Annotated in this window: 53 protein-coding genes and 3 tRNA genes (2 of these 56 only partly in view); 30 read left to right on the plus strand and 26 right to left on the minus strand. The window is 70.0% G+C overall.

Annotated features, from left to right (window positions below; genetic code table 11):
• On the plus strand, positions 1 to 445 hold the 3' end of the coding sequence (locus LXM64_RS01140) for a DEAD/DEAH box helicase (protein ID WP_234074273.1). Its footprint begins 1,691 nt before the window's first position; 445 of the gene's 2,136 nt are visible here — the last part of the coding sequence; its start codon lies off the left edge, out of view; its stop codon occupies positions 443 to 445.
• Positions 446 to 503: 58 nt separating this feature from the next.
• Here LXM64_RS01140 and LXM64_RS01145 read toward each other — a convergent pair whose 3' ends face one another.
• Positions 504 to 1,571, minus strand: a complete 1,068-nt coding sequence (locus LXM64_RS01145) for an Rv2578c family radical SAM protein (RefSeq protein WP_234074274.1) — start codon at positions 1,569 to 1,571, stop codon at positions 504 to 506.
• Between the two features lie 108 nt (positions 1,572 to 1,679).
• On the opposite strand from LXM64_RS01145, the gene LXM64_RS01150 reads away from it, so the two are divergent.
• The 3 genes from LXM64_RS01150 to LXM64_RS01160 all read left to right on the plus strand — a co-directional run bounded on the left by LXM64_RS01150 (position 1,680) and on the right by LXM64_RS01160 (position 5,179).
• Positions 1,680 to 2,645, plus strand: a complete 966-nt coding sequence (locus tag LXM64_RS01150; protein ID WP_234074275.1) for a M15 family metallopeptidase — start codon at positions 1,680 to 1,682, stop codon at positions 2,643 to 2,645.
• A 36-nt stretch (positions 2,646 to 2,681) separates the two neighbouring features.
• Entirely contained in the window at positions 2,682 to 3,854 is a 1,173-nt protein-coding gene (locus LXM64_RS01155; RefSeq protein ID WP_234074276.1) for a hypothetical protein, read from the plus strand.
• 161 nt (positions 3,855 to 4,015) lie between these two features.
• The gene (locus LXM64_RS01160) at positions 4,016 to 5,179 is read left to right on the plus strand and encodes an acyl-CoA dehydrogenase family protein (RefSeq protein WP_234074277.1); all 1,164 of its coding nucleotides are present in this window, start codon (positions 4,016 to 4,018) and stop codon (positions 5,177 to 5,179) included.
• A gap of 104 nt (positions 5,180 to 5,283) precedes the next feature.
• Here the strand turns inward: LXM64_RS01160 and LXM64_RS01165 are convergent, their stop codons facing one another.
• The 10 genes from LXM64_RS01165 to LXM64_RS01210 form a co-directional block, all read right to left on the minus strand.
• A complete protein-coding gene (locus LXM64_RS01165) occupies positions 5,284 to 5,421 on the minus strand; it encodes a hypothetical protein (protein WP_234074278.1) in 138 nt (45 codons plus the stop codon).
• Entirely contained in the window at positions 5,403 to 5,645 is a 243-nt protein-coding gene (locus tag LXM64_RS01170; RefSeq protein WP_234074279.1) for an ECF transporter S component, read from the minus strand. Before LXM64_RS01170 ends, LXM64_RS01165 begins: the two co-directional genes overlap by 19 nt.
• A gap of 21 nt (positions 5,646 to 5,666) precedes the next feature.
• The gene (locus tag LXM64_RS01175; protein ID WP_234074280.1) at positions 5,667 to 5,846 is read right to left on the minus strand and encodes a hypothetical protein; all 180 of its coding nucleotides are present in this window, start codon (positions 5,844 to 5,846) and stop codon (positions 5,667 to 5,669) included.
• A complete protein-coding gene (locus LXM64_RS01180) occupies positions 5,843 to 6,697 on the minus strand; it encodes a siderophore-interacting protein (protein ID WP_234074281.1) in 855 nt (284 codons plus the stop codon). The genes LXM64_RS01175 and LXM64_RS01180 overlap by 4 nt, the downstream gene beginning before the upstream one ends.
• 23 nt (positions 6,698 to 6,720) lie before the next feature.
• A complete protein-coding gene (locus LXM64_RS01185) occupies positions 6,721 to 7,536 on the minus strand; it encodes an energy-coupling factor transporter transmembrane component T (protein WP_234074282.1) in 816 nt (271 codons plus the stop codon).
• The gene (locus tag LXM64_RS01190; RefSeq protein ID WP_234074283.1) at positions 7,533 to 9,281 is read right to left on the minus strand and encodes an ABC transporter ATP-binding protein; all 1,749 of its coding nucleotides are present in this window, start codon (positions 9,279 to 9,281) and stop codon (positions 7,533 to 7,535) included. Before LXM64_RS01190 ends, LXM64_RS01185 begins: the two co-directional genes overlap by 4 nt.
• Positions 9,282 to 9,328: 47 nt before the next feature.
• Entirely contained in the window at positions 9,329 to 9,910 is a 582-nt protein-coding gene (locus LXM64_RS01195; RefSeq protein ID WP_234074284.1) for a TetR/AcrR family transcriptional regulator, read from the minus strand.
• Positions 9,911 to 9,914: 4 nt separating this feature from the next.
• Positions 9,915 to 10,463, minus strand: coding sequence for an ECF transporter S component (locus LXM64_RS01200; protein ID WP_234074285.1), 549 nt, complete (start codon positions 10,461 to 10,463; stop codon positions 9,915 to 9,917).
• A 62-nt stretch (positions 10,464 to 10,525) separates the two neighbouring features.
• A complete protein-coding gene (locus tag LXM64_RS01205; RefSeq protein WP_234074286.1) occupies positions 10,526 to 11,500 on the minus strand; it encodes a pirin family protein in 975 nt (324 codons plus the stop codon).
• Positions 11,497 to 11,790, minus strand: a complete 294-nt coding sequence (locus tag LXM64_RS01210; RefSeq protein ID WP_137418303.1) for a GNAT family N-acetyltransferase — start codon at positions 11,788 to 11,790, stop codon at positions 11,497 to 11,499. Before LXM64_RS01210 ends, LXM64_RS01205 begins: the two co-directional genes overlap by 4 nt.
• A 134-nt stretch (positions 11,791 to 11,924) precedes the next feature.
• Here LXM64_RS01210 and LXM64_RS01215 point away from each other — a divergent pair, with 134 nt between their 5' ends.
• From LXM64_RS01215 to recQ, 4 genes are all read left to right on the plus strand, one after another.
• On the plus strand, positions 11,925 to 14,534 hold the full coding sequence (locus LXM64_RS01215) for a DEAD/DEAH box helicase (protein WP_234074287.1): 2,610 nt from the start codon (positions 11,925 to 11,927) through the stop codon (positions 14,532 to 14,534).
• 49 nt (positions 14,535 to 14,583) lie between these two features.
• Positions 14,584 to 15,747, plus strand: coding sequence for a glycoside hydrolase family 3 N-terminal domain-containing protein (locus tag LXM64_RS01220; protein WP_234074288.1), 1,164 nt, complete (start codon positions 14,584 to 14,586; stop codon positions 15,745 to 15,747).
• Positions 15,748 to 15,780: 33 nt separating this feature from the next.
• Complete coding sequence (locus LXM64_RS01225; protein WP_234074289.1) at positions 15,781 to 16,326, plus strand: DUF1697 domain-containing protein; 546 nt, start codon at positions 15,781 to 15,783, stop codon at positions 16,324 to 16,326.
• Between the two features lie 208 nt (positions 16,327 to 16,534).
• Entirely contained in the window at positions 16,535 to 18,511 is a 1,977-nt protein-coding gene (gene recQ, locus LXM64_RS01230) for a DNA helicase RecQ (protein WP_234074290.1), read from the plus strand.
• A 144-nt stretch (positions 18,512 to 18,655) separates the two neighbouring features.
• Here the strand turns inward: recQ and LXM64_RS01235 are convergent, their stop codons facing one another.
• A complete protein-coding gene (locus LXM64_RS01235; RefSeq protein ID WP_234074291.1) occupies positions 18,656 to 19,912 on the minus strand; it encodes a GNAT family N-acetyltransferase in 1,257 nt (418 codons plus the stop codon).
• A gap of 196 nt (positions 19,913 to 20,108) precedes the next feature.
• On the opposite strand from LXM64_RS01235, the gene LXM64_RS01240 reads away from it, so the two are divergent.
• Together LXM64_RS01240 and LXM64_RS01245 are read left to right on the plus strand one after the other, a co-directional pair.
• A complete protein-coding gene (locus LXM64_RS01240) occupies positions 20,109 to 22,217 on the plus strand; it encodes an acyl-CoA dehydrogenase (protein ID WP_234074292.1) in 2,109 nt (702 codons plus the stop codon).
• A gap of 32 nt (positions 22,218 to 22,249) precedes the next feature.
• On the plus strand, positions 22,250 to 22,819 hold the full coding sequence (locus LXM64_RS01245) for a DNA-3-methyladenine glycosylase I (protein WP_234074293.1): 570 nt from the start codon (positions 22,250 to 22,252) through the stop codon (positions 22,817 to 22,819).
• 7 nt (positions 22,820 to 22,826) lie between these two features.
• Here LXM64_RS01245 and LXM64_RS01250 read toward each other — a convergent pair whose 3' ends face one another.
• From LXM64_RS01250 to LXM64_RS01260, 3 genes are read right to left on the minus strand one after another with little or no spacing between them, the layout of a single operon-like run.
• A complete protein-coding gene (locus LXM64_RS01250) occupies positions 22,827 to 23,294 on the minus strand; it encodes a recombinase family protein (RefSeq protein ID WP_137418295.1) in 468 nt (155 codons plus the stop codon).
• Between the two features lie 32 nt (positions 23,295 to 23,326).
• A complete protein-coding gene (locus LXM64_RS01255; protein WP_234074294.1) occupies positions 23,327 to 25,051 on the minus strand; it encodes a cation:proton antiporter in 1,725 nt (574 codons plus the stop codon).
• Position 25,052: 1 nt separating this feature from the next.
• Positions 25,053 to 26,066 carry a malate dehydrogenase gene (locus tag LXM64_RS01260; RefSeq protein ID WP_137418293.1) on the minus strand — a complete coding sequence of 338 codons (1,014 nt, stop codon included), beginning with the start codon at positions 26,064 to 26,066 and terminating at the stop codon, positions 25,053 to 25,055.
• A 95-nt stretch (positions 26,067 to 26,161) separates the two neighbouring features.
• Between LXM64_RS01260 and pip the strand changes: the two genes are divergently transcribed.
• The gene (gene pip, locus LXM64_RS01265) at positions 26,162 to 27,133 is read left to right on the plus strand and encodes a prolyl aminopeptidase (protein WP_137418292.1); all 972 of its coding nucleotides are present in this window, start codon (positions 26,162 to 26,164) and stop codon (positions 27,131 to 27,133) included.
• Between the two features lie 3 nt (positions 27,134 to 27,136).
• On the opposite strand, the gene LXM64_RS01270 is transcribed toward pip, so the two are convergent.
• On the minus strand, positions 27,137 to 28,897 hold the full coding sequence (locus LXM64_RS01270; RefSeq protein WP_234074295.1) for an aldehyde dehydrogenase family protein: 1,761 nt from the start codon (positions 28,895 to 28,897) through the stop codon (positions 27,137 to 27,139).
• Between the two features lie 280 nt (positions 28,898 to 29,177).
• Between LXM64_RS01270 and LXM64_RS01275 the strand changes: the two genes are divergently transcribed.
• On the plus strand, positions 29,178 to 30,821 hold the full coding sequence (locus LXM64_RS01275) for a GAF domain-containing sensor histidine kinase (RefSeq protein WP_234074296.1): 1,644 nt from the start codon (positions 29,178 to 29,180) through the stop codon (positions 30,819 to 30,821).
• Positions 30,818 to 31,441: a response regulator gene (locus LXM64_RS01280; RefSeq protein WP_137418290.1), complete on the plus strand. Its 624-nt coding sequence runs from the start codon at positions 30,818 to 30,820 to the stop codon at positions 31,439 to 31,441. Before LXM64_RS01275 ends, LXM64_RS01280 begins: the two co-directional genes overlap by 4 nt.
• Before the next feature lie 209 nt (positions 31,442 to 31,650).
• Here LXM64_RS01280 and LXM64_RS01285 read toward each other — a convergent pair whose 3' ends face one another.
• The 3 genes from LXM64_RS01285 to LXM64_RS01295 form a co-directional block, all read right to left on the minus strand.
• On the minus strand, positions 31,651 to 32,226 hold the full coding sequence (locus LXM64_RS01285; RefSeq protein ID WP_234074297.1) for a DoxX family protein: 576 nt from the start codon (positions 32,224 to 32,226) through the stop codon (positions 31,651 to 31,653).
• A 138-nt stretch (positions 32,227 to 32,364) separates the two neighbouring features.
• A complete protein-coding gene (locus LXM64_RS01290) occupies positions 32,365 to 34,746 on the minus strand; it encodes an acyltransferase family protein (protein WP_234074298.1) in 2,382 nt (793 codons plus the stop codon).
• Between the two features lie 90 nt (positions 34,747 to 34,836).
• Positions 34,837 to 35,097, minus strand: coding sequence for a glutaredoxin family protein (locus tag LXM64_RS01295; RefSeq protein ID WP_137418288.1), 261 nt, complete (start codon positions 35,095 to 35,097; stop codon positions 34,837 to 34,839).
• 162 nt (positions 35,098 to 35,259) lie between these two features.
• Here LXM64_RS01295 and LXM64_RS01300 point away from each other — a divergent pair, with 162 nt between their 5' ends.
• Positions 35,260 to 36,414 carry a glycosyltransferase gene (locus LXM64_RS01300; RefSeq protein ID WP_234074299.1) on the plus strand — a complete coding sequence of 385 codons (1,155 nt, stop codon included), beginning with the start codon at positions 35,260 to 35,262 and terminating at the stop codon, positions 36,412 to 36,414.
• 9 nt (positions 36,415 to 36,423) lie between these two features.
• Here the strand turns inward: LXM64_RS01300 and LXM64_RS01305 are convergent, their stop codons facing one another.
• The gene (locus tag LXM64_RS01305; RefSeq protein WP_234074300.1) at positions 36,424 to 37,575 is read right to left on the minus strand and encodes a polysaccharide deacetylase family protein; all 1,152 of its coding nucleotides are present in this window, start codon (positions 37,573 to 37,575) and stop codon (positions 36,424 to 36,426) included.
• 176 nt (positions 37,576 to 37,751) lie between these two features.
• On the opposite strand from LXM64_RS01305, the gene LXM64_RS01310 reads away from it, so the two are divergent.
• From LXM64_RS01310 to LXM64_RS01330, 5 genes are all read left to right on the plus strand, one after another.
• On the plus strand, positions 37,752 to 39,452 hold the full coding sequence (locus LXM64_RS01310; protein ID WP_234074301.1) for an AMP-binding protein: 1,701 nt from the start codon (positions 37,752 to 37,754) through the stop codon (positions 39,450 to 39,452).
• Positions 39,453 to 39,521: 69 nt separating this feature from the next.
• Positions 39,522 to 40,352, plus strand: coding sequence for a PhzF family phenazine biosynthesis protein (locus LXM64_RS01315; RefSeq protein WP_234074302.1), 831 nt, complete (start codon positions 39,522 to 39,524; stop codon positions 40,350 to 40,352).
• 135 nt (positions 40,353 to 40,487) lie between these two features.
• Positions 40,488 to 41,144, plus strand: coding sequence for a fasciclin domain-containing protein (locus LXM64_RS01320; protein WP_137418283.1), 657 nt, complete (start codon positions 40,488 to 40,490; stop codon positions 41,142 to 41,144).
• A 58-nt stretch (positions 41,145 to 41,202) separates the two neighbouring features.
• Positions 41,203 to 42,849, plus strand: a complete 1,647-nt coding sequence (locus LXM64_RS01325; protein WP_234074303.1) for a molybdopterin-dependent oxidoreductase — start codon at positions 41,203 to 41,205, stop codon at positions 42,847 to 42,849.
• 114 nt (positions 42,850 to 42,963) lie between these two features.
• Positions 42,964 to 43,767 (plus strand): DUF72 domain-containing protein, encoded by an 804-nt coding sequence (locus LXM64_RS01330; protein WP_234074304.1) that lies wholly within the window; start codon positions 42,964 to 42,966, stop codon positions 43,765 to 43,767.
• A 24-nt stretch (positions 43,768 to 43,791) separates the two neighbouring features.
• On the opposite strand, the gene LXM64_RS01335 is transcribed toward LXM64_RS01330, so the two are convergent.
• On the minus strand, positions 43,792 to 44,097 hold the full coding sequence (locus LXM64_RS01335; RefSeq protein ID WP_234074305.1) for a heavy-metal-associated domain-containing protein: 306 nt from the start codon (positions 44,095 to 44,097) through the stop codon (positions 43,792 to 43,794).
• A gap of 120 nt (positions 44,098 to 44,217) precedes the next feature.
• Between LXM64_RS01335 and LXM64_RS01340 the strand changes: the two genes are divergently transcribed.
• Together LXM64_RS01340 and LXM64_RS01345 are read left to right on the plus strand one after the other, a co-directional pair.
• Positions 44,218 to 44,835, plus strand: coding sequence for a hypothetical protein (locus tag LXM64_RS01340; protein WP_234074306.1), 618 nt, complete (start codon positions 44,218 to 44,220; stop codon positions 44,833 to 44,835).
• Positions 44,836 to 44,881: 46 nt separating this feature from the next.
• Positions 44,882 to 45,019, plus strand: a complete 138-nt coding sequence (locus tag LXM64_RS01345; protein ID WP_192900640.1) for a hypothetical protein — start codon at positions 44,882 to 44,884, stop codon at positions 45,017 to 45,019.
• Positions 45,020 to 45,058: 39 nt separating this feature from the next.
• Here LXM64_RS01345 and LXM64_RS01350 read toward each other — a convergent pair whose 3' ends face one another.
• Positions 45,059 to 46,081, minus strand: a complete 1,023-nt coding sequence (locus LXM64_RS01350; RefSeq protein WP_234074307.1) for an aldo/keto reductase — start codon at positions 46,079 to 46,081, stop codon at positions 45,059 to 45,061.
• 94 nt (positions 46,082 to 46,175) lie between these two features.
• Here LXM64_RS01350 and LXM64_RS01355 point away from each other — a divergent pair, with 94 nt between their 5' ends.
• The 4 genes from LXM64_RS01355 (at position 46,176) to LXM64_RS01370 (ending at position 49,540) form a co-directional block, all read left to right on the plus strand.
• On the plus strand, positions 46,176 to 46,751 hold the full coding sequence (locus LXM64_RS01355; protein WP_234074308.1) for a TetR/AcrR family transcriptional regulator: 576 nt from the start codon (positions 46,176 to 46,178) through the stop codon (positions 46,749 to 46,751).
• Positions 46,752 to 47,296: 545 nt separating this feature from the next.
• Positions 47,297 to 47,536 carry a hypothetical protein gene (locus tag LXM64_RS01360; RefSeq protein WP_234074309.1) on the plus strand — a complete coding sequence of 80 codons (240 nt, stop codon included), beginning with the start codon at positions 47,297 to 47,299 and terminating at the stop codon, positions 47,534 to 47,536.
• Positions 47,537 to 47,799: 263 nt separating this feature from the next.
• Positions 47,800 to 48,117: a hypothetical protein gene (locus tag LXM64_RS01365; protein ID WP_234074310.1), complete on the plus strand. Its 318-nt coding sequence runs from the start codon at positions 47,800 to 47,802 to the stop codon at positions 48,115 to 48,117.
• An 82-nt stretch (positions 48,118 to 48,199) separates the two neighbouring features.
• The gene (locus LXM64_RS01370; RefSeq protein WP_234074311.1) at positions 48,200 to 49,540 is read left to right on the plus strand and encodes a S1 family peptidase; all 1,341 of its coding nucleotides are present in this window, start codon (positions 48,200 to 48,202) and stop codon (positions 49,538 to 49,540) included.
• Positions 49,541 to 50,229: 689 nt separating this feature from the next.
• Here the strand turns inward: LXM64_RS01370 and LXM64_RS01375 are convergent.
• The 3 genes from LXM64_RS01375 to LXM64_RS01385 form a co-directional block, all read right to left on the minus strand.
• A tRNA-Phe gene (locus LXM64_RS01375) sits at positions 50,230 to 50,302 on the minus strand.
• Between the two features lie 81 nt (positions 50,303 to 50,383).
• Positions 50,384 to 50,457 (minus strand) — tRNA-Asp (locus LXM64_RS01380).
• 27 nt (positions 50,458 to 50,484) lie between these two features.
• A tRNA-Glu gene (locus LXM64_RS01385) sits at positions 50,485 to 50,557 on the minus strand.
• Positions 50,558 to 50,781: 224 nt separating this feature from the next.
• On the opposite strand from LXM64_RS01385, the gene LXM64_RS01390 reads away from it, so the two are divergent.
• Positions 50,782 to 52,161 (plus strand): peptidoglycan DD-metalloendopeptidase family protein, encoded by a 1,380-nt coding sequence (locus LXM64_RS01390; RefSeq protein WP_234074312.1) that lies wholly within the window; start codon positions 50,782 to 50,784, stop codon positions 52,159 to 52,161.
• A 67-nt stretch (positions 52,162 to 52,228) separates the two neighbouring features.
• Here LXM64_RS01390 and LXM64_RS01395 read toward each other — a convergent pair whose 3' ends face one another.
• On the minus strand, positions 52,229 to 52,762 hold the full coding sequence (locus LXM64_RS01395; protein WP_234074313.1) for an inorganic diphosphatase: 534 nt from the start codon (positions 52,760 to 52,762) through the stop codon (positions 52,229 to 52,231).
• Positions 52,763 to 52,942: 180 nt separating this feature from the next.
• Between LXM64_RS01395 and tilS the strand changes: the two genes are divergently transcribed.
• The 4 genes from tilS to folE form a co-directional block, all read left to right on the plus strand.
• The gene (gene tilS / locus LXM64_RS01400; RefSeq protein ID WP_234074314.1) at positions 52,943 to 53,935 is read left to right on the plus strand and encodes a tRNA lysidine(34) synthetase TilS; all 993 of its coding nucleotides are present in this window, start codon (positions 52,943 to 52,945) and stop codon (positions 53,933 to 53,935) included.
• Positions 53,936 to 53,984: 49 nt separating this feature from the next.
• On the plus strand, positions 53,985 to 54,536 hold the full coding sequence (gene hpt, locus LXM64_RS01405) for a hypoxanthine phosphoribosyltransferase (protein ID WP_137418252.1): 552 nt from the start codon (positions 53,985 to 53,987) through the stop codon (positions 54,534 to 54,536).
• A 126-nt stretch (positions 54,537 to 54,662) separates the two neighbouring features.
• Positions 54,663 to 56,669: an ATP-dependent zinc metalloprotease FtsH gene (gene ftsH, locus LXM64_RS01410; RefSeq protein ID WP_234074315.1), complete on the plus strand. Its 2,007-nt coding sequence runs from the start codon at positions 54,663 to 54,665 to the stop codon at positions 56,667 to 56,669.
• 7 nt (positions 56,670 to 56,676) lie between these two features.
• Positions 56,677 to 56,843, plus strand: the start of a protein-coding gene (gene folE, locus LXM64_RS01415) for a GTP cyclohydrolase I (protein ID WP_137418250.1). It continues 424 nt past the right edge of the window; only the first 167 of its 591 coding nucleotides appear in the window; it begins with the start codon at positions 56,677 to 56,679; its stop codon lies off the right edge, out of view.

A 56,843-nucleotide genomic window follows, 5' to 3' on the forward strand; every position in this document is an offset into this window, starting at 1 on the left:
GACGCTCGTCTTCTCGCGCACCCGCGCGTTCGCCGAGATGCTCGTCGAGAACTTCGAGGATGCCGGCATCTCCGCCGTCGCCCTGCACGGAGACCTCAACCAGGCCAAGCGCACGCGCAACCTGCAGCGCCTGACCGACGGCAAGGTCAACGTGCTGGTCGCCACCGACGTGGCGGCGCGCGGCATCCACGTCGACGACATCGACCTGGTCATCCAGGCCGACGCTCCTGATGAGTACAAGACGTACCTGCACCGCTCGGGCCGCACCGGCCGCGCCGGCCGCAGCGGTACCGTCGTCACCCTGGTGCCGCGTCAGCGCCGCCGTCGCATGACGGAGCTGCTCTCGCGCGCCGAGATCGACGCGCCGTTCGAAGAGGTGCGCCCCGGCGATGACGTCGTCGAGGAGGTCGCCGGGCGCCAGCTCGCCGACGTCGCCTCCGCCTGACGCCGAGTCGCGCAACGCCCCCTCGCCCCGTGCGAGGGGGCGTTGCCGCGTCTGGGGCTCAGAACAGCCGCGCCGGCTGCGGCGCCGGACCGGTGGTGCGCACGGATGCGGCGGCCGGCGCCGCACGCGCGCCCGGGGCGACAGGACGCGCACGCACCGGCTCCTCCTCGTCGCGGCCGTCGAGCCCGTGCACCCGCAGCAGCGGTCGCACGCGCCGCGCGAGCCACTGGCGGTACGCCTTCGGGGCGCTCACCGACGCGCCCGGATACAGGCCCAGGTAGCTCGAGACGAGCTCCGGATGCTCACGTCGCAACCACGCCATGAACCAGGGCTTCACGCCGGGGCGCAGGTGCAGAGCGCCGTAGACGACGCGGATCGCCCCCGCCGCTCTGATCCGCCGCAGTGCGTCGTCGAGTGCCGCGATCGAGTCGGTCAGGTGCGGCATCACGGGCATGAGGAAGACCGTGACGCGAAAGCCCGCATCCGTCGCCGCGCGCACGGTATCGAGGCGGGCTTGTGCCGTCGGCGTGCCCGGTTCGACCGAACGCTGCAGATCGTCGTCGAAGAGGGCGATCGACATCGCGATGGACACCGGGACCTGCTCGTGCGCCCGCTGCAGCACCGGCAGGTCGCGGCGCAGCAGCGTCCCCTTCGTCAGCAGGGAGAAGGGGGTTCCGGATGCGGCCAGCGCGTCGATGATGCCGGGCATGAGTCGGTAGCGCCCCTCTGCACGCTGGTACGGGTCGGTGTTGGTGCCGAGGGCGACGTGCTCACGACCCCACGAGCTGCGGGCGAGCTCTCGCTCGAGCACCTCGGCGATGTTGACCTTCACCACGACCTGGGTGTCGAAGTCCCGACCCGCATCGAGGTCGAGGTACGTGTGCGTGCCGCGGGCGAAGCAGTACGTGCAGGCATGGCTGCACCCGCGGTACGGGTTGATGGTCCAGTCGAAGGGCATCGCCGACGAGCCGGGAACGTGATTCAGCGCAGAGCGTGCCGCGACCTCGTGGAAGGTCATGCCGGCGAACTCCGGCGTCGTCACCGAGCGCACGAGCCCCTCAAGCCGCTCCATCCCGGGCAGCGCCGACGCATCCTCCTCGCCGACCTTCTGACCGTTCCACCGCATGACGAAAGTGGAACAAAGATTCGAGTGGATGTCAACTCTTCGTGAAAAAGATTCGCACGGGAGTCTGATCCGACTCGCCGGCTGTGCAGGCGGGAGGCACAATAGAGCGTGATCTCCACCGCGTCACCCGAGACGCTGACGTCGCGCCGCGCTGCGCGCGTCGCGTCCGGGCGCCTCCGCCGCCGTCGCGTCGCGGTCGCGTGCGCGGCGGTGGCCGGCGTCGTCGTGGCGGCCCTCTGGGTCAGCGCTCTCCTCGGGGGCGCGCCGGTGGCCGCTCCCGGCGCGCAGGCGGGGCCGCCGGTCGCGCAGAGCATTCCCGCGCCGGTCTTCACCCGGGCACCTGCTGCCGCATCCATCTGCGACGACCCGGCCGTCGCCGCGGCGGTCGCGGCCGGCGACGACGAGGCCGTGATCGTTGCCGCCGGTGGGGGGATGTCCTTTCGTGAGGCCGTCGTTTCCGGAACCGCGCCCTGTATCTCGCTGTCGGACCCTTCCCGCCGCTGGGTCGTCGTCAACAAACAGCGGCCCCTGAACCCGCTCGATTACGAGCCGCAGGGCATCGTGCAGGTGCAGGGTCTGAAGACGTTCAACGCCGGGGTGCTCCGCCAGGACGCCGCCGCAGCGCTGCAGCAGATGGCGGAGGCCGTCGAGACGGCCGGTGTCGGTTCGCTCGGGCAGCTCAGCGGCTACCGCTCCTACGACACCCAGGTGACGACGTATCAGGAGAACGTCGCGCGCGGCGGGCAGGCCGAGGCGGAGGTCTCCAGCGCGAAACCCGGTTTCAGCGAGCATCAGCTCGGGCTCGGGATGGACCTCATGCCCTGCGGCAGCGGATGCGGCACGCTCGACGACTTCGGTGCCTCGCCCGAAGGGCAGTGGGTGGCCGCGAACGCCTGGCAGTTCGGTTTCATCGTGCGGTACGAGCAGGGGTACACGCCCGTGACCGGGTACGAGGCGGAGCCCTGGCATCTGCGCTACATCGGACCCGAGCTGGCGCGCGCCTACCACGAGGGCGGCTGGCACACCCTCGAGGAGTTCTTCGGCCTGCCCGCAGCCCCCTCCTACACCAGCTGACGCGGCTCACCGCATCCGGAGACCTAGCATGGAGACATGATCCGCCTTCTGTTCTTCGTGGGGGCGGGGATGGCCCTCGGCGCTCTCGTGGTCTCGGAGATCGGCCCACCCGGGGCCGGCGAGATCACCTTTCCTCTCGGGATGGCCCTGGCGGTCTTCAGCGGCATCCTGATACTGATCGCAAGGGCCACGCGAGGAATGCCGGCCGCGTCGACCGCAGACCTCGACACGGCGCGATCCGAGGGCAGGATGGCCCTCGCACGCATCGACGCGGTGACCCAGACCGGCACATTGATCAACGACCAGCCGGTGTGCGATCTCGACCTCAGCATCCAGCCGCTGGAGGGTCCCGCGTATCGCGCGCGCGTCCGCCAGATCGTGCGGCTCATCGACATCCCCGGGGTTCAGCCGGGGAGCCTGCGCGCGGTCGCACTGCTGAGCGCGGACGGTGCAGACGTGGCGATCGCCGACGATGACGTCACCCAAGCGCCGTACGCGGGAATCCGCATCCCCCCGCAGGCCGAACTCGGCGAGCCCCGCCTGCCCGAGCCCGGGACGGTCACGCTCAAGGGGCGGCGGCGCGGACCGCTGATCGGCGTCGGCCCGAAGGGAAGAGGAGCGCGGTTCGTCCTGTTCGCCGTCGCGTTCCTCGTCGCCGGTGCATCGGTGGCCTTGCCCTACCCGACAGCGGTCGCGCAGACCATCACCGCGCTCGGGGAGGGGCGGGTCACCGCGGATCTCCGCCGGCCGGAGGTCACCGCCGACGCGGTCGCGGCCCTCACCGCCAAGATCGGGCACGATCGGGTGGTCAGTATCTCCGTGGATGAGGACGTCATCCTCATCGATGCCCCCGTGACGCCCGGCTCCACCGACACCGATCGCTGGGAGTACCGCCGCGGTGAGGTGACCCGCGACGGTCCGGCGCCGTCGCAGCCGGATTCCGCCGCCGAGCAGTTCTCGCTCGACGAGGTGTCCTGGCCCGGGCTGTGGACCGCGATGCAGACGGCCGCCGACGCAGAGGGCATCGACAGTCTGAGCGGCGTCGCACTGCGGCTGGAGCGGGCGGCCGACAGCGACATCGATTCGCCGACGTTCGGGCAGCACGCGGGGCCGGTGCGCGCGCGTTTCTGGTTCGACGGCGACTACCGCTCGGTCTTCTACGACGTCGCCCCGGACGGTACGGATCCGGCGCGCACCGAGGGTCGCTGACCCGCTGGAGGGCCTCCACAATCGCGACACTCGGTTTCGGGTTGCGTGGGATGCGATTCCACAGCGTGGTGTGCTCCGGCCGCATCCGCCGGTTTAGGATCGCGTCAGGCGATGGCGCCGCAGCGTGTCGACGCAGGCGCCCCGAGATGGAGGAGACGTCCGTGGAACGCGACATCTACGACGAGGATCACGAGGCCTTCCGGGAGATCGTGGTCGAGTTCATCAAGCGCTACGGCACGAACGCCCGGCGCGAAGCGTGGGATGCGGCCGGTGAGATCGACCGCGAGACCATGAGGGCCGCCGGCGACGCCGGGATCATCGGGCTGTCGGTTCCCGAGGAGTTCGGCGGCGCGGGAATGCTGCAGGACTACCGCTTCCGTGCCGTGGTCAACGAGGAGGTCATCAGAGCCGGGCTCGGGTCGCTGGCCGGTGCCTTCGGCATCCAGGACGACCTCGCCGTGCCGTACCTCGCTCACTTCGGCACGCCGGAGCAGAAGCAGAAGTGGCTGCCCGGCATGGCCACCGGTGAGGTGATCGGCGCGCTCGCCATGACCGAGCCCGGTGCGGGCAGCGATCTGCGCGGTATCTCGACCGTGGCGAAGAAGGTGGACGGCGGGTGGATCCTCAACGGCGCCAAGACGTTCATCTCCTCCGGCGCGACGGCGGACCTCGTCGTCACCTTCGTCAAGACGGGCGAGGGCAACCGCCCCGACGCGTTCAGCCTCGTGCTCGTCGAGAACGGCATGGAGGGCTTCGACCACGGCAAGAAGCTGCACAAGATGGGCTTCGCCGGGCACGACACCGCGGAGCTGTCGTTCACCGACGTCTTCATCCCCGACGAGAACCTCATCGGGGGCGAACCCGGTCACGGCTTCGTGCAGCTCATGCGCAACCTCCCGCTCGAGCGACTGTCGATCGGCGTGGCCGCGGCCGCTGCTGCCGAGGCGGGCCTGCGCTGGACGCTCGAATACACGAGCAGCCGGGAGGCGTTCGGCCACGCGATCGCCGACTTCCAGAACACGCGCTTCCGTCTGGCCGACATGGCGACCACGGTCGACGTGCTGTGGGCCTACGTCGACCGCGCCATCGCCCTCTACGGCGAGGGCAAGCTCACGCCGGAGGAGGCAGCCAAGGTCAAGTTCTGGACGACGGAGCGCGAGTGGGAGGTGCTCGACGCCGCCGTCCAGCTGCACGGCGGTTACGGCTACATCCTCGAGTACCCGGTCGCCCGCGCGTTCGTCGACGCCCGCGTGCACCGCATCTACGGCGGCACGAACGAGATCATGCGCGAGATCGTCGCGCGTCAGGTGACCGGCCGGAAGTAGCCCCGGCGGCGTCCCCGCGCCACCCGGTGTTCGCCTGTCACAGATCGACGCGCTCGCGTCGATCTGTGACAGGCGAACGAGGCGGGTTGGGCCGATCTCCGTGGTCAGCGGGGCCGGCGGCGGGCGAGGCGTGCGACGCCCGCGCGCCGGAGGGCATCGGCGATCACGACGCCGATCGCGGTGCCCGCCAGGCAGCTCGCGATCGTGAGCGCGAAGAAGCCGATCATCGCGGGCAGCGGCATGGTCCACAGGTCGAAGTACTCGGCTGCGAACAGCGGATAGACACGCCGATGATGAGAGCGCCGGCGACGTGCAGCCAGGTGCTCCATGAGCGGTACAGCACCAGCAGGAACGGCAGCTCGGCGAAGAACGCCCACCACAGGTTGGTGCCGATGTAGGGCAGCACGACGACCCCCGAGATGAGGCCCACGAGAAGGCCCACACCGGGGCGCTGCAGCAGCCGCAACGCGATGGTCGCCGGAAGCAGTCACATCCCCGCCAGCGCCACCGACGCGAACGGGACGACCGCGAAGAGCAGCGTCGACAGAGCGGTCACACCCCACAGCACCACGCCGCCGGCGACACCGATGGCGGCGCAGGTCAGCAGCACCAGGGTCGGGATGCGGCCGCGAGCCGTTCGCGGCGCCTCGGCGGACGGGGCGCTCACGCGTCGACCTTCGCGGACTGCGACGCGGAGCGAGCCGCCCCCAGCCGCCAGTACCCGATGAAGCTGATCGAGGCCTTGTCGAGGCCCCGGGCCACGAGCGCGCGGCGGGCGGACGTCGGCAGCGACTGCTCGCCGACGATGAACGCGTGTGTGCCCTCCGCCTGCAGAGGGATCTCCTCGAGGGCGGCGAGGGCGAGGGCGCCGGGACGGGTCTGCGCGTCGCGGACGAGCCACCGCACCTCGACGCCCGCGGGGGCGTCGAACGCGAGCGCGTCGGCCTCGGACGGCACCTCGATCAGGGCGACGCCCGTCGCGTTCACCGGCAGCGACGCGCACACTCCGGACACCGCGGGCAGTCCCGTCTCGTCCGCGGCGAGGATCACCCGATCGACGCCGCGTCCCGGGTCGAACCCGAGCCCCTCGTCGATGATCACGACGCTGTCACCAGGGCGTGCGGATGCGGCCCACCGCGACGCGGGGCCCGCGTCGGGTCCTGTGCCGTGCAGCACGAAGTCGACGTCGATCTCCGCGCCGGCGTCCGCGGTCGCTGCCCGATACGCGCGCACGGTGTAGTTGCGCATGACGGGACGCAGCCCGTCCGGGATGCGCAGGTACTTCAGGTACCCGAGCAGCTTGTTCGCCTTCGCGGGGATCCGATCCAAACCCTCGTCGCCGCCGACGGGGAGGAAGATGCGGAACCACTGGTCGTAGCCGAGCGGGACGAACCGGTCGATCTCGCCCTCGCCGAGCGTCACCCGCATCCAGTGTTCGCTGAGGCGTGCGGTGCGGAGCACCCGCAGATGCAGGAGGTCGGGGGAGGCGGGTTTCACGAGGCGGGAGAACCGAGCCATGCGGAGCCTTTCTGTCGAAGGGGTCAGGCGCCGGCCCACGGGCGCACGATGATGAGGACCGCCGCAGAGACGGCCCAGAACGCGAGGACGAAGACGACGTCGCGGATGCGGAAGGGCACCGGATGACGCTCGGTGCGGTCGGGGAAGGCGCCGAACGCGCGCGCGTCCATCGCGAGGGCGACGCGCTCGGCGTGCCGGATGGCACCCGCGAGAAGGGGGACGATGTACCCGCCCCAGCGGGCGATCGCGGCGAAGGGCCCCCGCCCGCCGTGCGATCCGCGCACCCGGTGCGCCTGCCGGATCACCTCGAGTTCGTGCGCGAACCGCGGGACGAATCGGAATGCGGCGAGAGCCGTGTAGCCGATGCGGTACGGCACGCGCAGCTGCTGCACGAGCGATCGGGCGAGATCGGCTCCCGAGGTCGTGAAGCCCGCCGCCAGGGCGAGCGCGAGGATCGCGATCAGGCGCAGCGCCGTCGCGAAGCCGATCGCGAGTGCGCCGGAGAACAGCCGCCACTCGCCGATCTGCAGCACGAGCGGCGTCGTGTCGACCTGGGCGGCATCCGTCCACACGGCGAAGCCGCATCCGAGCACGAGAACGGCGGCCGGCAGCGCCAGGAACAGTGTGAGCATCACCTGGCGCGTTGCCCGCGCGCCCACGAGCAGCAGCGCGTAGGCGAGGGCGAGGAACACGAGCGGAGTGGTCGTATCGCGCACGAAGACCAGCGCGAGGCTCGGCGGGATGATCGCCGCGAACTTGGCGAGGGGATTGAGCGCGTAGAGGAAACGGGCCCCGGATGCCGCTGCGGGAGCCGCGAACGGGTCGATCGTCGCCGTCATGGCAGATCCGCCAAGCGCACGACTCCGTCGAGGGCGGGATGGCCCTCCAGCTGCGCGAGCGCGCGCCGCAGCGGCGGCGGACGCAACCCGGCTCGCTCGATGAGCGCCGCGTCGGCGAACACGTCGGACGTGCGGCCGGATGCGGCGACGCGCCCCTCGTGCACGACGACGACGTGATCGGCGTACTCCGTCACGAGCTGCATGTCGTGCGTGACCACGAGCACCGTGGTGCCCGCCGCGTTGAGCTCGGCGAGCAGGGCGAGCAGCTCGTCCGCACGCGCCCGGTCCTGCCCGAAGGTCGGTTCGTCGAGTGCGAGCACCGGCGCGCCGGCCACGAGGGCCGTACCGACCGAGAGACGGCGCTTCTGACCGCCCGAGAGCAGGAAGGGATGCGCCTGGGCACGCTCGACCAGGCCGAACCGGGTGAGCAGCTCGTCGGTGCGACGGCCGACCTCCTCGTCGGCGAGCCGCTGCCGCCGCAGGCCGTGCGCGATCTCGTCGGAGACCGTATGGGCGATGAACTGGTGCTCCGGATTCTGGAACACGAAGCCGATGCGGGCGGGAAGCGTCCGGGCGTCGGCGCGGCCGACGTCGGTCCCTGCGACCGTCACGGTGCCGCGCGGGGGGACGACGACTCCCGCGATCGCCTGCAGCAGGCTCGTCTTTCCGGCGCCGTTGGCTCCGACGATCGCGACGAAGGAGCCCGCGGCGACGCTGAGCGACACATCGTGGAGCACCTCGGTACGCCCGCGCCGCAGGGTGAGCGAGCGCACCTGCACGATCGGCTCGCGGACCGCGCGCGGCGCGGTGCCCGCCGGCACGATGTGTGCGACGGATGCGGGTGCAGGCTGCGCCTCGAGCGCCGCGCGCAGCTCATCCGGGCTCAGGGGCAGCGGCTCCATCCGGTACCCCGCGGCCCGCAGCCGGAGCGCCGCGAGGGTGGAGGTCGGCAGCCACACGCCGAGCTCGTGCAGCTCGTCCGCGCGCGTACGCAGCACATCGTCGGCAGCCCCATCCGCGATGACCGCGCCCGCCGCATCCAGCACGACGACGCGATCGATCAGCGGCACGGCCGCATCCAGGTTGTGCTCGATCAGCAGGATTGCGCGATCGCCGGCCGCGACCAGGTCGGCGAGCGTCGCGTACACCTCCTCGATGCCCCGCGGATCGAGGTTGGCCGTGGGCTCGTCCAGCACCAGGAGAGGGGAGCCCATGGCGAGGGCAGCGGCGATCGCGAGGCGCTGGCGTCCGCCGCCGGACAGGCGGTCCGGGTTCTCGTGCCGACGGTCCCAGAGTCCGACGCGGCGCAGGGCGTCTTCGGCGCGGCGGAGCACCTCATCGACGGGCAGGCGCAGGTTCTCGGGTCCGAAGGCGACTTCGTCCAGGAGCGTGCCGGTGACGAGCTGGGCATCGGGATCCTGGAACACCATCGCCACCTGCGTGCTCAGCTGAGCGACCGAGGCGTCACGGGTGTCCAGGTTCCCGGCTCTCACGCGACCGGCGACCTCGGCCGGGATGTCGTGGGGGATGAGCCCGTTCAGCGCCAGAGCCAGCGTCGACTTGCCGGAACCGCTCGGCCCCAGCAGCAGCACGACCTCGCCGGGATCGATCCGGAACGAGACGGATGCGGGAGAGGGACGCGTCGCTCCCTCGTGGGTGATCGAGAGGCCGTCGACCTGCAGGAGGGGTGCGCGGATGCCGGATGCGGCGGACGGAGCGTCGCGATCGGCGGAGGCAGCGGGCACGGAGGATCCAGAGTTCGGACGGGCGGGTCCTCCCAACTTAGCCTAACCTAACTCGGCTTCTCCAGGAGCTCGTCGATACTGCGTTCGTAGGCCGCCGTCAGCTGCGCCGGTCCCATTCCGCACAGGAGCGCGAACTGCAGTCCGCGCCACTCGGCGACGACGCGCGTCGCGGCGAGCTCGGCCGCATCCGGAGTCCACCCCTCGGCGACGAACACCGCGCGCACGCGGCCCGCCCATCCCGTGCCGAGGTGCGAGAGGAACTCGTTCCAGCGTTCGGGATCGCCGAGCGCGACCGCGAAGCGGTGGAAGAACATCACCAGGTACGGCCGGTTCTCGGGGGCGCCGATGTCCTGCCACGCCCGCAGCAGGCGTTCCCGCAGCGGGACGTCGTCGGCGGCAAGGCGCTCGAAGACGGCGGCGAGGTACGGGAAGCGCTCGATCGCGATCTCGGATGCGGCCTCCAACAGCCGCTCCTTCGAACCGAAGTAGTACAGCAGCATCCGGTTGTTGGAGCCCACCGCGCGTGCGATGCCCGACAGGCTGAGATCGATGAGGCCGTTCTCGAGGATGAGGTCGGCCACGAGCTGCGCGAGCCGGCGGCGTTCCGGGCTGTCGGCGCCGTCGGTCATCGACTCAGCGCCCGCCGCGCACGACGCCCGCGCGACGCAGTCCGATGCCGACCCAGAGGCCCACGGCGGTCCAGGCGACGGGGGCGAGGACCGAGATGGCGAGGTAGGCGACCTGCGCCCAGATCGGAAGCGTCTTCAGGTGCGCGGCGAAGAACACCGCGGCGGCGATGATGACGCCGATGACGAGCGCCGACACGAAGAAGCGCCATGCGCGCCACGACCGGTACCGGGTCGCGGCGGCGACCACCTCCTGGATGCCACCGAACAGCACGGCCGTGCCCAGGAACTGCAGTGCGTACTGCGGCGCGGTGGCGCTGGAGACGAGGGCGGCCAGCAGATGCGCCAGGAGCGCGACGCCGGGTCGGCGCAGCACCTCCTGCGCGATGATGCCGGGCAGCACGTGCACGCCCAGGAGCAGGCCGTACAGCGGCGGGACGAATCCGAGGAGCGGCACCGTGGCCCAGCCCGCGATGCCGCCGAGGATGCCCGTGGCCACACCGATCGCGGCGCAGACGAGCAGCACGCGCGTCGACAGAACGGAGGTGCGGGCCACCTCCCCAGACTATCGGCGACAGGGCGGCCTGCGGCCCGGAGCGGCCAGGAGAACTCCGGTGCTCAGAGCCGGCGCCGACGACGCGTCAGACGCACGGCCGGCAGCGGGGGCGCGGGGACGCGTTCGTCGCCGTGGCCCACGACGTGCGCGAAGCGCGCCGAGCCCGACTCCCACTCCTCGCGGGCCGCCACGATCTCGTCGTGATCGCGCCCGACGAAGTTCCACCACATCACGATCTCGTCCTCGAACGGTTCGCCGCCCAGGAGGAAGAGGGTGGCGTCCTCGTCGCTCGAGATCTCCACCTCGCCGCGCGCGCGACCGAGATACAGCAGCTGCAGCCCGACCAGCTCGGTGTGCGCGGCATCCGCCGTGTGCACACGCGGGGTCCCCGCGACGCCGACTAGCGCGTACTCCCAGTCCGCGCGCAGCGGCAACGTGACGCGGGATTCCCCGGGCACGCGGATCTCGGCGCCCACGATCGGCGTATAGGCGGATGCGGGTGAGCGCACCTCCGCCAGTTCTCCCATGACGACGGTGGCGCTGCCGCCGCCGTCCAGTGCCAGCTCGGGAAGGTGGGCGTGCTGCTCGAAGGCGGGCTCGCCGTGGCGACGCGAGTCGGGGAGGGCGATCCACAGCTGCAGGGCGTCGAGGGGGATCGGGTCGTCGGTGACCGAGTACTCGGAGTGTGCGATGCCGCGTCCGCTCGTCATGAGGTTGAGCTGGCCGCGGGAGATCAGCACGTCGCTGCCGATGCCGTCACGGTGGCGGACCTCGCCCACCAGCGGCCAGGTGACCGTCTGCAGCCCGATGTGCGGGTGCGGCTCCACCCGCATCCGCACCTGCTGGGGGCCGAAGCGATCGAGGAAGCACCACGCGCCGACCATCGGCAGCTCGCGCTGCGGAAGGGCCCGGTGCACCTGCATCGCGCGTACTCCGCCCAGGGGCACCTCCCGCGCGTCGAGCACGACGGCGCGGGGGCCGTCGCACTCGACCGACTGCTCGAGGCTCTCCTCGGCGTCAGCGTCGAGTCGGGTCATGGCCAGGCGACCTTGAGACCTGGGACCTCGTGCTCGCGCAGGTACTTCGCCACGAACGGGCAGAGTGGCACGATCGTCTCGCCGCGCTTCGCCTCATCCTCGAGCGCGCGTTCGACCAGGATGCTGGCGACGCCGTGGCCTTTGAACGCGGGGTCCACCTGGGTGTGGGGGAACACCGTGCGACCCTCCTCGTCCGTGTAGAAGGCGGTGAAGCCCGCCGGCACGTCATCGAGGAAGACCTCGTACCTGTCCTCGCCGCGTTCGACGCGCACGTTCAGCTCATCCGACATGGCTCTCCTCTGCTCGCGTGCTCCCACGCTAGCCGCGGGCGGGCGGTCCCGGGCTGCGTCATCCGCAGAGAATGCGTGCGTCGCTTGACGAGCACGACCCGCCCGACGCCGCCGGCTTCGGGCAGACTCGAGGGATGACCGCATCCCTCACCGAGCTCGCCCGCGCCGCCGGGGACGATGCGGATGCGCTGTACGACGCATTCGGAGACTGGACCGTCGGTCGGGGCATCGAGCTGTACCCCGCGCAGGACGAGGCGGTCATCGAGCTCGTCTCCGGCCAGAACGTGATCCTGTCGACGCCGACCGGCACCGGCAAGTCGCTCGTCGCCGTCGCCGCGCACGCCGTGAGCATCGCGCGGGGAGGCCGGAGCTACTACACCGCGCCCATCAAAGCTCTCGTCAGCGAGAAGTTCTTCGCCCTCGTGGACATCTTCGGGGCGGAGAACGTCGGGATGGTCACGGGCGACTCCTCGGTCAACCCGGATGCGCCGATCGTCTGCTGCACGGCCGAGATCCTGGCGAACCTGGCACTGCGGCACGGAGCGGATGCGTCGGTCGACCAGGTCGTGATGGACGAGTTCCACTTCTACGGCGAGCCCGACCGGGGCTGGGCGTGGCAGGTTCCGCTCCTGCTCCTGCCGCGGGCGCAGTTCCTGCTCATGTCGGCGACCCTCGGCGACGTGACCGGGATCGCCGCCGACCTCACCCGTCGCACGCAGCGTCCGACCGTCGAGGTGACGGGTGTGGAGCGCCCCGTGCCGCTGCACTTCTCCTACGCCCGCATCCCGATCCAGGAGCAGGTCGAGAAGCTGCTGGAGGAGAACGAGGCGCCGGTGTACATCGTGCACTTCTCGCAGGCCCAGGCCATGGAGCGCGCGCAGGCGCTCGCGAGCGTGAAGGTGGCCACGCGCGCGCAGCGCGACGAGATCGCGGAGGCCATCGGCGGCTTCCGCTTCACGACGGCGTTCGGCAAGACCCTCTCGCGTCTCGTGCGCGCGGGGATCGGTGTGCACCACGCCGGCATGCTGCCGCGTTACCGGCGTCTCGTCGAGACGCTCGCGCAGCGGGGCCTCCTGCGCGTGATCTGCGGCACCGACACCCTCGGTGTGGGCATCAACGTGCCGATCCGCACTGTGCTGCTGACGGCGCTCACCAAATTCGACGGCATCCGGATGCGGCAGATCACCGCGCGCGAGTTCCATCAGATCGCGGGCCGCGCCGGCCGTGCGGGCTACGACACGGCCGGAACGGTCGTCGTCATGGCCCCCGAGTGGGAGATCGAGAACGAGCAGGCGCTGCGCAAAGCGGCGGGCGACGCCGCCAAGCGCAAGAAGATCGTGCGCAAGAAGGCGCCGGCAGGTGCCGTGAACTGGGGCGAAGGCTCGTTCGAGCGGCTCGTCCAGGCGGTGCCCGAACCCCTGGTGCCGCAGATGCAGCTGACGGCGGCCATGCTCATCAACGTCATCGCCCGCGGCGGCGACGTCTTCGCGCACGTGCGCTCACTCGTCTTCGACAACCACGAGCCCCGCGCGCGCCGCTACGAGCTCGCGCGCCGCGCGCTCGCGATCTTCCGCACGCTCGTCGCCGCCGACGTCGTCGAAGTGGCGGACGGCCGCATCCGGCTGACGGTCGATCTGCAGCCGAACTTCGCGCTCAACCAGCCGCTCTCGCCCTTCGCGCTCGCCGCCATCGACCTGCTCGATCCGGCACCTCCGGCATCCGCCGTGCCCGCATCCGCCGCCGCTCCCGTCGGAGAAAGCGACGAAGGTCGGAGTATCGACGGTGAAACCTCCGACATCGGGCCGGATCTCCGACCGGCGCGCACCGCGGGATCGGGTCACTATGCGCTGGATGTGGTCAGCGTGATCGAGGCGACCCTCGACGACCCGCGTCCGGTGCTCGCGCAGCAGGAGTTCAAGGCGCGCGGCGAGGCGGTCGCGGCGATGAAGCGCGACGGGCTCGACTACGACGAGCGGATGGCGGCGCTCGAGGAGATCACCTATCCGAAGCCCCTCGCCACGCTGCTCGGCGAGGCGTTCGAGGTGTTCGCCTCGAGTCAGCCGTGGGTGCGCGACTTCGAGCTGCGACCCAAATCCGTCGTCCGCGACATGTTCGAGCAGGCGTTCTCGTTCGCGGAGTTCGTCTCCTGGTACCAGCTCGGCCGCAGCGAGGGCCTCGTGCTGCGCTACCTGAGCGACGCGTACCGTGCGATTCGGCAGACCGTGCCCGCCGAAGCGCGAACCGAGGAGCTGCTGGACGTGATCGCCTGGCTCGGCGAACTCGTGCGGCAGGTGGACTCGAGCCTCGTCGACGAGTGGGAGCGGCTCGTGAACCCGGCGGAGGAGGCGGGCGAGCCCGTCGTTCCCCCCGCACCTCCCTCCGTCGTGGCGAACCGTCGCGCCTTCATCGTGCTCGTGCGCAACGAGATGTTCCGGCGCGTGCAGCTCGCGGCTCTCCAGCGCGACGACGACCTCGTCGCGCTGGACCCGGATGCGGGTTGGCCCGACGCCCTCGACGCCTACTACGACGAGCACGACGCCGTCCTCACCGACGCCGGTGCGCGCTCGCCCGCGCTCTGCACGATCGACGAGTCGGACGCGGCCGGCGGGCTCTGGCGCGTCGAGCAGGTCATCCACGATCCGGAGGGCGACCACGACTGGCGCATCCGCGCGGTCGTCGACCTCGCCGCATCCGCCGAAGAGGGTGCCGCGCACGTCGGCGTGACGGAGGTCGTGCGCCTGTAACCGGACGCAACCCCGGACTCGTCCAGGCGGTTTCGGCCACACTGGAATGATGCGCAAGACGATCACGGTTCGCGCGCTTGCCGTTCTCGCCGCGGTGGCGGCGCTCGCGGGATGCTCCACCACACAGGCCACGCCGACGGCCGCGCCCTCGACCCAAAGCCCCACGCCCACACCGACTCCGACGCCCGACCCGGTCGATGGGCTCACGCTGGAGCAGCGCGTCGGGCAGTTGTTCATGGTCGGAACCCCCGCCGACGCCCCCGACCCCACGGCGCTCGCCGCGATGGCCGACCCGGGCGTGGGCGGGCTCTTCCTGCGCGGACGTTCCTCCGCGGGCGCGGCGGCCACGGCATCGCTCGTCGCGCAGTTCACGGCGGTCGAGCCGGCGACCGGCCCCCGCACCTGGATCGCGACGGACCAGGAGGGCGGGGACGTGCAGGTGCTCTCGGGAGACGGCTTCGAGCCCATGCCGACGGCGCTCACGAGTGCGCAACGCGACGACGCGACGCTGCGCGCGGATGCCGAACGGTGGGGCGCCCAGCTGCGCGCGGCGGGGGTCGACATGAATCTCGCGCCCGTGGCCGACATCGTCACGAGCGCCGACACCGCACGGCTGAACCAGCCGATCGGCATCTACAACCGCCACTACGGCTATGACGAGGCGACCGTCGACGACAAGGCGGGCGTCTTCGCCCAGGGGATGCGGGAGGCCGGCGTTCTGCCCACGATCAAGCACTTCCCGGGGCTCGGCCGGGTGACCGGAAACACCGACTACGCGGCCGATGTCGTCGACAACGTCGTCGGCGCGGATTCGCCGGACGTGAACGTCTACCGCACCCTTCTCGACGAGGGGCCGGCCGCGGTCATGATGGCCACCGCCGTCTATCAGCGCATCGACCCCTCGATGCCCGCGGCGTTCTCCGAACCCGTCGTGACGGGCTTGTTGCGCGACGGGCTCGGATTCGACGGCGTCGTGATGACCGACGACATCTCGGCCACGGCGCAGGTGGAGCGCTGGGCGCCCGCGGACCGGGCGGTGCTCGCCGTGGACGCCGGTGTCGATCTGCTGCTGCTCTCCGCCGACACGTCGGTGTTCCCCGAGATGTACCAGGCCGTGCTGCAGCGGGCCAAGACCGACCCCGCGTTCGCCGAGAAGGTGGATGCGGCGGCCGGCCGCATCCTGGAGCTGAAGGAGACGTTCCCCGGCGAGTGACGGGGGATGCGGGATCGGGCGCGGCGGGCCACAATGGGCCGGGTGCCGACGTATCTCGGGTTTCTCCGCGCCATCAACCTCGGAGCGAAGCGGGTCTTTCCCAAGGGCGACATCTGCCGGGTGGTGTCCGAACTCGGCTTCGAGGACGTCACCACGCACCTCAACACCGGCAACGTCAGGTTCTCGACGCGGATGCGTTCGCGCGCCCGGATCGAGGAGGCGCTGGAGCGCGCGTTCCACGCCGACCGTGGCTTCGACGTGCCCACGATCGTCTTCTCGACCGACGAGTTCGCGCGGATCGCCGACGACGCGCGGGCGCTGAGCGATGCCCGGCCGAACCTCGCGCGGCACTACGTGTACCTGCTCAAGGACGAGCTCGCCCCCGAGCAGGCGGCCCTCGTGGAGGCGACCAGCGGCGACAAGGGTGAGATGGTCGTGTCCGGCCGCGCCGCGCACGCCCTGCTGGGCCCCGGGTACAACGACGGCACGGTCGACCCGCTCTCCGCCGCGAAGATGCTCGGCATCGCGACGAACCGCAACCTCAACGTCGTCGGGGCCCTCGCCGATCGCTGGTGCTGACCGCGGCGAGTCTCCCCTTTGTCCGGCGCGGCACCAGGAGCCGGCCCGCCGGGGTGCTGCGTGTCTCAGGGGCGCCGGGGGGTGCTGCGTGTCTTAGTTGTGCATGTTTTGGGGGCTTTGGGCGTGAACGGGTGAGACACGCAGGGGGAAGACGGGGCGAGGACGCCACCGCGGCGAGTCTGTCGGCGGGGCTGGTTACCCTGGGAGGGTGAGCTCGCCGCATCCGTCCTCGTGGGACGTCCCACCGGATGACTGGGCGCCGCCGGAGGACGAGCCGCCCTACGATCCGTACGGCGAGAGCGGGTGGGCGCCGCCGGACGACGGCTGGGTGCCGCCGGAAGACGCTCGCGCGGCCGCGCCGCGCCGCGACTTCGCGGGCCAGGACCCGCGGGCCGTGCTCCACGAGGTCTACGGCTACGACGCCTTCCGCGGCGACCAGGCCGACATCGTCGATCACGTCGTCGGCGGGGGCGATGCGATCGTGCTCATGCCGACGGGAGGTGGAAAGAGCGTCACCTACCAGGTGCCGGCGCTCGTGCGGCCGGGGACGGGGCTCGTCGTCAGCCCTCTCATCGCCCTCATGCACGACCAAGTCGAAGCGCTGCTCGCCAACGGCGTGCGCGCCGCCTACCTCAACTCCACCCAGCTGCCCGGTGAGCGGCAGAGCGTGGAACGCGCGTATGTCGCGGGCGAGCTCGACCTGCTCTACGTCGCCCCCGAACGACTGAACCTGGCCGCCACCACAGCGCTGCTGAAGCGTGGCCGGCTGAGCGTGATCGCGATCGACGAGGCGCACTGCGTGTCGCAGTGGGGCCACGACTTCCGCCCCGATTACCTCGCCCTCGGCGAGCTGGGCGCCCTCTTCCCGGGCGTCCCGCGCATGGCGCTGACCGCCACGGCGACGCGCGCGACCCACCGCGAGATCACGGAGCGGCTGGCACTCGGCGACGCCCGCCACTTCGTCGCGAGCTTCGACCGACCCAACATCCAGTACCGCATCGAGCCCAAGGTCGATCCGCGCCGCCAGCTCGCCGCCTTCATCCGGTCGCAGCCGGAGGGGTCCGCCGGCATCGTGTACGCGCTGAGTCGCAAGAGTGTCGAGCAGACCGCCGACTACCTGCGTGCGCAGGGGATCGATGCGCTGCCGTATCACGCGGGCCTTCCGGCTGAGACGCGGGCGGCCAACCAGTCGCGGTTCCTGCGTGACGACGGCGTCGTGATGGTGGCGACGATCGCCTTCGGCATGGGTATCGACAAGCCGGATGTGCGCTTCGTCGCCCACATCGATCTGCCGAAGTCCGTCGAGGGCTACTACCAGGAGACGGGCCGCGCGGGCCGCGACGGCGATCCCTCCGTCGTCTGGATGGCGTACGGGCTCGGCGATGTCGTGCAGCAGCGGCGGCTCATCGACCAGAGCCCCGGCGACCGCGCTTTCAAGATCCGGATGGGCCAGCACCTCGACGCCATGCTCGCGCTCTGCGAGACCGTCGAGTGCCGCCGGCAGAACCTGCTCAACTACTTCGGTGAGCAGGCCGACCCCTGCGGCAACTGCGACACGTGTCTCACGCCGCCCGAGATCTTCGACGGCCTCGTGCCGGCGCAGAAGCTCCTGTCGACGGTCGTGCGCCTGCAGCGAGAGCGGAACCAGTCCTTCGGGGCCGGCCAGATCATCGACATCCTGCGCGGCGCCGACACCGACCGCATCCGTCAGCAACGGCACAACGAGCTCGCGACGTACGGCATCGGCGCAGACCTCAGCGACCAGGACTGGCGCAGCATCATCCGGCAGCTCCTCGCACGCGGCGTGCTCGTCGCGCGCGGCGAGTACGGCACCCTCGCGCTGGGCGACGAGGCCGGCGGCGTACTGCGCGGTGAGACTCCCGTACGCCTGCGGCGCGACGTGATCGGCCGCCCCGCCGCCGCGCCCCGGGCGCGGCGGGCCGCCGCATCCGACGCCGTGGCCGAGGGGGATCGCGCACTGTTCGAGTCCCTGCGCGAGTGGCGCGCGCAGACCGCACGCGAGCAGGGCGTCCCCGCCTACATCGTCTTCGGCGACGCGACCCTACGTGCGCTCGCCGAGCACCGTCCGGGCTCTCTCGCCGACCTCGACGGCATCACCGGCATCGGCGCCAAAAAGCGCGATGCGTACGGCGAGGCCGTGCTCGAGGTCATCGCTGCGGCCTGACCCACCCTCTCGCCGGACGGGTCCGCATCCCTTCCACAGGAGAATTCTCCCCATCAGGACGATTCGCCGGGAATCGTCCTGCACCGTGGAGATCTCCTGCGGAGCGTGCGCGTCGCGCGGTGCCGTGCGCGGCCGGGGGAGGCCTCAGGCCGGGGGGAAGCTGCGCACCCGTTCCACCCGCATCCGGAACGGGTGGGTCGACTCCTCCCGCGGCGCGAGGGGGAGGTCGTAGACGTCGAGCATGAGCTGCACGGGGTAGTCGATCGACTGGTTGACGGTCTTGACCCATCGCCCGTCGATGAAGAATCGGATGCGGCCGGGCGACCACTCCACCGCGTAGTCGTGGGGCTGCGTGAGATCGCCCTCGACGCGGATCTTCTCGACATCGTCGCGCAGTCCCGGGTCGTGCTGGGCCTTGACGCCCACGCCCACCCATCCGCCGTCATCGTCGAGCTCGTGGCCGAAGATCTCGCACACGCAGATCTCCCCCGAGTGCTCCGGGGTGTCTTCGACGCCGATCGGCCAGAACGCGACCATCGCCCGCGCGTCGCGCACCGCCGTCATGCGCACCTCGATCACGCCGTACCGGACGAGCCACAGCCCCGCATCCGGCTGCTCTTCGCGCACGACGAGACCCTCGCGGAAGCGATGCTGCCCGACGGATGACCCTTCCGGTCCCGAGCGCTGCCCCGTCTGCAGGTGCGATACCCGCACCTCTCCGTCGATGTCGGGCGCCCACGGCGCGGTGTCGTCATCGATGCGCAACTCGAGCCCTTCGGATCCGGTGCGCCACCTGGCGCCCGTCGTCGCACGCGACGCCCAGTGCGGGAGGTAGTACGGCCACCACCGCTCCCGGTCGAGGGCGCCGGAGAACCGCTCGTCGACATCCGGCACGCGATCGCCGATCTCGAGCGGCGACATGTCGAGCGTCCACGTCGTCACCGTCAGCGATCCGCCCCGCCAGGGCTCGGTGAAGGTGCTCCCGCGCGTGAAGCCGACCGCACGGCAGACGCCCTGGGATGCCGCGTTGTCGGCACCCGGGTAGGCCACGAGCAGCGTGCGGTCGCCGCGATGCCGCACACGCGCGATCAGGTGCCGCAAGGCCGTCGACGCGATGCCGCGCCCCTGCCATGCGGGCTCGACGCTCCATCCGGCCTCGTACGCCGGGGCGCCGTCGTGATCGACCTGCCAGAACCCGATCGCGCCGACCGGCTCGTCGTCGACGTCGATGCGGTACATCTCGGCCTCGCCGCTCGCGTTCAAGCGCAGGTAGCGCTCGTGGCGCTCGGCGACCTGTGCCTCGGTCTCGGGTCCGCCGATGAACCGCGTCATCTCCGGCGTGTTCGCGCGCTCGAGCACGGGAAGATCCGCAGAGGACCAGGGCTTCAAGGTGAGCGTCATGGGCGTACCTCCCGCATCCAGTGTGTCCGAGGCCTCCGACACCGTGGCGTCCTCGTCGGCCGATGTCGCCAGCACACAACCGGATGCGGCGACGTGGCTGCATCCGGTTGTAGAGGATCTGCAACCGAGTTGGGCTCCGGTTGTCGTGCTCCTACCGTCGAGATCGTCTTCCTCTGTCCCACCGAAGGGTGATGCCATGACCGACGCCGTCGTCCGTCCCGCCAAGCCTGCGACCAACCGTCGCACTCCCGCCGGGGGTGCGCCCACCGCCGCGCACTCCGCGGCAGAGGCCTCCGAGCCCCGCATCGACCTGCCCGCCGTGACCGAGATGCTGCTCGGCACGTGGGGCAAGACGCGCCGGGAGGCGCGCGAGATGATCAAGGATCCGGCCTTCTGGCGGATCGACGGCCAGACGGTCGCCGAGCACCGTGACCGTGTCTTCGGTCAGCTGGGTCTCATCGTCGAGCAAGGCGTGTCGGCGCGCGCGTACCCGGTCGAGTACGGGGGGCTCGGCGACAACGGCGCGAACATCGCAGGCTTCGAGGAGCTCGTGCTCGCCGATCCGAGCCTGCAGATCAAGGCCGGCGTGCAGTGGGGGCTCTTCGGTGCCGCCATCCAGCAGCTGGGCACGAAGAAGCACCATGACAAGTGGCTCGCCGACGTGGTCACGCTGAAGCTGCCGGGTGCCTTCGCGATGACCGAGACCGGTCACGGATCGGATGTGGCCGCGATCGGCACGACCGCGACGTACGACGCCGACACGGAGGAGTTCGTGATCCACACGCCGTTCCGCGGCGCGTGGAAGGACTACCTCGGCAACGCGGCGGTGCACGGGCGCGCGGCGACCGTCTTCGCGCAGCTGATCACCGGTGGCGTCAACTACGGCGTGCACTGCTTCTTCGTGCCGATCCGCGACGAGGCGGGCGACTTCCTGCCCGGCGTCGGCGGCGAGGACGACGGCGTCAAGGGCGGCCTCAACGGCATCGACAACGGCCGCCTGCACTTCGACCAGGTCCGCGTCCCCCGCGAGAACCTCCTCAACCGTTACGGCGACGTCGCCGCCGACGGCACGTACTCGAGCGAGATCGCGAGCCCCGGTCGCCGCTTCTTCACGATGCTCGGCGCCCTCGTGCAGGGTCGCGTCTCGCTCGACGGCGCCGCCACCACGGCCGCTGCTCTCGGACTCAAGATCGCCGTCACCTACGCCAACCAGCGCCGCCAGTTCGATTCCGGGTCGGGGACCCCCGAGGTGACCCTGCTCGACTACGGCAAGCACCAGCGCCGGCTCCTGCCGCGTCTGGCCACCGTCTACGCGCAGGCGTTCGCGCACGACGAGTTCCTCAAGAAGTTCGACGGCGTCTTCTCCGGCCGCACCGACACCTCGGAGGAGCGCGAAGACCTCGAGACCCTCGCCGCGGCGCTGAAGCCGCTGTCGACGTGGAACGCGCTCGACATCCTGCAGGAGTGCCGCGAGGCGAGCGGCGGCGCAGGCTTCCTCGCCGAGAACCGGCTCGTCGGACTGCGCAGCGACCTGGACGTGTACGTGACCTTCGAGGGCGACAACAACGTGCTGCTCCAGCTCGTCGGCAAGCGTCTGCTGTCGGACTACGCCTCGCAGTTCAAGGGCAAGGATGCGGCCGCCCTCGCGCGCTTCGCCGTGGGGAGCACCGCGGGCAAGGTGTTCCACGGGGCGGGGCTCCGACAGCTCGGGCAGTCGCTCGCCGACTTCGGCTCGACCGCTCGATCGGTGGAGCTCGGGCTGCGCGAGGACCAGCAGTTCGAGCTTCTGGCGGGACGCGTGCAGCAGATGGTCGCCGACGTCGCCGCGCGCCTTCGCCCGGCGTCGAAGCTGCCCGCCGCCGAGGCCGCCGCGCTGTTCAACGAGTGCCAGTACGACCTCATCGAGGCGGCGCGTGCGCACGGCGAGCTGCTGCAGTGGGAGGCCTTCACCGACGCCGTGCACCGCATCGGCGACGACGGCACGCTGCGGGTGCTCACATGGCTGCGCGACCTCTTCGGGATGAGCCTCATCGAGAAGCACCTGTCGTGGTACCTCATCAACGGTCGCCTCTCCGCCCAGCGCGCCGGTTCCGTCTCGCGCTACATCGGTCGTCTGTCGGCCCGGCTCCGCCCGCACGCCCAGGATCTCGTGGATGCGTGGGGTTTCGAGCCGGAGCACATCCGCGCGCACATCGCGTCGGGTGCGGAGCAGCAGCGGCAGGACGAGGCGCACGCGTACTATGCGGAGCTGGCCGCATCCGGTGAGGCGCCGGTCTCGGAGAAGTCGCTGCAGAAGAAGCGGTGAGCGGTGTCGGCGCCCGCCGATAGCGTGGGCGGATGACCGACATCCTCGTGGGAGAAGACGGCCGCGCGCGCTGCGCGTGGGCCGGTGCCGATCCCGAGTACCTGCGCTACCACGACGAGGAGTGGGGCAGCCCGCTCCGGGGTGACCGGCCGCTGTTCGAGAAGATGAGCCTCGAGGGCTTCCAGGCCGGCCTGAGCTGGATCACCATCCTGCGCAAGCGCCCACGCTTCCGTGAGGTGTTCGCGGGCTTCGACCCGGATGCGGTCGCCGCCTTCGACGAGACCGACATCGAGCGGTTGATGGGCGACGCCGGCATCGTGCGCAATCGGGCCAAGATCGAGGCCGTCATCGGCAACGCGCGTCTTGTTCAGGCCATGTCGCCGGGCGAGCTCGACACGCTGATCTGGTCGTTCTCGCCCGAGGCGCACGTGCCACCGGCCTCCTTCGCGGAGGTGCCGGCCACGACGGCCGAGTCGACCGCGCTCAGCAAGGAGCTGCGCCGTCGGGGGTTCCGTTTCGTCGGTCCCACGACGATGTACGCCCTGATGCAGTCAGCCGGCCTCGTCGACGACCACGTCGCCGGCTGCTGGCGCGCGGCCTGAGTCGTCGTCAGCGGCCGGTGTCGAACAGGTGCCGGCCGGAATGGCCCAGCACCTTCACCATCACACCGCGTCGGCGAAGCTCCGCGACCGTGCGGGTCTCCTCGTCGATGTTGCGGCCGAGCGCATGCACGCTCGCCACAACGAGGACGTCGCCGCGGGTGAGGCGCCCGAACAGGCGGCTCAGGCGCTCCTCCCACGACTCGAGGATGTCGGGGGCCGGGTGGCGGAAGCCGTCGATGGGCACCCCGAAACGCGTCAGCTCGGCGCGCTGCTCGACGACCGAGGGCATGTCGTCGCGGTTCACGACGAGGCCCACGAGGCGCGCGCCGGTCGGTCGGGCACGCCACCAGTTGCGGTCGGTCTGCAGTTCCGTGAAGCACTTGGGGCAGTCGGCCGCCGGGTGGGGCAGGTGCAGCGGCGCGGTCGCGGGATCGGCTCCCGCACCGGCGTCGGCGCCCGTCCCCTCGCTGATCATGCGTCCATTGTCCCCCGGATCGGGTGGCGGTGTCACTCGGCGCCCGTCTCGTCCGACAGGCGCAGCTCGAGGCTGATCTGGTCGGCGTCGAGTTCGGCGAGAGCGTGGCGCAGTGCCGCAGTGCTGAACGACCCCGACGATCCCGCCTCGAGCAGGCGCTCGCGCATGGCGTCGATCATCTCGAGTCGCAGCTCCAGCACCTCGCGTGCGGCTGCCGTCATCTCATCGTCGGGCGGGTCCACGAGCCTCGCTCCCACTCGCGTCAGGATGCGTTCGCTGAACTCCGTTCCGTCGCGCCGGCGCAGATCGTCGTCCTGGAGTCGCTCGGATGCGGCCTCGCGCAGCACGTCGTCCAGCCGCCGCTGCTCCTCGCGCGTCGGTCCCGCGGACTCCGGCGGGATCCGGAGCAGACGCACCAGAGCGGGGAGGGTGAAGCCCTGCAGGAGCAGGCTGATGATCGCCACCATGAAGGCGACGAAGATGAGCAGCGGGCGGTGGTCGGTGCCACGCGGGAGGGTCTGCGCCGCGGCGAGGGTCACGACGCCCCGCATCCCGGCCCAGACGATGATCGTTCCGTGCTTCCACCCGAGCGGGGCGGAGCGGTAGTAGTCCAGGTCGGCACCCAGGCGCGCGAGCCGCTTGCGGATCGACGGGATGCGGCGCATCGCCCGCTCCGGGTTCGATCTCTCGATCGGTATCGTGCCGTCGGCCATGCCCTGCAGCCTGTTGTCGACGCGTTCGATGTCGAAGCCGGCGAACCGCCGCGCTCGTCGCCCCTGCTGCCAGATCAGGAGGGCGACGTACACGCCGCGGACGGCGACGATGATGCCGAGGGCTGATAGGGCGAGCCAGGTGCCGTGCCACAGACCGTCGTGCTCGGTCAGGTTCTTGTTGACGACGTCGGTGAGCTCCAGCCCCATGACGAGGAAGACGCCGCCCTCGAGGACGAGCTCGATCGTGCGCCAGTTGGCCTCCTCCGACAGCCTCTGCTCGGGCGCGAATCGTCTGGCCGCGCCTTGTCCTGTGACGATGCCCGCGACGACGGCGGCGACGAGCCCCGAGCCGTTGAGCTCCTCGGTGGGCAGATAGGCGATGAAGGGGATCGCGAAGCTGATGGCGGTGTTGGCCGCCGAGTGGCCGACCCACGCGCGCACGCGGAGGTTGACCCAGCCGACGAGTCCGCCGATCACGAGGGCGATCAGCACCGCCCACAGGAACGACAGGATGGTCTCGCCGAACGAGAAGCCGGCGGCGATCGCGGCCGTCGAGGTGCGCAGCAGCACCAGCGCCGTCGCGTCGTTGAGCAGGCTCTCACCCTCGAGCATCGTCGTCACGCGTGTGGAGATGCCCATCCGTTTCACGATGGAGGTGGCGACCGCATCCGTCGGCGAGAGGATCGCACCCAGGGCGATGCCGAGGGCGAGGTCCAGACCCGGGATCACCCAGGTGAAGAAGAATCCGAGCAGCACGGCGCTTCCCACCACGAGCACGACCGACAACCCCGCGATGGGAGTGAAGTCGCGACGGAACTCGATCGCGGGAAGCTGCACGGCCGAGGAGTACAGCAGGGGTGGGAGCACGCCCACGAGGATCCATTCGGGATCGACCTCGGGGATGTCGGGCACGAACGGCAGGGCGGCCAGCACGAGGCCGATGGCGACGAGCACGAGAGGACCGGCGATGTTGAGCCGCCGGCCCAGGGCCGTCACGATGGCGACGACGATGATGCCGCCGACGATGACGGCCAGATGCTCCACCTCAGATCACCCCCAGCGCCCGCACGGCCTCGCGCTCGTCGGCGAGCTCGGCGGCTGAGGCGTCCAGGCGTCGGCGGATGCGGGCAGGAACCTCCAGCCCCTCCACGATGCGGTAACCGCTGCCGTCCGAGCGCACCGGGAAGGAGCTGAAGAGCCCCTCCGGGACGCCGTACTCGCCGTGCGAGACGACCGCGGCGGAGGTCCAGCCCTGCTGCGTGCCCGCGACATCGTCGCGGATGTGCGAGATCGTCGCATTGGCGGCGGAGGCGACGGAGGAGGAGCCGCGCACTTCGATGATCTCCGCCCCGCGCTTCGCCACCCGCGGGGTGAACTCGTCGTCGAGCCAGCGGATCGCCGCATCCTCGTCGCCGAAGCGCGCGGCGAGCACCTCGAGGGCGGGTGCGCCGTCGATCGTCGCGTGGGTCACGTCGGGAACCTGGGTGGCGGAATGGTTGCCCCAGATGGTCACGTCGCGCACGGCCGATACGCCGACACCGACGGCCTCGGCGAGCTGCCCGACGGCGCGGTTGTGGTCGAGGCGCGTGAGTGCGGCGAAGCGTTCGGCAGGGACGTCGGGCGCTGCGGCCGATGCGATCAGCGCGTTCGTGTTCGCGGGGTTGCCGACCACGACGGCCCGGACATCGGATGCGGCGTGCGCCGCGATCGCGGCGCCCTGGGGCCCGAAGATCCCCGCGTTCGCGGCGAGGAGGTCGCCGCGCTCCATGCCGGGGCCGCGCGGGCGCGCGCCGACGAGGAGGGCGATGTTGCAGCCGTCGAACGCCACGGCCGGATCCTCCGTGACCTCGACGTCGCGCAGCAGCTCGAAGGCGCCGTCCTGCAGCTCGAGGGCGGCGCCCTCCGCGGCGCGCAGTCCCTGGCGGATCTCCAGCAGCCGCAGCCTGACGGGTCGGTCGGGGCCCAGCATGTCGCCTGCGGCGATACGGAACAGCAGCGCGTAGCCGATCTGCCCTCCGGCGCCGGTGATGGTGATCGTGGTGGGCGCAGCTGTGCTCATGCGATGAGCATACGAGCAGGCTCATCGCGGGCACATCCCGGTGAGCGCCATAGCGCATCCGTGGACAGGATGGGGTGGCAAGGTACCGTGAGGATATGACGGTCTCCGAGCTCGACGACATCCTGTACCCGCCGATCGAGCCCTATGAGAGCGGAGAGCTGCTGGTCGGCGACGGGCAGCGGATCTACTGGGAGCAGTCCGGCAACCCGGAGGGCAAGCCGGTCGTCTTCCTGCACGGCGGGCCCGGCGGCGGGACCTCGCCCTGGCATCGACGTTTCTTCGATCCGGAGCGCTACCGGATCGTCCTGCTGGATCAGCGCGGATGCGGCAAGTCGACCCCGCACGCGAGCGACCCGACCGCCGACCTGCGCTTCAACACGACCTGGCACCTGGTCGCCGATCTCGAGCTCCTGCGCCGCAACCTCGGAATCGAGCGCTGGCAGGTGTTCGGCGGCTCATGGGGGTCGACCCTCGCACTCTCCTACGCCCAGGCGCACCCTGAGGTCGTCACCGAGCTCGTGCTGCGCGGGATCTTCACGCTCCGCCGGCACGAGCTGGAATGGTTCTACGAGGGCGGTGCCTCGGCGATCTTCCCCGACCTGTGGGAGGGCTACGTCGCCGAGATCCCGGTGCTCGAGCGCAGCCGCATGATCGAGGCCTATCACCGACGCCTGTTCGACGCGGACCCGGCCGTGCACCGACCCGCCGCGCTCGCGTGGACCCGGTGGGAGGCGTCGACGCTCACGCTGCGTCCCGACCCGGATCTCGTGGCGTCGATGACGGATCCCGATGCCGCCACCGCGTTCGCGCGCATCGAGAACCACTACTTCGTCAACCACGGATGGCTGCGTGAGGGCCAGTTGATCGAGGAGGTGGACCGCATCCGCGACATCCCCGCGGTCATCGTGCAGGGCCGTTACGACGTCTGCACGCCGATCATGACCGCCTGGGACCTGCACCGGGCCTGGCCCGAGTCGGAGCTGATCGTCGTGGACGACGCCTCGCACTCCGCATCCGAGCCCGGTATCGCGGCGGCTCTCCGGGCGGCCACCGACCGGTTCGCGTGAGGCTCAGGCGCCCATCGCTCTGATCAACGTCAGAGCGAGCCCGAGCGGATTGCGGTCGACCCGATAGCGGGTCAGCCCCTCGCTCACCGCCGCCGCTGTGCGTGCGGAGACGAACCACGGCGGGGTGGGCAGCACGGAGAAGCGCCCCGCGCCCAGCGAGCGAGGGAACGGGCGGAAGGGCCCGCGCAGCACCGACCGTTCGACGTCTGCCAGCAGCGAGGTGTTGTGCACGACGCCGATGCCCGATCCGACCTCTCGCACATCGGAGCCGGGGAAGGCGCCCCAGCTGAGCACGGGTGTCGCGAACAGCACGCCGGTCCACGCGTTGATCGCGATCCCGCCGTAGCGCAGATCGGCGATCGCCCTCTCGAAACCCGCCCCCATCGCATCCTCCGCGTCGGGGTCGACGATGACGTTGGCGCCCAGGGTGCCCGCGAGCGACGTGTTCGCGTGGGCGACGGCGGCGTCGAGGAAGTCCTGACCCGTTCCGGGCAGCTCCACCACGCCCAGCACGGGCGCGAAGTACTCGGTCGTCTCCAGCTCCGCGGCATCCTCCCCCGGCGCCACCTGCACGAGCGCGCGGCTGTGTCCGGCTGACCACTCGGCGCTCGGATACGTCGCCTCGAGCGCGTGCAGCCGCTCGTCGGCGCGGGGGTACCAGACCGGCCGTGCCGGGGCGCTGCGGTACGCCTCATGCAGGGCCCGCAGGAACTGCTCCCGCTGCGGCCAGTCCGCGCTCAGCAGCACGACCTGACCCGCGATGCAGTTGTGGCCACTGTTGTGCAGACGCATCGTCGCGATGTGAGCCGCCTGGAAACGGAGATCGGCGTCGGTCCACTCACCCGGCACCACGATGATCGGAGACACTCCGCCGAGCTCCGCCGTGATGGGGGTGCGAAGGCGCGGCTCGTCGGTGGTGCGGTCCCGGTCGCCCCAGACGATGGCATCGAATGTCGCGGCGGACCCCGTGATGTGCACGTGCTCGATGCCCTCGTGTGCGGTGAGGTAGGCGCCGACATCGCCGCCGCCGCGCACGATCCGCACGAGTCCCCGACCGATGAGCGGCGCGAGCGCGCGCTCGAAGACCGGCACGAGGTCGTCCTGGGTGGGGTTCACCTTCAGCAGGCTCACGCGGTCGAACGCGAGCAGCTCGTAGAGCACGTCCAGGACCGGGATCGCGGAGATGTTGCCCGCGCCGAGGACGAGTCCCACCCCGGCGGTGCCCGGAGAGACCTGCGCGAGCCCCGCGCGGCGGATCGCGGAGGATGCGTCGGTGCCGGGGCGCAGCCAGATCTCTCCCGTGAATCCCGACAGCAGGAGGTTGTCGATGGGTTCGCGTGGGAAGACGTGCGCGCGGATGCGGTCGCCCGGGGCCCGGTCGAGGCGCACCCCGTCGAGCGGGCTGCCGCCGGCGGCGATCCGGCGGAGCGTCGCGAGGTAGCCGTCGAGTGCGCCGAGCACGGCGTAGGGGCCCGAGAGCCACTCCTCGCCGCGGAGCGGGTGGTCAGGGGAGAGCCCCTTCGCGCGCGCGGCGACTCCGGCCCAGTCCGCGGCGGCGGCGCCGACCGCATCCCTCGTGGCCGAGAGCGCACGGATGCGCTCGGCGATACTCGAGCGGGACCAGAGGGCAGCTCCCTGACGGAGCGCGACCAGGTCGTCGGCGATCGCGGCTCGGAGCCGTGGATCGAGCTCGGGCGCGGACACGGGCGTGGGCGTTGCAGAGGACTCGGACGCGGGCACGGCGCTCTCCTTCGGGTGGGCCACCAGGTAAGTGTGCCGCGCCCGGCGTTCCGGATGCTGTGAGCCGGGCCTGGAGCACAACGCGCCGGTCGTCGGGGGTCGCCCGCTTTGTTCGCCTGTCACAGATCGAGCCGGACGGCTCGATCTGTGACAGGCGAACACGGGGGGTGGGGGACCAGGTGGGGGACGGGTGTACGGGGCGGGTGGTGGACGAGGTGGGGAAGAGGTGGGTAGTCACGGCGGCGGTCGGAGGGTGCTGACAGGGGCACACCTAGACTTGGGCGCGACATCAGGGGAGGGGACCGTGGCCGACATCGAGGCGCGACTGCGCAGCCTGCTCTCGCTGAACGCGGCGATCGTCGGCCACATCCATCTGCACTCCGTGCTGCGCGAGATCGTCGAGTCGGCCGTCGACCTCGTCGGTGCGCGATACGGCGCGATCGGCGTGCTGGGCGCCGACGGCGCGATCGTCGACTTCGTGCACGTGGGCATCGACGAGAAGACGGCGGCGCGGATGGGGCATCCGCCGCGTGGACGCGGCCTGTTGGGTGCGATCGTGTCCGAGAGCGTGCGGGTCGATCACGTTGCCGCCGATCCGAGATTCACCGGATTCCCCGCGCACCACCCCCACATGGACAGCTTCGTCGGGGTCCCGATCCGCGTCCGTGAGGAGATGTTCGGCAACCTCTACCTCGCCGAGCACCCGGACGGCCATTTCACCGAGGAAGACACGGAACTCCTGCGCTCGCTCGCCGTGACGGCGGGCATCGCGATCGAGAAGGCGCGCCTGTACGAGGCGGCGAGGATGCGGGAGCGCTGGGCCGCTGCGACAGCAGAGGTGCGCGCGGTCTTCCTCGAGGTCGACGACGAGCGGCCCTACCGGCTGCTCGCCGAGCATCTGCCGACGCTCACGGGTGCGGCGCTCGTGGCGATCATCACCTCCACCGAACGCGGCACCGTGCGGCTGCAGATCGTGCGCGGCGACGCGATGGCGCGCCAGCTGGAGAGCGTCGAGCTTCCCGGTCACGATCGGGTCGCCCGCGCCCTGCTGTCGACGGGTGCCACCGTTCTGCCCGAGGTGGCACTGCCCACGTTCGAGGGCGAGACCGTGCGATTCGGCGATGCGTTCGTCGTGAGCCTCGGCGGACAGGACGGCGCGGATGTGGGGGTGCTGCTGGCCCGGCACCTGCGCGAACGGCCGTTCAGCGACGACGACATCCGGCGCACCACCGCGCTGGCCTCCGTCGCGGATCTCGCCGGGGAGCTCAGCCGTGCGCGCGCCGACCGCCACCGCCTCGCACTGCTGGAGGACCGCGGCCGCATCGCGCGCGACCTGCACGACAACGTGATCCAGCGCCTGTTCGCGGCGGGGATGCAGCTGCAGGTCGTGTCCGCCGGCGTCGACGATCCGCGCGTCGGGGAGCGTCTCTCGGCGCAGATCGACGCCCTCGACGAGGCGATCGCGGAGATCCGCACGGCGATCTTCGCCCTGCAGCACGACGACGTGGGCGGCGTCACGGTGCGCGATCGCATCGTGGACGTCGTCGGAGAGTATCGAGCCCTGCTGGCGGATCCGCCGCGGCTCGTGTTCCGTGGTCCGGTCGATCACGACGTGCCCGCCGACCTCGCCCCGGAGGCCGCCGCCGTCGTGCGCGAGGCGCTCTCGAACGTCGTCCGGCACGCCCGCGCCTCGCACGCCGAGGTGCGGGTGGAGGTGCGCGACGGCCGCATCGTCATCGAGGTCGGCGACGACGGACGCGGGCTGGATCCCGCCCGTGAGCGACGCAGCGGTCTCAGCAATCTGCAGGCGCGCGCCGAGGCCCGCGGCGGCACCTTCGCACTCGCGCCCCGCCCCGGCGGTGGCACCCTCGCCGCGTGGAGCGTGCCGCTGGCCGCTCCGGCGGCCGCATCCGATGACGAGACTTCACGGCAGGAGGCCGACACATGATCCGCGTCTTCGTTCTCGATGACCACGAACTCGTGCGCCGCGGGGTCGTCGACCTCATCGACGCCGCCCCGGACATGGAGGTCGTCGGTGAGGCGTCGACGGCGGCGCAGACGCTGCCGCGCGTGGATGCGGTGCGCCCGGACGTCGCGGTGCTCGACATGCGCCTGCCCGACGGCGACGGCATCGATGTCTGCCGCGACGTGCGCTCCGCGCATCCGGAGATCGCGTGCCTGATCCTCACCGCCTTCGACGACGACCGCGCGAGCGAGGCGGCGGTGCTCGCGGGTGCTGCGGGCTACGTGCTCAAGGACATCCGCGCGAACGGGCTGCTCGACAGCATCCGTCAGGTCGCCGCGGGCAAGACCCTCACCGGCACCCGCGCCGCGGAGCTGGTCCGCTCGCGTGCGGATGCGCAGGCCGCCCCCCAGGTCGACCTCACGCTGCGCGAGCGGCAGATCCTCGACCTCATCGCCGACGGACTGACCAATCGCCAGATCGGCGAGAAGCTCAACCTGGTCGAGAAGACGGTCAAGAACTACGTGTCCGGGTTGCTGCGCAAGCTCGGCATGGAGCGCCGCACCCAGGCCGCGGTCTACCGCGCCGAGCAGCGCCGCTCCTGACCCCGCGCCGCCGCCCTCGGTCCCCGGGCGTGACGTCTCGGGTCCTCCGAGCATGCAACGGCGCCGGGCCCCTCGGACAGGCGAAGGCCCCGGTTCCGGGAGCGGAACACGGGACCGGGATGAGGGTCGGTACGGCGGACGTGCAGACATGACGATGCGGCGCTCCCCGGGCGAGGAAGCGCCGCACCGTCACGCGGCCAGCAGGTCGGCTAGATGAGCCAGTGGTTCTTCTGCACGATGGGCAGCTTGCGCCACTGGGCGCCGAGGCCCCACGTTTCGCCGGCCGCAAGTGCGACGAAAACGATGAGCATGAGGGCGTAGATGATGTGGTAGTCGACGACCGGGTTGGTGGAGCCGGTGCCCCAGATCATCGGGAACTCCGCCATCCACATGAAGAGCATGATCGCGCTGCCGGCGACGGCGGCGACCCGCATCCCGATGCCGAGCATGACGGCCAGTCCCACGCCGAGCATGCCGGCCATGAACAGCACGTCGGTCAGTGGTGTCGCGATCGCCTGGAAGATCCCCTTGAACGGGCCGCTCACGGCCTCGCTGTTGAGGAAGCCCTGGGCGGGCGTGCCGCCGTTGATCCAGGCCCGCTCGACCGGAGTGGAGAAGCCCAGGCCGAAGGTCTTGTCGAGGAAGGCCCACAGGAAGATGAAGCCTGTCGCGAAACGCGCGATGGCGACGGTGCGTCGAGCCGCGAGGCTGGTGACGACGCTCGCCTCTGCCGTGATCGGCTTGGCAGCGACCTGCGTCCGGACATTTGCGGTGATGGTGGCCATGAGAGGTGTGCTCCTTTCGATCCCTCGGAGCGGCGGTGTGGGGCCGGAACCTGGGGGCTGTGTGTGTTTGTTGGTTCCACCCTCCTCCGCTCGGACAGGGGCGGATAGGGACCTAGGTCCCACCGTCACGGCCGCCGCTCAGAGGAGTCCTGCGGCCGCCAGCTCCGCCCGCAGGATCGGGGCGATCCGCTCGGCGAAGGGCACGCTGAGGTGCGTCTGGTCGTACTTGACCGGCAGTGCCCCGGCGAATGCCGGGCACACGCCCTCCCAGCAGCTGAACGGCAGCGAGCTGATCGCGTGATCACCGGATGCGGCGGCCGCCCGCTCGGCCAGCGCCTCCATCTGCTGCCAGGTCGGCGACACCGCGCTCGCGCAGTCGTAGGGCGAGGTGAGCGGCGAGTAGCAGCGCGCGAGGTCGGCGCCCTCCGGGGGAGGAGCGAGGTGCACGATCCGCCCCGGCGCGCCGTAGCCGGCCGCCTCCGCCTGCTGCGAGGCGATGAGCGTCTCGGCGCTGAGATCCTGCCCGTCCGGGGTGTGGCCCAGTGTGTACGCGTCGCTCATCACGACGATGCTGGGACTGTCGGCGAGCACCATGGCGCGTACGTCGGCTTTGCGCTGCTCGCAGGCCGCCATGACGCCGGCGCCGTCGTTCTGCACCGCCACCTCGGTGAACCGGCAGCCGTACAGCCCGACGGTCGTGACCCGCATGGTGCCGCCGCTGTCCTCTGCCATCTTCTTGAACGCGGGGGCGTACGCCATGGCGGTCGAGTCGCCGACGAGATAGATGCGGGTGGCGGCCTGCTCCGAACCCCAACTGCACCGGCCGGCGTCCGGGGTCACGTCGGGAGCGAAGCAGTCCCGTGCCGGATTGTCCGCCGAGCCTCGGGCGATCACGGTGTCCAGCGACGGCGAGAGGGCCGGCCATTGCGTGGCGGATGCGGCGGCCGCCAGTTCGTTCTGGATGGCGGCGAGAGGGTCGTCGCCGCCCGCCTGGGCTTCGGCGGGAGGGGAGAGCGGCCCGATCACCGGCGCGCCGAAGATGCTCTGCGCCACCAGCACGGCCGTCAGGACCGCGATGCCCAGCCCGGAGGAGGCGAGGACGATCTGCGTTCCGAAGCGGCCACGCCAGGCGCTCCACGCGGACCGACCCTCGTTCTCCTCCTCGGTGGCTACCTCCTCCGTAACGACGATCGGTGCCACCACCGGTTCCGGGTCGGGATCGGCGAGCACCGGCTCGATGACGCGGTCGGCGGGGAGAGGTCGCGGCCGGGGCGAGCCGGGGTAGTACCGGGTGCCCGGCGTCCACCCCGCGGGACGCGTCGCCACGACGCGCGGCTGCGGCACGGCGCGCGGCTGAGCCGAGGCGACTGGCACAACGGCGGCGGTGCGCGGGGCTGCGACGGGTTCCGACGGCGCGGGCTCGGCCGCATCCGTTGCGCGCGGCAGCAACGGCGCGTACCGCAACGGCTGCTCGACGATGAGATACGTCGCCAGCGACAGGACCGCGATCGCCCCCAGGGTGAGCCAGAGCGCTTCGTCGCGTCCGGCGAGGACCACCGAGGCGAACACGATGACAGGGAAGTGCCACAGGTACAGCGAGTACGACATGTCGCCCACGAAGACGCTGAGCGGATTCGTCAGGGGGAACAGGTGACGGTGGCGCGGATCACCGCCGACCCCTCCGGCCAGCACGAGCGCCGTCGCCGCGACGGGGAGAGCGGCCCAGGGTGCGGGGAAGCCGCCTGCGGCCGGATCGATCACGGCGAACGCGGCCGCGATACCCGCGAGACCGACCCACCCCATGATCCCGCCGACCGGCCGCGGGATGCGCGCGAGCAACGGTGCGGCGACGGCCAGCATCGCGCCCGCACCCAGCTCCCACGCCCGGGTGAGCGTGGAGAAGTAGGCCACGGTCGCCTCCGACGCCGTCTGCGATGCGGCCCACAGCGCCGAAGCGAGCACGATCGCCCCTGCGATCCCCGCCACCGTCAGACGGCCACGCCGGCCGCGCCGCGCGGCCGAGGGCAACAGCAGGAGGCTCAGCACCACGACGCCCGGCCAGACCAGATAGAACTGCTCCTCCACCGAGAGCGACCAGAAGTGCTGCAGGGCGGATGCCGCATCCGTCGCATGGAAGTAGTCGGTGCCCGCCGCGGCGAAGTGCCAGTTCGCTGCGAACAGCGCGGACCATGCCGCATCGTGAAGCGTGCGCTCTGCGACGACGACGTTGAACACGATGAAGCCTCCGCCGACGGTGAGGGCGAGGACGACGACGGCCGCGGGCAGCAGGCGTCGCGCACGCCGCCCGTAGAAGCGGGCGAGACTCACCCGCCCCGTCGCCTCGACCTCGCGCAGCAGCAAGCCGGTGATGAGGAAGCCCGAGATGACGAAGAACACGTCGACGCCGACGAAGCCCCCGCGGGGCCACCCCGTGGCATGGGCGCCGACGACGGCGAGCACAGCGAGGGCGCGCAGGCCCTGGATGTCTCTGCGGGATGCGGGGGGAGGAGTGCGGTTCACGTGCTGATTCCGGCGTAAGCCGGAATCAGTGTACGGGGAGCGGTCCCACGCTCTGCGGCGCCGGCATCCCGTTCAGAGGCGGGGTGCCGCTCAGATGATCGACAGCTCGCGCAGCTTCGCGTCGACGTCCGCGTTGGACGGCTCGACGTGGTGGGTCGCGTCGGGGTAGACCACGACCGGGATGTTGGTGCGCCCGGAGATCTCCCGGGCCACCTCCGCCGCGGCGGGGTCGGCCTCGAGGTCGACGTAGGTGTATTCCACGCCCAGCTCGTCGAGCTGAGCCTTCGTGCGGCGGCAGTCGCGGCACCACTCGGCGCCGAACATCGTGATGCCGGATCCCGTTTCGCTCATGGATTCCAGGGTACGGGTAAACAGCCCGTGATCGGGTGGTTACGAGTTGGCTAGCGGATTCCTATGCGCAAGCTCAACCCCAGGGAATTGACAACCGGAGCGTGCCAGGATGAGGAATGTCGCCCGCACTCGGGCGTTCACAGCTTCCATCAGGCGGTGCACATGCAGGTCACGGTCATCGTCCCCACGTTCAACGAGGCGCCCAATGTGGCGGAGCTCGTGCGTCGGGTCGCCGCAACCGCGAAGGGCTTCGGCGTCGACATCCTTTTCGTCGACGACAGTACGGACGAGACGCCCGACGTCATCCGACGCGTGGCGGCCACCGCCAGCATCCCCGTTCGCCTCATCCACCGCGACGACCCCGTGGGGGGTCTGAGCGGAGCCGTCGTCGCCGGTCTGGATGCCGCCCCCAGCGACGTCTGCATCGTCATGGACGGCGACCTTCAGCACCCGCCGGAGGACATCGCCCGTCTCGTCGGGCGCTACCTGCACGGCGACGTCGATGTGGTGGTGGCGTCGCGCTACACCGCAGACGGCACGGCGGGCGGTCTCGCCGATCGGTCGCGCGTGATCGTCTCGCGCGGGTCCACCGCCGTGACGAAGGCGATGTTCCCGATCCGCCTGCGCGAGGTCACCGACCCCATGACCGGGTTCTTCCTCGTGGACCGCCGTGCCATCGATCTCGACCAGCTGCGCCCGCGCGGCTTCAAGATCCTGCTCGAGATCCTCGCGCGTCGTTCGCTGCGCGTCGCCGAGATTCCGTTCGCGTTCGCCGACCGCTTCGCGGGTGCCTCGAAGGCCTCGTTCTCGCAGGGCATCTCGTTCCTCGCGCAGCTCGCCATGCTCCGCTTCGGCAAGATGTCCGCCTTCGCGCTCATCGGTGCGCTGGGCGCGGTGGCCAACGTCGCCATCGTGTGGCTGCTCTCGCACGCCGGTGTCACCGACCTCGCCGCGATGATCATCGCCGCGGAGACGACGATCATCGCGAACTTCCTGCTGCAGGAGCGGTTCGTGTTCCAGGACATGCGGGAGCAGGCGTCCGGGATCGGCAGCAGGTTCGCGAAGTCGTTCTCGTTCAACAACGTCGAGCTGCTGATCCGCATCCCGATCACGACGCTGATGATCTCCACGTGGCACATCTCGGTGGTCATCGCCACCGCGGTGACCCTCGTGGCCGCCTTCGTGGTGCGCTTCCTGTTCCACTCGCTCGTCGTCTACGCACCCCGCCGCGCCTCGTCGCCGCGCCCGGCGCCCTCGCGCGCCCGCTACTTCGTCGAGGAGATCGACCGTCAGGCGATCTCACCCGGGGAGATCTGATCCGCCGGATCAGCCGATCAGGTTGATGAGGTCCTGCAGGCCCATCCCGTAGTTGATCCGCACGGTGGGCAGAGCCAGCTTGTCGGTGCCGGCGTGCACGTAGCCGGGTTCGATGGTGCGGGCCATCTCGTAGCCGGCCTGGCGCAGGCCCTCTTTGGCCGTGTCGTTGTAGTGGCCGTAGGGGTAGGCCATGACTTGCTTCACGCCGAGGACCGCGGCCGAGGCGTTCATGTCGGCGACGATCTGGTCGACCGAGTAGTTGACCATCCGGCCTTTGCCGTTGTCGCCTGCCGTGTGCATGTCGTGGGTGTGCGAGCGCTGCAGCACGTGGAGGCCCGGTGACGGCGCCTGCCGCGCTCCGGTGATCACGAACGAGGTCGTCAGCACGCCGTACTTCTCGACCACGGGAACGGCCAGATCCAGCCAGGTCTGGTCCGCGTCGTCGTCGGTGACGATCACGGATTGGTGGGGCAGGTAGAGCTGACCGTCGATGAAGGCGCTCAGCTCGTCCCAGGTGGGCAGGTAGAACTGCTTCTCGGCGATGTAGGCCATGTGCGCGTCGAAGTCGTTGATGTACGCGTAGTTGCCCTTCAGCCAGCCGTCTTCGCCCTCGGGCCGGGTGGTGAACTGGTGATACATGAGGATCGGGACGCCGACGTCCTCACTCGCGACCTCGTCGGGGCTCTTCCACGCGCCGTACAGCGTGATCTCGTCGTCGGCGCAGGTCACGACGTCAGCGCCGTTCACGCGCGCCGCGATCGTGAAGGCCTGTGCGTCGGCGGGACCGGCGTACCAGCCCGCGAAGACCGCGCCGTCCCGGCGCGGGATCGGCAGGGAATCGTAGAGAGCGCCCTGCGACTGAAGCTGCGGCGGTTCGGTGATGGCGTCGCCGGCGAAGCTCACGGCGCACGCGGCAGGGTCATCGCTGTCGGCGAGCAGTTGCTGGCTCGCGGTGAGCGGGGTGGGGGTGGGAGTGGGCGTCGGCGTCGGTGGGGCTGTCGATTGGGCAGCCGGTGACGCTGTCGAGGTCGTTGCGCGCACGACGGCCACGACACCGAGGGCGATCAGGACCACGGCGAGGACGCCGATGGCCGTGACGAGTGCTCTGCGGCGGCGCAGCACCGAGCGGCGTCCGCGTTGCTGTCGTCTGGTCGTCTCCATGAATCCCCCGGTGCCGTGCGGTCGGCTCCCCTTGGCGGCGACGACCGCACCGATGCTATCGGGCGAGCCCGGGAACGGATGCCGCGGCCCGCACATACGCGGTTCTAGACTGACCGGACGGCGCCAGAGCCCGCTCGCGAGCGCCGCATCCTCTCCCCGTCGAGAACGAAGACACGATGCTCCACTCCGCTGCCGGCCGCGCATTCCGCGAGGCCAGGGACTTCCTGCTCGCCCACTCCCACGACATCGAGGCCGCGCGCGCCGGGTTCGTCTGGCCCGACGTCGGAGACCACTTCAACTGGGCCGTCGACTGGTTCGACGAGATCGCTCTCGGCAACGACCGGCTCGCCTTGCGGGTGCTCGAGGAAGACGGCACCGAGGAATCGCGTACCTATGACGAGATGCGGGTGCGCTCCGACCGCGTCGCGAACTGGCTGCGCGAGAAGGGCGTGCGCCGCGGTGACGCCGTGATGCTGATGCTCGACAACCGGGTCGAGCTCTGGGAGGCGATGCTCGCGATCATGAAGCTGGGCGCCGTCATCCTGCCGACCTCGGTCGTGCTCGGACCCGACGATCTGGCCGAGCGCATCGATCGTGCAGGCGTGCGGGTCGTGATCGCGGATGCGGCGGATGCGGAGAAGTTCGACGCCCTCGACCCCGGGCTCGTGCGGGTCGTCGTCGGCGGAGACCGGGAGGGCTGGGCTTCGTTCACGGATGCGGACGCCGCATCCGACGAGCGCCCCGGGGTCGTCGTGGACTCCACCGACACGGCGATCGTGTACTTCACCTCCGGCACGACCTCGCGCCCGAAGATGGTCGAGCACACCCACGTCTCGTATCCGGTGGGCCACCTCAGCACGATGTACTGGATCGGTGTGCGCCCCGGCGACGTGCACATGACGATCAGCGCGCCCGGCTGGGGCAAGCACGCCTGGAGTCTGTTCTTCTCGCCGTGGATCGCCGAGGCGACAGTGTTCGTCTACAACTACCGCCGTTTCGACGCGGTGGCGCTCGCCGGCGAGCTCGACCGCGCGGGGGTCCACACGTTCTGCGCACCGCCGACCGTGTGGCGAATGCTCATCCAGGCCGATCTCGAGCACAAGCCGCGGGCGCTTCGCGAGCTGCTGTCGGCCGGTGAACCGCTCAACCCCGAGGTGATCGCCACGATCGAGCGCTGGTGGGGCATCCAGATCCGCGACGGCTACGGGCAGACCGAGCTGACGGCCGTCATCGGCAACACCCCGGGCGTCGCGCTCAAGCCCGGATCCATGGGACGCGCGCTTCCCGGCGTCGAGATCGTGCTGCTGGACCCGGTCACGGGCGAGGTCGCCGACGAGGGGGAGATCTGCCTGCCCACGGCGCCGGTGCGGCCGCTGAACCTCACGCCCGGCTACATCGGCGAGCCCGAGCGCACCGCCAAGGTCGAACACGACGGGTACTACCACACGAGCGATGTCGCCGTCCGCGACGCCGACGGCTTCCTGACCTTCGTCGGGCGCACGGACGACGTGTTCAAGGCCAGCGACTTCAAGGTGTCGCCGTTCGAGGTGGAGTCGATCCTGCTCGAGCACGCGGCCGTCGCCGAGGCCGGCGTCGTCGGAGCTCCGGATGCGGTGCGACTGAACGTCGTCAAGGCCTACGTCGCGCTCGCCGCGGGGGTGGAGCCGGATGCGGCGACCGCGCGCAGCATCCTCGCGCACGCGCGCGAGCACATGCCGCCGTACATGAGAGTGCGCCGCGTCGAGTTCTTCGAGCTGCCCAAGACGATCTCCGGCAAGATCCGCCGCGTCGAGCTGCGCGAGCGCGAGGAGGCGGCCGGGTCCGAGCGCATCGGCTCCGAGTTCCGCGAGAGCGACTTCCCCGACCTGAAGGGCTGACGCCCGACCGGTCCACGCAGAGCCGGGTGGACCGGAGCCGGCGCGCCGGTGCGTGGGTAGCGTGGCACCGTGAGTGAGATCGAGCACTGGACCGCCTTCTCCGACGACCCCGCGGGCGGCAACCCGGCCGGAGTCGTGCGCGCCGCCGAGGGGTGGAGCGACGAGCGGATGCAACGCACCGCTGCCGACCTCGGGTACGCCGAGTCCGCGTTCGCGACCACCGATGAGGACGGTACCCGCCGGATCCGCTACTTCTCTCCGATCGCCGAAGTGCCCTTCTGCGGGCACGCGACGGTCGCCACGGCCGCGGCGCTCGCGGAGCGCGAGGGCGACGGTCGATTCGTGTTCGAGACCGCGGTGGGCGGAATCGAGATCGAGACACGTTCGGACGACCAGGGGCGCCTCGTGTCGTTCACGAGCGTCGAACCGGATGCCGCGGAGCTGACGCCGGAGACGCGGGACGAGCTCATGGCTCTTCTGGGGATCGATCGGGATGCGCTGCATCCGTCGTATCCGCCCGCTCTCGCGTACGGCGGGAACTGGCATCCGCTGATCGTGCTCGCCGAGCGTTCGGTGTTCGACGCGTTCACGTTCGACCCCGGCGCCGCGCGCCGCCTGCTCGACGAGAACGGATGGCCCGCCACGATCATCGTGCTCTGGCCCGAGAGCGACACTCTCTGGCACGCGCGCAACATCTTCCCCGTCGGCACGGTCGCCGAGGATCCCGCCACGGGTGCTGCCGCCGCGGCCACGGGCGGATACCTGCGCAGCCGCGGCCTCGCGCCGCGGCGCATCCGGATACGGCAGGGCGCACACGTGGGGCGGCCGAGCGTGCTCGATGTGGACGTGACCGAGACGGGCGGAATCGTGGTCTCCGGGAGGGCCGTGCGCATCCGCTAGAAATTCTTCCCATCCGTTTCACGGGGCACGCCGAACAGATGATGTACGCCGCAAGAGTGCGGCGGCCTCGCTCCCGGCACCGGGGCGTGTTCTGAACGAGTCGGCACACAGCGACTCTCTGATTCGGAGGACATCATGCGCACCAACAAGAAGCACCTGTTCGGCGGCCTCACCCTTCTCGCCGTCGCCGGGTTCGCACTCGCCGGCTGTGCGGGCGGATCTGCCGGTACGTCCGAGAGCACCATGGCGCCCGAGACCTCGACGGCGGCTCCGATGCCCAGCGAGACGATGGATGCAGCATCCGACCTCGTCGGGGCCGGCTGCGCCGACTATGCCGCGATGGTTCCCAGCGGCGCAGGCTCGGTCGAGGGCATGTCGCTCGACCCGGTCGCGACGGCCGCATCCAACAACCCCCTGCTCACCACCCTCGTGGCGGCCGTCAGCGGCCAGCTGAACCCCGACGTGAACCTCGTCGACACGCTCAACGGCAGCCAGTTCACCGTCTTCGCTCCCGTGGATGAGGCCTTCGGCAAGATCGACGCCGCGACCATCGACTCGCTGAAGACCGACAGCGCGGCGCTCACCAAGATCCTCACCTACCACGTGGTCCCCGGCCAGATCGCCCCGGACGCGATCGACGGCACGCACACCACGGTCGAGGGTCAGGACGTGACGGTGACCGGCAGCGGTGACAACATCATGGTCAACGACGCCAAGGTCATCTGCGGTGGCGTGAAGACCAAGAACGCGACCGTGTACCTCATCGACTCGGTGCTGATGCCCCCCATGTAATTCCTGAACACTGACGACACTCCGGCGTGACCGCCGGACCGGCGAGCGGAGACCGACCATGACACGACTGCGGATACGCACGACGTGGGGTTGGGCTTCGCTCGCCGGTGTCGTTGCGGCGGCGGCCTTCCTCGCAGTCAGCGAGGCGGTCGCTGCCCTCGTCTCCCGGGGCGCCAGCCCGCTGATCGCGGTCGGATCGTTCGTCATCGACATCGTGCCGCGGCCTCTCAAGGAGTTCGCGATCTCGACGTTCGGCACGGCCGACAAGCCGGTGCTGCTGGCCTCGCTCGCGGTGGCCGTCGTCATCGCCGCGGCCGTCATCGGCGTCGTCGAGACCGTCCGGCCTCTCTGGGGCATCGTGCTCTTCGCGATCGCCGCCGCCCTCGCGACCGCGGCGGTGGTCACGCGTGCGGATGCAGGGGCTCTCGCCGGAGTCGCCTGCGTCGCGGGTGGTGCGGTCGGCATCGCGATGCTCCTGCTGCTCACCCGACGTCTGCGCCGCTGGAAGCTCGCCGCCGCTGCGGCGCCCGCGGCCACCAGCCCTGTCGAAGAGACCCGCGATGCGCGCTCCGGCGGCTCGGCACCGCGTCCCCCGTCCCCCGAACGACGCCCGAAGTCCGCGCCGTCCGACGTGCAGATGGACCGCCGCGGGTTCTTCATCCTGACCGGCATCGTCGCCGCATCCGCTGTCGTGGTGGGCCTCGGCGCCCGCGCGCTCAACGCGACGACCGCATCCATCCGGCAGATCCGCGATGCGCTCCGGCTGCCCTCACCCAAGACCACGGTTCCCGTCCCTCAGGGCGCGGAGCTCGACATCGACGGGATCTCCCCCCTCTTCACCCCCAACGCGGACTTCTACCGCGTCGACACCGCGCTGACCGTTCCTACGGTCGATCCGAACACGTGGCGCCTCGTCATCGACGGCATGGTCGACAAGCGCGTCGAGCTGAGCTTCGACGATCTGATCGCCCTCGGGCTCGACGAGTACGTGATCACGCTCACGTGCGTCTCGAACGAGGTCGGCGGCGACCTGGTCGGCAACGCGCGGTGGCTGGGCGTGCCGGTGCGCACCGTGCTGGCTGCGGCCGGCGTGCAGTCCGGCGCCGACATGGTGCTCTCGCGCAGCGTCGACGGGTTCACCGCATCCACCCCGCTCGAATCGCTGACGGATCCGGGTGTCGACGCCATCTTCGCGGTCGCGATGAACGGCGAGCCGCTGCCGCTCGAGCACGGTTTTCCCGTGCGGATGGTGGTTCCCGGACTTTATGGCTACGTGTCGGCGACGAAGTGGGTGGAGGAGCTGAAGGTCACGACCTTCGCCGCCGACACCGCCTACTGGACGCCCCGCGGTTACAGCGAACGCGCACCCATCAAGTTCTCGTCGCGCGTCGACACCCCGAAGATCGGCAAGCCGGTCGCGGCGGGCAAGGTGCCGATTGCCGGCATGGCGTGGGCGCAGGGCGTCGGCATCTCGGCGGTCGAAGTGAGCATCGACAACGGCGAGTGGCAGCGTGCCACCCTCTCCTCGCCCGTCAACAAGGACTCCTGGGTGCAGTGGGTGCTCGAGTGGGACGCGACTCCCGGCTCGCACTACATCGCGGTGCGTGCGATCAACGCCGCGGGCGAGCTGCAGATCGAGGAGTCCGCACCGATCGCCCCCGACGGCTCGTCCGGTTGGCAGCGCACGCTCGTGACGGTGAGCTGAGGGCGCGCGAGCATCGACTCGCGAGACTGCTCCGGTAGCACGGCGCGGGTCGAGGCGCCATCGGGTGGGCCGGCCGCATCCGTCGCCGTAGCGTCGCGGGCGCGAGGAGGTGGCATGGGTCGCGACGTGCGCGTGGGGATCTCGGGGTGGAACTACCCGTCGTGGCGGGGCGATTTGTACCCGAAGGGGCTCGCACACGCAAGGGAGCTCGCCTACGTCGGCGAGCGGATGCGGAGCGTCGAGCTCAACGGATCGTTCTACTCGCTGCGGCGGCCCACGAGCTATCAGCGCTGGCGGGATGCGGTGCCGGACGACTTCGTCTTCGCCATCAAAGGCTCGCGCTACATCACCCACATGCTCCGCCTGCGCGATGTCGATCAGGCGCTGGCGAACTTCTTCGCGTCGGGCGTGCTGGCGCTCGGCCCGAAGCTCGGCCCTGTGCTGTGGCAGCTTCCGGAGCGCGAGGAGTTCGACGTCGACGTGCTCGAGGACTTCCTGTCGCGTCTACCGGTGTCGACGGGCGGCGCCGTGGAGCTCGCCCGGCGTCACGACGCGCGGGTCGAGGGACGAGCGTGGCTCGAGATCGACGAGGACCGGCCCCTTCGGTACGCGTTGGAGCCGCGTGCCCGCTCGTTCGAGTCCCCGGCGCTCGCGGCCCTGCTGCGGGAGCACGACGTGGCGCTCGTCGCCGCCGACTCTGCGGGAACCTGGCCCGGATTCGGCGAGCAGACCGCATCCTTCGCCTACGCGCGCCTGCACGGGTCGACGGACCTGTACGCGAGCGGTTACACGGATGCGGAGCTCGACGCCTGGGCGGAGCGGATCTCAGGGTGGTCGGGCGACGTGTACGTCTACTTCGACAACGACGCGCGCGGACGGGCGCCGCACGACGCCCTTGCGCTCGCCGCGCGGGTATGACGCTCGGCAGCGCGAGGGCGCGGCTCAGGCCAGCGCGTAACCGGCCTCGTCGATCGCGGCGGCGATCACCTGCGGGTCCACGGGGGTTGCGGCGCGGAACGTGACACGCGATGTGCCGCCGGCCTGCAGGTCGACGGAGACGTCGGTCACCCCCTCGATGGCGGTGAGCTCCTGGGTGACGGCCGATACGCAGTGCGCGCACGTCATCCCGGTGACGAGGATCTCCTGGGCGTCGGCGGCTGCCGGCTCGGATGCGTGGTGGTCGCCGTGACCGCCGCAGGCGCATGCCGCCTTGGGCTCGGTGCGGCCGAACTCGATGCGCTGAATCATGTGGGCTCCGTTCCGTCATCAGCATACCCCGAGGGGGTATGGGTGAGCGAGGGTTGGGGCTCACTCTACGGTGATGTGGATAACGCTCCGGCCGTTCGGCGCCGTCTGTAAGCTCCCTCCGTGCCGATCTCTCGCCCGCTCACCCGACTCTTCGCCGCCCTCGCACTCGGATGCGGCGCCGCGCTGCTCGCATCCTGCGCCGCCGCTGCTCCGGCCCCTGCCGAATCGGAGCCGGCCGCGGGCGATGGACAGCCGTCCGAGCCGGCTGCCGGAAGCTCGCAGGGCGGCGGCGAGTACACGGTGGCGGATGTCGTCGCACGCTATCCCTCGTGCGCCGCCATCGGCGCGCTCGTCTCCGCACAGATCGAGGGGATGGAGCTCGTGGACGATGCCGTCGACAGTGAGTCCGTGCGCTGCATGTGGAAGTCGCCCACCAACGCCGATGTCATCGCGTCCTTCGGCGCGACCGTCGACGCCAACATGGGCGCGGACGACGTTCCCACGAAGGACATCATCGAGCTGTCTGGACTCGAGTACGTGCCGGATGCGGGGCTCGAGGCCGCCGGCGGCATCGCGAACCTGGGCCGCGCGGTCGGAGACCTCCGGAGTCTGACGACGGTCACGAACGTGCCCGGGGTCTACGTGACGCTCACGCAGACGAAGCTCGGAGTCGATCCCGACTTCGGCGGCACCCCGGCCGTCGCGGTCGCGAAGCAGCTACTCGGCATCGACGGCTGACTCGCACGACGGCCCTCCCTGTCGGAAGCGGATCTACGCTCGAGGGGTGACCTCTCGACAGCCCCCGTGGGTATGTCCCACCTGCGGTGATGCGCTGCGGTTCGAGATCCTCGACGACGAGGCGTTCCTCGTCGCGTGGTCGTGCCTGAACTGCGGCCTCGTCCGGGTGACCGAACCCGCCTGAGTCGTTCTGCCGTGGTCGTTGAGCCGCCGATCCGTCGGCTCAACCCGCCATCCGCTCCGACACGGGCCTACGGCGCAGCACAGCGTCGCCCACCTCCGGTCCGCGGTAGACCATGTCCATCGCGCCGATGCTCTCCCCGGGGGCGACGATGGCGTCGATGCGGTCGAGCACCTCGTCCGACAGGGCGACCTCCGTGCCTGCGAGCGTGGATTCCAGCTGCTCCATCGTCCGCGGTCCGATGATCGCCGAGGTCACTCCCGGGTGGGCGAGAGTGAACGCCATCGCCAGGTGTGAGAGGGGGAGGCCGACCTCGTCCGCCAGGGCGACGAGCTGCTCGATCGTTGCCAGCCGGCGCTCGTCGCGGAAGTGCTGCATGCCGGTGCCGGCGCGGAAGTTGTCGTTGGCCTGGCCCGCCCGGTACTTGCCGGACAGCGCGCCACCGGCGAGGGGACTGTAGACGAGCGTGCCCATTCCGTACCGCTGCGCGACGGGAAGGATCTCGCGCTCGATCTCCCTGTCGAGGATCGAGTAGTTCGGCTGCTCCGTGCGCAAGCGCTCGAAGCCGCGCCGCTCGGAGACCCACTGCGCCTCGACGATCTCGGAGCCGCGCATCGACGAGGACCCGATGGCGCGCACCTTGCCCTGGCGCACCAGATCGGTCAGGGCGGAGAGGGTCTCCTCGATGTCCGTGTCGGGGTCGGGGCGGTGGAGCTGATAGAGGTCGATGTAGTCGGTGTCAAGGTTGCGGAGCGAGCGCTCGACCGCATCCATGATCCAGCGACGGGAGGCGCCCCGATGGTTGATGTCGTCATCGACGGGGCCGTAGAACTTTGTGGCGAGGATGACCTCGTCGCGGCGACCGCGGAGCGCTTCGCCGACCACCTCTTCGGAGTCGCCGTAGCGATCCGCCGTGTCCACGACGTTGATGCCGGCGTCGAGGGCGCGGTGGATGATCCGGATGCCCTCCTGCCGGTCCGGGTTGCCGTACGAGCCGAGCATCATGGCGCCGAGGGCGTAGGGGGTCACCTTGATGCCGGTGCGGCCGAGGGTGCGGTACTGCATGAGTTCCTCCGCTAGTCTGTGGAATGCGGAACATTGTTCCGCTCTCGCTCACAATACGGAACACTGTTCCGTTTGGCAAGGAGGTCTCGCCGACGTGTCCGTGGAACCGGCTGCCGCAGCGCCTCGTCGCCCCCGTGCGGATGCGGCCCACAACTCCGCCGCGCTCCTCGCTGCCGCGCGGGTCGTCTTCGCCCGCTCGGGCGTCGATGCTCCCGCGCGCGAGATCGCCGCGGAGGCCGGCGTCGGCGTCGGCACTCTCTACCGGCACTTCCCTCATCGCGCGGCACTCGTCGCCGCGGTGTTCACGACGGAGATCGACGCCACGGCCGCCGCTGCTGCAGAACTGCTCGACGAGCTCCCCCCGGGCGAGGCGCTCGATCAATGGGTCGAGCGATTCACTCGGTTCGTCGCCACGAAGCAGGGCCTCTCGGCGGCGCTGCAATCCGGAGATCCGGCGTTCGAGTCACTGCCGGCCCACTTCGTCGCGAAGCTGGGGCCGGCCATCCGCATGCTCCTGGATGCGGCAGCGGATGCGGGCGAGGTGCGGCCGGGCGTCGATCCGATCCAGCTGCTGCAGGCCATCGGCGACCTCAGCCACCGCGCGCCGTCGGCGGACGGTTCGCCGAATGCGATGGTCCGCCTCTTGCTGGACGGGTTGCGGCTGCGTTAGCGGTCAGGCCGCGTGTCTCGCTGCGCTCGCGGGGCGACCGGGGAACTGCGATGCGCCGACGGAACGTGCAAGGAAAAGCAAAACCCCCGCCATGTAGAAGCTAGGCGAGGGTTTCTGGGACCGTTGTAACGACGGTCCGTGTGGCTCCGACGGGCGTCGATCCCGTGACCTCACGATTAAGAGTTCAGCCCTATCAGGCGTTTTCGCGGGCAACTGAGAACTTCGCTTACCCCTGGTCGGAGCTGCTTTTCGTTGCTGTGTGCAACCCGCGGCTGTCTCCAAATTTGCGGGGTAGAAGCGGAATTTGGGTCCAGTCTCGCGTCATCCACCACCGTGTGCAGAAAACCGGCCCGGAGGTCCTCCCCCTACGCTGGCTGCGTCGTTGTCATGAGTTTCGCAATCGACCGAGTCAGGGGCTCACCGTTATCCACAGGTCGAGCCAACGCCGTCCGGCGGTCCCTCAGGCGCGACGGAGCCAATCTCGATCCTGACGTTCGCGCCCGCAGATCTACCTGCATACCGATGACAACCGGCATCATTGGCTCATGTCCAAAGTGCGCGCATCTGAGTACAGCAGCTTCGACGCGATTCCGATTGGCGCGAAGGTGCACTTGCGTTTAAAGGGCGACGACGAGACGGTTGAGCCGACCTTCCGGAATGCGGAAAAGGTCAGCGAGGCTGCGGGGCCTGAAGGTGAGAAGCACGCGGACTTCCGGCTGCCCGGCAACTCGTACGCTACGGAGATCAGCGAGAAGACTTACGTCGCCTGGACGCGCCACGAGTAGGACACGCATACGCAAGATTCTCGCAGCCAGCAGGGGACGATGGGGTTGGCGGACTAGGCGATCGTGACAGAGAATATTCGGCTCTTCGAAGCCGTGCTGTTGCACTGCGGGAGGGCGCGAAAGAAGCTTTGCCCAGGGGCCCGATAAACTTATCAAGCGCCCAATGCGCCGATAAATTTATCAGCGTGCGTGGATTGATCGCCCCGAACGAGATGCAGCGACGATTGGGCAACTGCGGGCTTGGCCATCAGTAGGGTCGTGCCATGAACTCTCGTCGATGGTCCGTCTGGGTCCTCGAGCTGGTTGCTACCGCGCTCGTCATCTCGGGGCTGATCTACGTCGCAGGCTTTCGCTACGCGAGGCCACTCGTTGATCCCGCTCCGCTGCCCCCAAACTATGGAATGCAAGCGGCCATCGCGTACGGCGGCGCAGGTGTCGTTCTGATCCTTGCGGTAGTCCTGACGCTGTTCATCACCCGTCGGCCGCAGCCGAGATTCTCCGTCGCGGTGGGCGTTGCGGCAATCGTTGCGGCGAGCGGGATTCTTGTCGCCGTCGTCGCGTTCTTGGTCTCGGCCGCATAACGATTCATGCGACTGCATCTAGTGGGTTGCTAGCTTCTCGGGAAACCTCCGCGCTCGCGGAGGCATCTTGAGGGGGGAACTCATGAAACGACGAATACTCGCAGGAGCTTGCAGCATCGTGCTGACCAGTGCAGCTCTGGTCGCTGCATCTCCCGCGATAGCCGAGTCCACAACGCCGTCGAATGACACGGCACCAGGGCTACCGACGGTTGGAATTTCCCAGCCTGTGCCCGAGGGATTCGCCATCGCTACGGACCTGCCGGAGATGAAGGCTCTCGACATCGACTCCAGTCTCGCCATCAGCGAGATCGTTATGGGCGACGTCGATCGTTCGATCAACACCGTGACCTGGGACAGCGACAGAGACGTCGTGCAGTTCTACGTCTACGGAGATTCCGCTGAGCTGGGCCGCATCATCGCAGCCGAGCTGCCTAGCGAACAGTCGTGGGAGATCGTCCCGTCGGTGCGGCCTATCGATGAACTCGAAGCGACGATCGAACGACTGGCTTCATCGCCAGAATCACTTCCCGCGGGACTCGTGTTCGTCTCCGGAACTCCGGCCGCTGACGGGACATCGATCACGGTTGGTGTCGAGGAGTCGCCTACCGCGCGTCTGCGCAGCCTGGCTGCTCCGGACACCTTGTTCGGCGTGCCTGTCGAATTCAAGGCAGAGGAGCGCGCGCAGACAACGACCCGCGTTCAAACGCTTGCCCCGGTCGCCGCGGGCGGGTACATGTCGGGGCCAACATCTGGTGAGGTCAGGTCGTGCACGACTGGCTATCCCGTTATGCGGTACCAGGACGGCCAATACAACATGATCACCGCGGACCATTGCACTGATATTCAAGGTGCAGAGTGGAAGTGGGGCGGTGGATCGCACTCCGTCGGAAGCTCCACATTCCAAGCGCCTGGCGGCACCGACCTCGAACTGTTCATCGAACCCGCATCGCTGTCGACCTGGCTCTTCTACGGAAGCTATACCAACGCGGTCTCCGTGCTGCCCATCCGTGGGTATGTGTCACCTGTCGGAGGAAACAGTGTCTGCTACAGCGGATCGCGGTCTGGTCTGGTGTGTGCGAACACCCTCGAGAACTCCGACACGTACAACTGCATCTCCTTCTTGCAGTGCTATTGGACACGATGGACCACACAGGTTGATGGAACGCCGGCTGCAGGCAACGGTGATAGTGGCGGGCCGGTCTTCGTGCCGCTGATTCGCCCCGATGACAACACCATCGGCGCGTACGGCATCGGCATCATCTCCATGATTCCGTACCCCAGCCCGGCGGTCTGCACAGGAGACCCCGGTACGGGCACGTCGCCCGATGAGGGCCGGAAGTGCTCTGCCAACGTCGGATTCGCGCCGCTGAGTCGTTGGGCGGGTTCACAGTCGACCCACCGGCTCGTTATCACGACGCAGTAGTCGAGGGGCGTGGTGAGTAGGGATCACCCTGCTCGCCACGCCCGTTCCTATGCTCCTCGCGAGGCAACTCGCTCGCTGGGGGGGCGACGATCGCCTCACGAGCCGGATGCACGAGCGTCTATCGATCGCCGGGGCCGGCGAAAGCGATTATTGGTGCGCACCAATCCCCGAAGCCGCAGTTCTGCCAGGATGCCGGCGTAGCGCTGGAGTAACTGACCGACCGATACGGCAGCGAGATCATCGCCCCCCCGCTGACGCGGCTGGACGGATGGAGGTTAGCTGGTCGCCACCGCTGAAGTGTTGGCGCACGAGATCAGCTTGCTCAGCGCTGAGAACCCAAGCGCTCCCAGCTTCGACGGGGTGTCGCCAGTTCTGGCGTCGCATCCATGCCCGGATCGTCTTCGGATCGACCTTCAGCTCGTCAGCGAGCTCTCGGACCGAGAGAGTTTGCGCGAGCACATTCGAACCGTATCGGAGCCATCGCCGGCCCCTGACCGGCCCAAGCTGCCCGCGCGGCTGGCGAATCAGCATCTTCCCCGGGTGTTACGACTCGCTTCGTCCGCTCAAGGACCGGGGAATCGGACTCTCACGCGGGACCAGAAAACCGCCCTTCCCCAGGGAAAAAGCAAAACCCCCGCCATGTAGAAGCTAGGCGAGGGTTTCTGGGACCGTTGTAACGACGGTCCGTGTGGCTCCGACGGGCGTCGATCCCGTGACCTCACGATTTTCAGTCGTGCGCTCTACCAACTGAGCTACAGAGCCCCGCGGCATCCGTATCGCGCGAGGCGACGCGATGCCGCGTCCTAAACGAAAGGCCCTTCGAGAAGGGCCCGTCGCTCAGAGCGACCCTGACGGGACTTGAACCCGCGACCTCCGCCGTGACAGGGCGGCACGCTAACCAACTGCGCTACAGGGCCATGCTTGTTTAATTGTATTCGGTTGTGTGACCCCAACGGGATTCGAACCCGTGCTACCGCCGTGAAAGGGCGGCGTCCTAGGCCGCTAAACGATGGGGCCGGATGAACCCTTCGGGCTCACGCTTACCGAAGAGCAAGCATAGGCGAGGTTCCAGCAAATGCGAAATCGAGTCCGAACGCCCGCGCGCGTCGCTGCCCGGCCGGCCGACGATGAGGGGAGAGGATGGCGCGGGACCGCCCGCATCCTGCGCTCGAAGAACCCGTTGCGGATGTGACTGATGTTGTTAGTGTTGTCGGTGTTGCGCCGGTGAATGAGGGGCTGTTGTGTCTGCCGAAGATCTGTCCGGAGCGGAAGAGGACTGCGGTTGCGGCCCCACCGCCCAAGAGAAGCGCGCCCTCTGGCCCACAGTGACCCGCCGTGTGGCCCTGGGCGCCGGCGCACTCGGAGTCGTCGGACTCGCTGCGCTGGCCGGCCCTCTCCAGCCTCGTGCGTTCGCGATCGAGGGCTATCCCTCGTGGGATGACGTTCAGAACGCGAAGAACAACGAAGCGGCGAAGAACGCCGAGATCCAGCGCATCGAGACGCTCATCGCGCAGCTGCAGGCCGACGTCGCCGCCAAGCAGGCGATCGCCGATCAGAAGTCGCAGGAGTACTTCACCGCGCAGCAGGCCTACTTCGATGCGGCCGCCCGCGCCGACAGTCTGCAGTCGCAGGCCGACACCCAGGCCGCCGCGGCGACGGAGGCGGCGAACAAGGCGGGACGCGTCGCCAGCCAGCTCTACAAGGCCGGCGGCGACGACACGTCGCTCCAGCTGTTCTTCGCGGGCTCCGCGGCCGGTGCCGACGACCTGCTCGCCCGCCTCGGCACGATGGACAAGCTCCTCGAGCGCAACCAGGACGTGTACGCGGCCGCCGTCTCGGCCAGAAACGCCGCTCAGTCGCTCACCGCGCAGGCCACCTCCGCTCGCGACGAGCGCGACAAGCTCCAGAAGGCCGCTGAGCAGGCCATGCAGGAGGCGCAGGCCGCAGCGGATGCCGCCCAGGCCGCCCTCGACGCGCAGAACCAGAACCTCGGCACGCTGCAGGCGCAGCTGGCCGCGCTCAAGGACACGACCGCGAAGACCGTCGCCGACTACCAGGCCGGTGTCGTCGAGCAGCAGCGCCGCGATGCCGAGCGTGCATGGATCCTCGCCGAGCAGCGTCGCATCGCTGCCGAAGAGGCGGCGAAGAACAACCCGGCGCCCAGCACGGGTGGCGGCGGAGGCGGCGGTGGTGGCGGCGGCGGTTCAGGCTGGGTGCGGCCCGCCGGCGGCAGCATCACGTCGGAGTACGGCCAGCGCTACGCCCAGTGCGGTCCGAGCTACTGCGCGAGCAGCTTCCACTACGGCACCGACTTCGGCGCCGGATGCTGGGGCAACATCTACGCGGCGTCCTCCGGGACGGTGACCTTCGCCGGCGGCAACGGCGGCTACGGAAACTACATCCGCATCGACCACGGCGGCGGCTACGGCACCGGCTACGCCCACATCTCTAACGGCGGCATCTACGTGTCGCGCGGCCAGTGGGTCAACGCCGGCGACGTCATCGCCGGCGTCGGCAACACCGGCAACTCCTTCGGCTGCCACCTGCACTTCGAGGTCTACACCCCGAGCGGAACCGTCAACCCCCGGCCGTTCATGGCGGCGCGCGGCGTCGGCTTCTGAGCCGGAGACCCAGACAGAAAGAGCGGATGCGGCCGGTGCCGCATCCGCTCTCTTCGTCTGAGAGATCTCAGAGGGAGTTCGGGGCCTGGCCCTCACCCTGCGTCTTGGTCTGACCCTCGTGCTCCTCGAAGCGCGCGAAGGCCTCCGACACGAGGCGCTCGGCCTCGGCCGCGTTCGCCCACTCGTCGACCTTGACCCACTTGTTGGGCTCGAGGTCCTTATAGTGCTCGAAGAAGTGGCCGATCTCGCTCTTGGTCCACTCGTCGATGTCGTCGACGTCCTGGATGTGGGCCCAGCGCGGGTCCTTCGCCAGCACGGCGACGACCTTGTCATCACCGCCGGCCTCGTCGCTCATCTTCAGCACGGCGACGGGGCGCACCTTCGCGAGCACGCCGGGGTAGATGTCGCGGTCGAGCAGCACGAGCACGTCGAGCGGGTCGCCGTCCTCGCCGAGGGTGTTCTCGAAGAAGCCGTAGTTGCTGGGGTAGCCCATGGGCGTGAACAGAACGCGGTCCAGGAAGACCCGGCCCGTGCCGTGGTCGACCTCGTACTTCACGCGGCTGCCGCGCGGGATCTCGATGACGGCGTCGTATGCGCCCATTCCTGTGCTCCTTCGGAAGTTCAGCGGATTCGCCACACAGCCTAGTCGGCCCGCTTCGGCGGTTCCGCGGGCAGGACTCAGCCAGAACCCGGGGAAGGAGGCGCGGAACGGATCCGGAAGCGCGCTCTGGCTGAGCCGTGCCGGCCGAGCGCTCGCCGCCGGCGCCAGTAGCGTGGTGACATGCGACCCGGACTCGACCCCGCCACCGCCGAGGTGCGCCGCGCCGTCCGCGCCGTGCTCGAACCCCGGCGCGGACAGGCCGTCGTCGTCGGGCTCTCGGGCGGGGCCGACTCCCTCGCCCTCACGACGGCCGTCGCCTTCGAAGCAGTCGCCCTCGACGTGCGCGCGATCGCAGTGACGGTCGATCACGGACTCCAGGACGGATCGGATGCGGTCGCCGCCCGCGCCGCAGACCTCGCCCGCGGGCTCGGGCTCGCCGCCGAGGTCGTGCGGGTCGACGTGTCAGCCGCGGGGGAGGGGCCGGAGGCCGCCGCTCGCACCGCCCGTCGCACCGCGCTCGCGGAGGCCGCGTCGCGACTCGACGCGTCCGCCGTCCTGCTGGCCCACACCCTCGACGACCAGGCCGAGACCGTACTGCTCGGGCTCGCCCGCGGCTCGGGGGCGACGAGCCTCGGCGGGATGGCGCCGGAGCGCCGGGACGACGCCGGTCTCACCTGGCTCCGTCCGTTGCTGGGCGTCTCGCGCGCCACGACCCTCGCCGCCTGCGGCGCCGCCGGGCTCGAACCGTGGCACGATCCGCACAACGAGGACCCCGCCTTCACCCGGGTACGGGTGCGTCAGCGGGTGCTGCCGGTGCTCGAGCGCGAGCTGGGGCCCGGCATCGCCGACGCCCTCGCGCGCACCGCCGAGCAGCTGAGAGAGGATGCGGCGGCCTTCGCCGAGATGATCGACGAGACCATCGAGGACATCGTCGAGCCCGCCGAGGCCGGGATCGCCGTCTCGGTCGCAGCCCTCGCCGCCAACCCGTCGGCGCTGCGCACCCGCATCCTGCGCCACGTCGTGGCGAGCGAGTTCCACGTCTCGCTCACGCACCGCCAGACCCAGGAGGTCGAGCGGCTGGTCACCGACTGGCACGGCCAGGGGCCCATCGACCTCCCCGCCTGCCGCGCCGCCCGCGTCGGCGGACGGATCGTGTTCAGCGCCTCGACCTGACCCGGCCGACGCACAGGGCGCCGCCGGAGCCGGCACCTAGAATCGATCCATGCGCGCAGCGGACATCGCAGACGACCTCACGACCGTTCTCGCCACCGAGGAGCAGATCCTCGCCAAGCTCGAGGAGATCGCGGCCCAGGTGGCCACCGACTACGAGGGCAAGGACCTCGTGCTCGTGGGCGTCCTCAAGGGCGCGATCATGGTCATGGCCGACTTCTCTCGCGCCCTGCCGACCCTCGTGCCGATGGACTGGATGGCCGTCTCCTCCTACGGCACCGGCACCCGCTCGAGCGGTGTCGTGCAGATCCGCAAGGACCTCGACACCGACATCCACGACAAGCACGTGCTCATCGTCGAGGACATCATCGACTCGGGCCTCACGCTCAGCTGGCTGCTGGAGAACTTCGCGGCCCGCGGCGCCGCATCCGTCGAGGTCTTCGCGCTGTTCCGCAAGCCCGAGGCCGCCAAGGTGCAGGTCGACTGCCGCTACGTCGGTTTCGAGATCCCCAACGAGTTCGTCGTCGGCTACGGCCTCGACTACGCCGAGCGCTATCGCAACCTGCGCGACGTCGCCGTGCTCGCGCCGCACGTCTACAGCTGATCGCAGGGGGCGCGCGCACTGTACGCCGTGGGCGAATGCACAGACCCGACATAGAGAGCCCGCGCTACCCTGAAACGACCGTCGGGAGGCGGTACGTCGACGAAAGGGCCGGGGTCTCCCCGCGAAATGGACTTCAAGAAGATCACGCGCAACCCGCTCCTGTATGTCCTGGTGATCGGGCTGTTCCTCATCGTTGGTTTCTCGCTCATCTCGAGCCTGGGTGCGGCGAAGCAGATCACGACCCAGCAGGGCCTCGAACTGCTCAGCGGCTCCACGGTCACCGAGGTGACCAACACCGACGGTGACCAGCGCGTCGACCTGAAGCTGTCCCAGCCCTACGAGGGCGCGAACGACGTGCAGTTCTACTACGTCGGTGCCCGAGCCGACGAGGTGGTCAAGGCCATCGACGCCGCCAAGCCGTCCGACGGGTACAACGACGTCGTCCCCCGCGCCACCTGGTTCGACGGGCTCATCTCGCTCCTGCTGCCGATCCTGCTGCTCGGCATCATCTTCTGGTTCCTCATCTCCTCCGCTCAGGGCGGCGGCAGCAAGGTCATGCAGTTCGGCAAGTCCCGCGCGAAGCTCGTGACCAAGGAGTCCCCGACCGTCACGTTCCAGGATGTGGCCGGCTCCGACGAGGCCATCGAAGAGATGCAGGAGATCAAGGACTTCCTGAAGGACCCCACCAAGTTCCAGGCGCTGGGTGCCCGCATCCCCAAGGGCGTGCTGCTGTACGGCCCTCCCGGAACCGGTAAGACCCTGCTCGCGCGCGCCGTCGCCGGCGAGGCGGGGGTGCCCTTCTACTCGATCTCCGGCTCCGACTTCGTCGAGATGTTCGTCGGTGTCGGCGCCAGCCGCGTGCGCGACCTGTTCAACCAGGCCAAGGAGAGCGCCCCGGCCATCATCTTCATCGATGAGATCGACGCCGTCGGTCGTCACCGTGGTGCCGGTCTCGGCGGCGGTCACGACGAGCGCGAGCAGACGCTGAACCAGATGCTCGTCGAGATGGACGGCTTCGACCCGAAGGCGAACGTCATCGTCATCGCCGCGACGAACCGTCCCGACATTCTCGACCCCGCGCTGCTGCGCCCGGGCCGCTTCGACCGTCAGATCGGCGTCGACGCCCCCGACCTCAAGGGCCGCAAGCAGATCCTCGAGGTGCACGGCCGCGGCAAGCCGCTGGCGGACTCGGTCGACCTCGAGGTCGTCGCCCGCAAGACCCCCGGCTTCACCGGTGCCGACCTCGCCAACGTGCTCAACGAGGCCGCCCTGCTCACGGCGCGCTCCGACGCCCAACTCATCGACAACCGCGCCCTCGACGAGGCGATCGACCGCGTGATCGCGGGCCCGCAGCGTCGCACGCGTGTGATGAAGGACAAGGAGAAGCTCATCACGGCGTACCACGAGGGCGGTCACGCGCTCGCTGCGGCGGCGATGAACCACACCGACCCGGTCACGAAGGTCACCATCCTGCCCCGTGGCAAGGCGCTCGGCTACACGATGGTGCTGCCCGTCGACGACAAGTACTCCGTCACCCGCAACGAGCTGCAGGATCAGCTGACCTACGCGATGGGCGGTCGCGTCGCCGAGGAGATCGTCTTCCACGACCCGACCACCGGCGCCTCGAACGACATCGAGAAGGCCACCAACATCGCCCGCAAGATGGTCACCGAGTACGGCATGACCACGGATGTGGGTCCGGTCAAGCTCGGCGGGTCCTCCGGCGAGGTCTTCATGGGTCGCGACATGGGCCACGGCCGCGACTTCAGCGAGCGTGTGGCCGAGCGCGTCGATGTGCAGGTTCGGGCTCTCATCGAGCAGGCCCACAACGAGGCGTACCAGGTCATCAACGACAACCGCGACATCCTCGACAAGCTCGCCCTCGCGCTCCTCGAGAAGGAGACGTTGGATCACATCGAGCTCGCCGAGATCTTCTCGGACGTGAAGCGCCTGCCCCCGCGCCCGCAGTGGCTGTCCAGCTCCGAGCGCCCGGTCTCGCCGCTGCCGCCCGTCGACGTGCCGGCGCGTGCGCCGCAGGTCGGTGTGGCCGCAGCGCGGGAGGCGGATGCGGCGGCCGCCCCCGCGACGCCGCGTCAGCGTCCGTCGGGTCAGGCTCGTCCCGCGACCGCGTAAGGCCGTCGTGGCCGTCGACCGTCCTCGCGTCGCGGACCTCGTCCGCCAGCTGCTCGAGGCGATCGGGGAGGATCCCGATCGCCCCGGGTTGAAGCAGACCCCCCATCGGGTCTCGGAGCTGTACGCCGACTTCTTCGCCGGCGTCGGCGAGGACGCGTCCGAACCGCTCGCCCA

This window comes from Microbacterium binotii (assembly GCF_021398715.1).
In the GTDB taxonomy this organism is placed as follows: Bacteria; Actinomycetota; Actinomycetes; order Actinomycetales; family Microbacteriaceae; genus Microbacterium; species Microbacterium binotii_A.

Coding starts and splice junctions, on each gene's coding strand:
- LXM64_RS01145 (WP_234074274.1), bottom strand. CDS start 1,571: ATGCGGTGGAACGGTCAGAAGGTCGGCGAGGAGGATGCGTCGGCGCTG.
- LXM64_RS01155 (WP_234074276.1), top strand. CDS start 2,682: ATGATCCGCCTTCTGTTCTTCGTGGGGGCGGGGATGGCCCTCGGCGCT.
- LXM64_RS01165 (WP_234074278.1), bottom strand. CDS start 5,421: ATGCCGCTGCCCGCGATGATCGGCTTCTTCGCGCTCACGATCGCGAGC.
- LXM64_RS01180 (WP_234074281.1), bottom strand. CDS start 6,697: ATGGCTCGGTTCTCCCGCCTCGTGAAACCCGCCTCCCCCGACCTCCTG.
- LXM64_RS01185 (WP_234074282.1), bottom strand. CDS start 7,536: ATGACGGCGACGATCGACCCGTTCGCGGCTCCCGCAGCGGCATCCGGG.
- LXM64_RS01195 (WP_234074284.1), bottom strand. CDS start 9,910: ATGACCGACGGCGCCGACAGCCCGGAACGCCGCCGGCTCGCGCAGCTC.
- LXM64_RS01205 (WP_234074286.1), bottom strand. CDS start 11,500: ATGACCCGACTCGACGCTGACGCCGAGGAGAGCCTCGAGCAGTCGGTC.
- LXM64_RS01210 (WP_137418303.1), bottom strand. CDS start 11,790: ATGTCGGATGAGCTGAACGTGCGCGTCGAACGCGGCGAGGACAGGTAC.
- LXM64_RS01215 (WP_234074287.1), top strand. CDS start 11,925: ATGACCGCATCCCTCACCGAGCTCGCCCGCGCCGCCGGGGACGATGCG.
- LXM64_RS01220 (WP_234074288.1), top strand. CDS start 14,584: ATGCGCAAGACGATCACGGTTCGCGCGCTTGCCGTTCTCGCCGCGGTG.
- LXM64_RS01225 (WP_234074289.1), top strand. CDS start 15,781: ATGGGCCGGGTGCCGACGTATCTCGGGTTTCTCCGCGCCATCAACCTC.
- LXM64_RS01235 (WP_234074291.1), bottom strand. CDS start 19,912: ATGACGCTCACCTTGAAGCCCTGGTCCTCTGCGGATCTTCCCGTGCTC.
- LXM64_RS01240 (WP_234074292.1), top strand. CDS start 20,109: ATGACCGACGCCGTCGTCCGTCCCGCCAAGCCTGCGACCAACCGTCGC.
- LXM64_RS01245 (WP_234074293.1), top strand. CDS start 22,250: ATGACCGACATCCTCGTGGGAGAAGACGGCCGCGCGCGCTGCGCGTGG.
- LXM64_RS01250 (WP_137418295.1), bottom strand. CDS start 23,294: ATGATCAGCGAGGGGACGGGCGCCGACGCCGGTGCGGGAGCCGATCCC.
- LXM64_RS01260 (WP_137418293.1), bottom strand. CDS start 26,066: ATGAGCACAGCTGCGCCCACCACGATCACCATCACCGGCGCCGGAGGG.
- pip (WP_137418292.1), top strand. CDS start 26,162: ATGACGGTCTCCGAGCTCGACGACATCCTGTACCCGCCGATCGAGCCC.
- LXM64_RS01280 (WP_137418290.1), top strand. CDS start 30,818: ATGATCCGCGTCTTCGTTCTCGATGACCACGAACTCGTGCGCCGCGGG.
- LXM64_RS01285 (WP_234074297.1), bottom strand. CDS start 32,226: ATGGCCACCATCACCGCAAATGTCCGGACGCAGGTCGCTGCCAAGCCG.
- LXM64_RS01295 (WP_137418288.1), bottom strand. CDS start 35,097: ATGAGCGAAACGGGATCCGGCATCACGATGTTCGGCGCCGAGTGGTGC.
- LXM64_RS01300 (WP_234074299.1), top strand. CDS start 35,260: ATGCAGGTCACGGTCATCGTCCCCACGTTCAACGAGGCGCCCAATGTG.
- LXM64_RS01305 (WP_234074300.1), bottom strand. CDS start 37,575: ATGGAGACGACCAGACGACAGCAACGCGGACGCCGCTCGGTGCTGCGC.
- LXM64_RS01310 (WP_234074301.1), top strand. CDS start 37,752: ATGCTCCACTCCGCTGCCGGCCGCGCATTCCGCGAGGCCAGGGACTTC.
- LXM64_RS01320 (WP_137418283.1), top strand. CDS start 40,488: ATGCGCACCAACAAGAAGCACCTGTTCGGCGGCCTCACCCTTCTCGCC.
- LXM64_RS01325 (WP_234074303.1), top strand. CDS start 41,203: ATGACACGACTGCGGATACGCACGACGTGGGGTTGGGCTTCGCTCGCC.
- LXM64_RS01330 (WP_234074304.1), top strand. CDS start 42,964: ATGGGTCGCGACGTGCGCGTGGGGATCTCGGGGTGGAACTACCCGTCG.
- LXM64_RS01335 (WP_234074305.1), bottom strand. CDS start 44,097: ATGATTCAGCGCATCGAGTTCGGCCGCACCGAGCCCAAGGCGGCATGC.
- LXM64_RS01350 (WP_234074307.1), bottom strand. CDS start 46,081: ATGCAGTACCGCACCCTCGGCCGCACCGGCATCAAGGTGACCCCCTAC.
- LXM64_RS01360 (WP_234074309.1), top strand. CDS start 47,297: ATGTCCAAAGTGCGCGCATCTGAGTACAGCAGCTTCGACGCGATTCCG.
- LXM64_RS01365 (WP_234074310.1), top strand. CDS start 47,800: ATGAACTCTCGTCGATGGTCCGTCTGGGTCCTCGAGCTGGTTGCTACC.
- LXM64_RS01370 (WP_234074311.1), top strand. CDS start 48,200: ATGAAACGACGAATACTCGCAGGAGCTTGCAGCATCGTGCTGACCAGT.
- LXM64_RS01395 (WP_234074313.1), bottom strand. CDS start 52,762: ATGGGCGCATACGACGCCGTCATCGAGATCCCGCGCGGCAGCCGCGTG.
- tilS (WP_234074314.1), top strand. CDS start 52,943: ATGCGACCCGGACTCGACCCCGCCACCGCCGAGGTGCGCCGCGCCGTC.
- hpt (WP_137418252.1), top strand. CDS start 53,985: ATGCGCGCAGCGGACATCGCAGACGACCTCACGACCGTTCTCGCCACC.
- ftsH (WP_234074315.1), top strand. CDS start 54,663: ATGGACTTCAAGAAGATCACGCGCAACCCGCTCCTGTATGTCCTGGTG.